The sequence below is a fragment of the Enterococcus sp. GPZ-007 genome, from assembly GCF_059374735.1.
In genome coordinates, this window is sequence record NZ_JCAFYN010000016.1 from 1 (window position 1) to 55133 (window position 55133).

66 protein-coding genes, 1 tRNA gene and 1 pseudogene (1 of these 68 running past the window's edge) are annotated in these 55133 nt (G+C 41.4%); 18 read left to right on the forward strand and 50 right to left on the reverse strand.

What is annotated here, in order from left to right; all coding sequences use genetic code 11:
• Nucleotides 1–57 precede the first annotated feature (57 nt).
• From AC4J95_RS09915 to AC4J95_RS09935, 5 genes are all read right to left on the reverse strand, one after another.
• On the reverse strand, nucleotides 58–1503 hold the full coding sequence (locus tag AC4J95_RS09915; protein ID WP_494549747.1) for an FGGY-family carbohydrate kinase: 1446 nt from the start codon (nucleotides 1501–1503) through the stop codon (nucleotides 58–60).
• 35 nt (nucleotides 1504–1538) lie between these two features.
• Nucleotides 1539–2315 (reverse strand): SDR family oxidoreductase, encoded by a 777-nt coding sequence (locus AC4J95_RS09920; protein WP_494549748.1) that lies wholly within the window; start codon nucleotides 2313–2315, stop codon nucleotides 1539–1541.
• A 47-nt stretch (nucleotides 2316–2362) separates the two neighbouring features.
• A complete protein-coding gene (locus AC4J95_RS09925; RefSeq protein WP_494549749.1) occupies nucleotides 2363–3289 on the reverse strand; it encodes an electron transfer flavoprotein subunit alpha/FixB family protein in 927 nt (308 codons plus the stop codon).
• Nucleotides 3289–4077 (reverse strand): electron transfer flavoprotein subunit beta/FixA family protein, encoded by a 789-nt coding sequence (locus AC4J95_RS09930; RefSeq protein ID WP_494549750.1) that lies wholly within the window; start codon nucleotides 4075–4077, stop codon nucleotides 3289–3291. Before AC4J95_RS09930 ends, AC4J95_RS09925 begins: the two co-directional genes overlap by 1 nt.
• Before the next feature lie 232 nt (nucleotides 4078–4309).
• Nucleotides 4310–5797 (reverse strand): FAD-binding oxidoreductase, encoded by a 1488-nt coding sequence (locus AC4J95_RS09935; protein WP_494549751.1) that lies wholly within the window; start codon nucleotides 5795–5797, stop codon nucleotides 4310–4312.
• 224 nt (nucleotides 5798–6021) lie between these two features.
• Here AC4J95_RS09935 and AC4J95_RS09940 point away from each other — a divergent pair, with 224 nt between their 5' ends.
• Nucleotides 6022–6735, forward strand: a complete 714-nt coding sequence (locus tag AC4J95_RS09940) for a MurR/RpiR family transcriptional regulator (protein ID WP_494549752.1) — start codon at nucleotides 6022–6024, stop codon at nucleotides 6733–6735.
• Between the two features lie 20 nt (nucleotides 6736–6755).
• Here the strand turns inward: AC4J95_RS09940 and AC4J95_RS09945 are convergent, their stop codons facing one another.
• From AC4J95_RS09945 to AC4J95_RS09970, 6 genes are all read right to left on the reverse strand, one after another.
• Complete coding sequence (locus AC4J95_RS09945) at nucleotides 6756–7373, reverse strand: ABC transporter permease (RefSeq protein WP_494549753.1); 618 nt, start codon at nucleotides 7371–7373, stop codon at nucleotides 6756–6758.
• Nucleotides 7373–8281 (reverse strand): osmoprotectant ABC transporter substrate-binding protein, encoded by a 909-nt coding sequence (locus AC4J95_RS09950; protein WP_494549754.1) that lies wholly within the window; start codon nucleotides 8279–8281, stop codon nucleotides 7373–7375. The genes AC4J95_RS09945 and AC4J95_RS09950 overlap by 1 nt, the downstream gene beginning before the upstream one ends.
• A gap of 4 nt (nucleotides 8282–8285) precedes the next feature.
• Nucleotides 8286–8906, reverse strand: coding sequence for an ABC transporter permease (locus AC4J95_RS09955; RefSeq protein ID WP_494549755.1), 621 nt, complete (start codon nucleotides 8904–8906; stop codon nucleotides 8286–8288).
• Between the two features lie 11 nt (nucleotides 8907–8917).
• The gene (locus tag AC4J95_RS09960) at nucleotides 8918–10039 is read right to left on the reverse strand and encodes an ABC transporter ATP-binding protein (protein WP_494549756.1); all 1122 of its coding nucleotides are present in this window, start codon (nucleotides 10037–10039) and stop codon (nucleotides 8918–8920) included.
• Between the two features lie 74 nt (nucleotides 10040–10113).
• Nucleotides 10114–10890 carry an SDR family NAD(P)-dependent oxidoreductase gene (locus AC4J95_RS09965; protein ID WP_494549757.1) on the reverse strand — a complete coding sequence of 259 codons (777 nt, stop codon included), beginning with the start codon at nucleotides 10888–10890 and terminating at the stop codon, nucleotides 10114–10116.
• A 103-nt stretch (nucleotides 10891–10993) separates the two neighbouring features.
• Entirely contained in the window at nucleotides 10994–11566 is a 573-nt protein-coding gene (locus tag AC4J95_RS09970; RefSeq protein ID WP_494549758.1) for a glycerol-3-phosphate responsive antiterminator, read from the reverse strand.
• Between the two features lie 424 nt (nucleotides 11567–11990).
• On the opposite strand from AC4J95_RS09970, the gene AC4J95_RS09975 reads away from it, so the two are divergent.
• Nucleotides 11991–13250, forward strand: a complete 1260-nt coding sequence (locus AC4J95_RS09975) for an MFS transporter (RefSeq protein ID WP_494549759.1) — start codon at nucleotides 11991–11993, stop codon at nucleotides 13248–13250.
• Between the two features lie 57 nt (nucleotides 13251–13307).
• Here the strand turns inward: AC4J95_RS09975 and AC4J95_RS09980 are convergent, their stop codons facing one another.
• Together AC4J95_RS09980 and AC4J95_RS09985 are read right to left on the reverse strand one after the other, a co-directional pair.
• Complete coding sequence (locus AC4J95_RS09980) at nucleotides 13308–13715, reverse strand: pyridoxamine 5'-phosphate oxidase family protein (RefSeq protein ID WP_494549760.1); 408 nt, start codon at nucleotides 13713–13715, stop codon at nucleotides 13308–13310.
• Between the two features lie 13 nt (nucleotides 13716–13728).
• A complete protein-coding gene (locus AC4J95_RS09985; protein WP_494549761.1) occupies nucleotides 13729–14616 on the reverse strand; it encodes a diacylglycerol/lipid kinase family protein in 888 nt (295 codons plus the stop codon).
• A 191-nt stretch (nucleotides 14617–14807) separates the two neighbouring features.
• On the opposite strand from AC4J95_RS09985, the gene AC4J95_RS09990 reads away from it, so the two are divergent.
• Complete coding sequence (locus AC4J95_RS09990; protein ID WP_494549762.1) at nucleotides 14808–15128, forward strand: DUF960 family protein; 321 nt, start codon at nucleotides 14808–14810, stop codon at nucleotides 15126–15128.
• 18 nt (nucleotides 15129–15146) lie between these two features.
• Here AC4J95_RS09990 and AC4J95_RS09995 read toward each other — a convergent pair whose 3' ends face one another.
• Nucleotides 15147–15584, reverse strand: coding sequence for a universal stress protein (locus AC4J95_RS09995; protein ID WP_494549763.1), 438 nt, complete (start codon nucleotides 15582–15584; stop codon nucleotides 15147–15149).
• A 204-nt stretch (nucleotides 15585–15788) separates the two neighbouring features.
• Here AC4J95_RS09995 and AC4J95_RS10000 point away from each other — a divergent pair, with 204 nt between their 5' ends.
• From AC4J95_RS10000 to AC4J95_RS10010, 3 genes are all read left to right on the forward strand, one after another.
• Nucleotides 15789–16160, forward strand: a complete 372-nt coding sequence (locus AC4J95_RS10000; protein WP_316404444.1) for a hypothetical protein — start codon at nucleotides 15789–15791, stop codon at nucleotides 16158–16160.
• A 489-nt stretch (nucleotides 16161–16649) separates the two neighbouring features.
• A complete protein-coding gene (locus AC4J95_RS10005; protein ID WP_316404445.1) occupies nucleotides 16650–16904 on the forward strand; it encodes a DUF5960 family protein in 255 nt (84 codons plus the stop codon).
• Nucleotides 16891–17151 (forward strand): hypothetical protein, encoded by a 261-nt coding sequence (locus tag AC4J95_RS10010; RefSeq protein WP_494549764.1) that lies wholly within the window; start codon nucleotides 16891–16893, stop codon nucleotides 17149–17151. Before AC4J95_RS10005 ends, AC4J95_RS10010 begins: the two co-directional genes overlap by 14 nt.
• Before the next feature lie 34 nt (nucleotides 17152–17185).
• Here the strand turns inward: AC4J95_RS10010 and AC4J95_RS10015 are convergent, their stop codons facing one another.
• Together AC4J95_RS10015 and AC4J95_RS10020 are read right to left on the reverse strand one after the other, a co-directional pair.
• The gene (locus tag AC4J95_RS10015) at nucleotides 17186–17611 is read right to left on the reverse strand and encodes a universal stress protein (RefSeq protein WP_494549765.1); all 426 of its coding nucleotides are present in this window, start codon (nucleotides 17609–17611) and stop codon (nucleotides 17186–17188) included.
• Nucleotides 17612–18283: 672 nt separating this feature from the next.
• Nucleotides 18284–18544 (reverse strand): hypothetical protein, encoded by a 261-nt coding sequence (locus tag AC4J95_RS10020; protein WP_494549766.1) that lies wholly within the window; start codon nucleotides 18542–18544, stop codon nucleotides 18284–18286.
• Nucleotides 18545–18669: 125 nt separating this feature from the next.
• Between AC4J95_RS10020 and AC4J95_RS10025 the strand changes: the two genes are divergently transcribed.
• On the forward strand, nucleotides 18670–19350 hold the full coding sequence (locus tag AC4J95_RS10025; RefSeq protein WP_494549767.1) for a hypothetical protein: 681 nt from the start codon (nucleotides 18670–18672) through the stop codon (nucleotides 19348–19350).
• Nucleotides 19351–19598: 248 nt separating this feature from the next.
• Here the strand turns inward: AC4J95_RS10025 and AC4J95_RS10030 are convergent, their stop codons facing one another.
• Both AC4J95_RS10030 and AC4J95_RS10035 read right to left on the reverse strand, forming a co-directional pair.
• Nucleotides 19599–20027 (reverse strand): universal stress protein, encoded by a 429-nt coding sequence (locus tag AC4J95_RS10030; RefSeq protein WP_494549768.1) that lies wholly within the window; start codon nucleotides 20025–20027, stop codon nucleotides 19599–19601.
• 162 nt (nucleotides 20028–20189) lie between these two features.
• A complete protein-coding gene (locus AC4J95_RS10035) occupies nucleotides 20190–20912 on the reverse strand; it encodes a C39 family peptidase (RefSeq protein WP_494549769.1) in 723 nt (240 codons plus the stop codon).
• 273 nt (nucleotides 20913–21185) lie between these two features.
• Here AC4J95_RS10035 and AC4J95_RS10040 point away from each other — a divergent pair, with 273 nt between their 5' ends.
• Together AC4J95_RS10040 and AC4J95_RS10045 are read left to right on the forward strand one after the other, a co-directional pair.
• On the forward strand, nucleotides 21186–21332 hold the full coding sequence (locus tag AC4J95_RS10040; RefSeq protein ID WP_494549770.1) for a hypothetical protein: 147 nt from the start codon (nucleotides 21186–21188) through the stop codon (nucleotides 21330–21332).
• 233 nt (nucleotides 21333–21565) lie between these two features.
• Nucleotides 21566–22126, forward strand: a complete 561-nt coding sequence (locus AC4J95_RS10045; RefSeq protein WP_494549771.1) for a GNAT family N-acetyltransferase — start codon at nucleotides 21566–21568, stop codon at nucleotides 22124–22126.
• A gap of 21 nt (nucleotides 22127–22147) precedes the next feature.
• Here the strand turns inward: AC4J95_RS10045 and AC4J95_RS10050 are convergent, their stop codons facing one another.
• Complete coding sequence (locus AC4J95_RS10050) at nucleotides 22148–22576, reverse strand: universal stress protein (protein ID WP_316404462.1); 429 nt, start codon at nucleotides 22574–22576, stop codon at nucleotides 22148–22150.
• Nucleotides 22577–22627: 51 nt separating this feature from the next.
• Complete coding sequence (locus AC4J95_RS10055) at nucleotides 22628–23059, reverse strand: universal stress protein (RefSeq protein ID WP_494549772.1); 432 nt, start codon at nucleotides 23057–23059, stop codon at nucleotides 22628–22630.
• Nucleotides 23060–23252: 193 nt separating this feature from the next.
• On the opposite strand from AC4J95_RS10055, the gene AC4J95_RS10060 reads away from it, so the two are divergent.
• The 3 genes from AC4J95_RS10060 to AC4J95_RS10070 all read left to right on the forward strand — a co-directional run bounded on the left by AC4J95_RS10060 (nucleotide 23253) and on the right by AC4J95_RS10070 (nucleotide 25616).
• Nucleotides 23253–23864 (forward strand): Ltp family lipoprotein, encoded by a 612-nt coding sequence (locus tag AC4J95_RS10060; RefSeq protein WP_494549773.1) that lies wholly within the window; start codon nucleotides 23253–23255, stop codon nucleotides 23862–23864.
• A 718-nt stretch (nucleotides 23865–24582) separates the two neighbouring features.
• Complete coding sequence (locus AC4J95_RS10065; protein ID WP_494549774.1) at nucleotides 24583–24798, forward strand: hypothetical protein; 216 nt, start codon at nucleotides 24583–24585, stop codon at nucleotides 24796–24798.
• An 89-nt stretch (nucleotides 24799–24887) separates the two neighbouring features.
• Nucleotides 24888–25616 (forward strand): class I SAM-dependent methyltransferase, encoded by a 729-nt coding sequence (locus AC4J95_RS10070; protein WP_494549775.1) that lies wholly within the window; start codon nucleotides 24888–24890, stop codon nucleotides 25614–25616.
• Nucleotides 25617–25670: 54 nt separating this feature from the next.
• On the opposite strand, the gene AC4J95_RS10075 is transcribed toward AC4J95_RS10070, so the two are convergent.
• Nucleotides 25671–26162 (reverse strand): hypothetical protein, encoded by a 492-nt coding sequence (locus tag AC4J95_RS10075; RefSeq protein ID WP_494549776.1) that lies wholly within the window; start codon nucleotides 26160–26162, stop codon nucleotides 25671–25673.
• Between the two features lie 212 nt (nucleotides 26163–26374).
• Nucleotides 26375–26752, reverse strand: coding sequence for a transcriptional regulator (locus tag AC4J95_RS10080; protein WP_494549777.1), 378 nt, complete (start codon nucleotides 26750–26752; stop codon nucleotides 26375–26377).
• 208 nt (nucleotides 26753–26960) lie between these two features.
• Here AC4J95_RS10080 and AC4J95_RS10085 point away from each other — a divergent pair, with 208 nt between their 5' ends.
• Entirely contained in the window at nucleotides 26961–27287 is a 327-nt protein-coding gene (locus AC4J95_RS10085) for a helix-turn-helix domain-containing protein (protein ID WP_494549778.1), read from the forward strand.
• Nucleotides 27288–27291: 4 nt separating this feature from the next.
• A complete protein-coding gene (locus tag AC4J95_RS10090) occupies nucleotides 27292–27762 on the forward strand; it encodes an ImmA/IrrE family metallo-endopeptidase (protein WP_494549779.1) in 471 nt (156 codons plus the stop codon).
• Between the two features lie 67 nt (nucleotides 27763–27829).
• On the opposite strand, the gene AC4J95_RS10095 is transcribed toward AC4J95_RS10090, so the two are convergent.
• From AC4J95_RS10095 to AC4J95_RS10120, 6 genes are all read right to left on the reverse strand, one after another.
• Nucleotides 27830–28063, reverse strand: a complete 234-nt coding sequence (locus AC4J95_RS10095) for a hypothetical protein (protein ID WP_316404478.1) — start codon at nucleotides 28061–28063, stop codon at nucleotides 27830–27832.
• 78 nt (nucleotides 28064–28141) lie between these two features.
• A complete protein-coding gene (locus tag AC4J95_RS10100; RefSeq protein WP_316404480.1) occupies nucleotides 28142–28342 on the reverse strand; it encodes a cold-shock protein in 201 nt (66 codons plus the stop codon).
• Between the two features lie 416 nt (nucleotides 28343–28758).
• A complete protein-coding gene (locus AC4J95_RS10105; protein ID WP_494549780.1) occupies nucleotides 28759–29043 on the reverse strand; it encodes a DUF1905 domain-containing protein in 285 nt (94 codons plus the stop codon).
• 87 nt (nucleotides 29044–29130) lie between these two features.
• Nucleotides 29131–29227: transfer RNA gene (locus tag AC4J95_RS10110), tRNA-Sec, on the reverse strand.
• Nucleotides 29228–29357: 130 nt separating this feature from the next.
• Nucleotides 29358–29711 (reverse strand): DUF1622 domain-containing protein, encoded by a 354-nt coding sequence (locus tag AC4J95_RS10115; protein ID WP_494549781.1) that lies wholly within the window; start codon nucleotides 29709–29711, stop codon nucleotides 29358–29360.
• A 748-nt stretch (nucleotides 29712–30459) separates the two neighbouring features.
• Nucleotides 30460–32526, reverse strand: a complete 2067-nt coding sequence (locus AC4J95_RS10120) for an LTA synthase family protein (protein ID WP_494549782.1) — start codon at nucleotides 32524–32526, stop codon at nucleotides 30460–30462.
• Between the two features lie 405 nt (nucleotides 32527–32931).
• Here AC4J95_RS10120 and AC4J95_RS10125 point away from each other — a divergent pair, with 405 nt between their 5' ends.
• Both AC4J95_RS10125 and AC4J95_RS10130 read left to right on the forward strand, forming a co-directional pair.
• The gene (locus AC4J95_RS10125; protein ID WP_494549783.1) at nucleotides 32932–33450 is read left to right on the forward strand and encodes a DUF2975 domain-containing protein; all 519 of its coding nucleotides are present in this window, start codon (nucleotides 32932–32934) and stop codon (nucleotides 33448–33450) included.
• Between the two features lie 28 nt (nucleotides 33451–33478).
• Complete coding sequence (locus tag AC4J95_RS10130; protein WP_010743987.1) at nucleotides 33479–33682, forward strand: helix-turn-helix domain-containing protein; 204 nt, start codon at nucleotides 33479–33481, stop codon at nucleotides 33680–33682.
• 117 nt (nucleotides 33683–33799) lie between these two features.
• On the opposite strand, the gene AC4J95_RS10135 is transcribed toward AC4J95_RS10130, so the two are convergent.
• The 4 genes from AC4J95_RS10135 to AC4J95_RS10150 all read right to left on the reverse strand — a co-directional run bounded on the left by AC4J95_RS10135 (nucleotide 33800) and on the right by AC4J95_RS10150 (nucleotide 37002).
• Nucleotides 33800–34168: a hypothetical protein gene (locus AC4J95_RS10135; protein ID WP_494549784.1), complete on the reverse strand. Its 369-nt coding sequence runs from the start codon at nucleotides 34166–34168 to the stop codon at nucleotides 33800–33802.
• Between the two features lie 326 nt (nucleotides 34169–34494).
• Nucleotides 34495–35781, reverse strand: a complete 1287-nt coding sequence (locus AC4J95_RS10140) for an MFS transporter (protein WP_494549785.1) — start codon at nucleotides 35779–35781, stop codon at nucleotides 34495–34497.
• Between the two features lie 530 nt (nucleotides 35782–36311).
• The gene (locus AC4J95_RS10145; RefSeq protein ID WP_494549786.1) at nucleotides 36312–36623 is read right to left on the reverse strand and encodes a hypothetical protein; all 312 of its coding nucleotides are present in this window, start codon (nucleotides 36621–36623) and stop codon (nucleotides 36312–36314) included.
• Between the two features lie 148 nt (nucleotides 36624–36771).
• Nucleotides 36772–37002: a hypothetical protein gene (locus tag AC4J95_RS10150; RefSeq protein WP_494549787.1), complete on the reverse strand. Its 231-nt coding sequence runs from the start codon at nucleotides 37000–37002 to the stop codon at nucleotides 36772–36774.
• 622 nt (nucleotides 37003–37624) lie between these two features.
• On the opposite strand from AC4J95_RS10150, the gene AC4J95_RS10155 reads away from it, so the two are divergent.
• Nucleotides 37625–37837, forward strand: coding sequence for a hypothetical protein (locus AC4J95_RS10155; RefSeq protein ID WP_494549788.1), 213 nt, complete (start codon nucleotides 37625–37627; stop codon nucleotides 37835–37837).
• Between the two features lie 412 nt (nucleotides 37838–38249).
• Here the strand turns inward: AC4J95_RS10155 and rpmG are convergent, their stop codons facing one another.
• From rpmG to AC4J95_RS10240, 17 genes and pseudogenes are all read right to left on the reverse strand, one after another.
• Nucleotides 38250–38399 (reverse strand): 50S ribosomal protein L33, encoded by a 150-nt coding sequence (gene rpmG, locus AC4J95_RS10160; RefSeq protein WP_494549789.1) that lies wholly within the window; start codon nucleotides 38397–38399, stop codon nucleotides 38250–38252.
• A 25-nt stretch (nucleotides 38400–38424) separates the two neighbouring features.
• The gene (locus AC4J95_RS10165) at nucleotides 38425–38802 is read right to left on the reverse strand and encodes a hypothetical protein (RefSeq protein ID WP_494549790.1); all 378 of its coding nucleotides are present in this window, start codon (nucleotides 38800–38802) and stop codon (nucleotides 38425–38427) included.
• Nucleotides 38803–38807: 5 nt separating this feature from the next.
• Nucleotides 38808–38987: a 50S ribosomal protein L32 gene (gene rpmF, locus AC4J95_RS10170; protein WP_494549791.1), complete on the reverse strand. Its 180-nt coding sequence runs from the start codon at nucleotides 38985–38987 to the stop codon at nucleotides 38808–38810.
• Between the two features lie 31 nt (nucleotides 38988–39018).
• Nucleotides 39019–39288 (reverse strand): 30S ribosomal protein S14, encoded by a 270-nt coding sequence (rpsN, locus tag AC4J95_RS10175; RefSeq protein WP_494549792.1) that lies wholly within the window; start codon nucleotides 39286–39288, stop codon nucleotides 39019–39021.
• Nucleotides 39289–39659: 371 nt separating this feature from the next.
• The gene (locus AC4J95_RS10180) at nucleotides 39660–41006 is read right to left on the reverse strand and encodes a C39 family peptidase (RefSeq protein WP_494549793.1); all 1347 of its coding nucleotides are present in this window, start codon (nucleotides 41004–41006) and stop codon (nucleotides 39660–39662) included.
• A gap of 316 nt (nucleotides 41007–41322) precedes the next feature.
• Nucleotides 41323–42213, reverse strand: a complete 891-nt coding sequence (locus AC4J95_RS10185) for an ROK family protein (protein WP_494549794.1) — start codon at nucleotides 42211–42213, stop codon at nucleotides 41323–41325.
• On the reverse strand, nucleotides 42191–43591 hold the full coding sequence (locus AC4J95_RS10190) for a glycoside hydrolase family 1 protein (RefSeq protein WP_494549795.1): 1401 nt from the start codon (nucleotides 43589–43591) through the stop codon (nucleotides 42191–42193). The genes AC4J95_RS10185 and AC4J95_RS10190 overlap by 23 nt, the downstream gene beginning before the upstream one ends.
• Nucleotides 43592–43649: 58 nt before the next feature.
• Nucleotides 43650–43796, reverse strand: a pseudogene (locus AC4J95_RS10195) (PTS sugar transporter subunit IIC); the annotation flags it as partial.
• Nucleotides 43797–43818: 22 nt separating this feature from the next.
• Nucleotides 43819–45159 carry a PTS sugar transporter subunit IIC gene (locus AC4J95_RS10200; protein WP_494549796.1) on the reverse strand — a complete coding sequence of 447 codons (1341 nt, stop codon included), beginning with the start codon at nucleotides 45157–45159 and terminating at the stop codon, nucleotides 43819–43821.
• A gap of 169 nt (nucleotides 45160–45328) precedes the next feature.
• Nucleotides 45329–46033, reverse strand: coding sequence for a GntR family transcriptional regulator (locus tag AC4J95_RS10205; RefSeq protein WP_494549797.1), 705 nt, complete (start codon nucleotides 46031–46033; stop codon nucleotides 45329–45331).
• Nucleotides 46034–46144: 111 nt separating this feature from the next.
• Complete coding sequence (locus tag AC4J95_RS10210) at nucleotides 46145–47578, reverse strand: glycoside hydrolase family 1 protein (protein ID WP_494549798.1); 1434 nt, start codon at nucleotides 47576–47578, stop codon at nucleotides 46145–46147.
• A gap of 682 nt (nucleotides 47579–48260) precedes the next feature.
• Nucleotides 48261–48797: a hypothetical protein gene (locus AC4J95_RS10215; protein ID WP_494549799.1), complete on the reverse strand. Its 537-nt coding sequence runs from the start codon at nucleotides 48795–48797 to the stop codon at nucleotides 48261–48263.
• A gap of 86 nt (nucleotides 48798–48883) precedes the next feature.
• Nucleotides 48884–49435 carry a DUF2716 domain-containing protein gene (locus AC4J95_RS10220; protein ID WP_494549800.1) on the reverse strand — a complete coding sequence of 184 codons (552 nt, stop codon included), beginning with the start codon at nucleotides 49433–49435 and terminating at the stop codon, nucleotides 48884–48886.
• A 320-nt stretch (nucleotides 49436–49755) separates the two neighbouring features.
• Nucleotides 49756–50043 carry a VOC family protein gene (locus AC4J95_RS10225; protein WP_494549801.1) on the reverse strand — a complete coding sequence of 96 codons (288 nt, stop codon included), beginning with the start codon at nucleotides 50041–50043 and terminating at the stop codon, nucleotides 49756–49758.
• Nucleotides 50044–50400: 357 nt separating this feature from the next.
• The gene (locus tag AC4J95_RS10230) at nucleotides 50401–51759 is read right to left on the reverse strand and encodes an FAD-dependent oxidoreductase (RefSeq protein ID WP_494549802.1); all 1359 of its coding nucleotides are present in this window, start codon (nucleotides 51757–51759) and stop codon (nucleotides 50401–50403) included.
• Between the two features lie 153 nt (nucleotides 51760–51912).
• Nucleotides 51913–52488, reverse strand: a complete 576-nt coding sequence (locus tag AC4J95_RS10235) for an ECF transporter S component (protein ID WP_494549803.1) — start codon at nucleotides 52486–52488, stop codon at nucleotides 51913–51915.
• Nucleotides 52454–52861: a DUF4430 domain-containing protein gene (locus tag AC4J95_RS10240; protein ID WP_494549804.1), complete on the reverse strand. Its 408-nt coding sequence runs from the start codon at nucleotides 52859–52861 to the stop codon at nucleotides 52454–52456. Before AC4J95_RS10240 ends, AC4J95_RS10235 begins: the two co-directional genes overlap by 35 nt.
• Before the next feature lie 632 nt (nucleotides 52862–53493).
• Between AC4J95_RS10240 and AC4J95_RS10245 the strand changes: the two genes are divergently transcribed.
• A complete protein-coding gene (locus AC4J95_RS10245; RefSeq protein WP_494549805.1) occupies nucleotides 53494–54441 on the forward strand; it encodes an alpha/beta hydrolase in 948 nt (315 codons plus the stop codon).
• 263 nt (nucleotides 54442–54704) lie between these two features.
• Here AC4J95_RS10245 and AC4J95_RS10250 read toward each other — a convergent pair whose 3' ends face one another.
• A protein-coding gene (locus AC4J95_RS10250; protein ID WP_494549806.1) for an HAD family hydrolase crosses the window boundary here: on the reverse strand, nucleotides 54705–55133 show its 3' portion. 411 nt of this gene lie beyond the right edge of the window; 429 of the gene's 840 nt are visible here — the last part of the coding sequence; the start codon falls outside the window, past its right edge; it ends in the stop codon at nucleotides 54705–54707.

Sequence of the window (55133 nt, forward strand, 5' to 3'; positions counted from 1 at the left end):
GAAGCAATTCCTAAAGAACCGGAACTACTTCTTCACATTATTATTCACTGCAACAAACTATCCCTCTGGATGCAGCACGTCATATGTTTTCTTTAATACTTCATCCGTGTAATCCGTCAAGTTTTGATAGACTTCTTCATTCAAACGTTTGTAGATCGCTACATTTTCTGGTTTCGGCGTGAAGACATCCCTCACCTTAACCATCTTTTCAACAGCTTCTTCATAGCTTTCATAGATGCTTAAACCAACTGCCGCATTGATCGCAGCCCCGACACTGGCACTACCATTGACAACATTTCGTTTAATTGGCAGATTGAACACATCGGCAAAAATCTGCATCAATAAATCACTGTTGGAGCCGCCGCCGGTAACGATCACTTCATCGATTGTTTGACCCATTTCGTCGATCATATTCGTGACATTATTTTTCATGGTATAAGCGATACCTTCTAAAATTGAACGATAGAGGTAGCGGTAATCATGGTGAGCATTGAAGCCAATCATCACACCACGCTTGAAGGGCTCCCAAGGATTCGCTAACCAATCCAATTTTGTCATCAGCCCATCACTTCCCGCGGGAACATTTGCGGCCTGTTCATTCAAATATTCCTCTTCGCTAATCCCTTGGTAGTTGGAACGGATACTGATTTTCTCACCTAAAAGATCCTTGAACCAAGAAACGGTCCACATACCGCGGCGGATACCATATCCTTCGTAAATGTAGGTTCCAGGCATCGAGGATAAAATTCCCCAATAATTGACCGCATCTGCTGGCGGCATTTTGTCACTGATCATCATACTGCAGATATACGTTCCTAAAGAAACGACCGCACTAGTACTATGGATCAGTCCAGCACCTAAGCCTTCTACAGCCTTATCACTAGTCGTTGCAAAGACTGGAACACCTTCTGGAAAACCGGTTTTTTCACTGGCTTCTTTGGTGATTGTGCCTAATTTGTCCCCCGGCCTCACCGCTTCAAACAGCATGTCTTTCGGCAGATTGTATTGCTTCAAGACTTCCTCATCCGTTGACCAGTTCCAAGTTTCGTAATCTACCGGCCACTGTCCGAAGTTATTTCCGATATTATCTTTGAATTCGCCCGTCAAACGATGGGTGATGTAACCGCTGGTAGAAGTCACATATTGAACCTCTGGATTTTCATGTTTATAAGGCTCCGACGTACGCTTGTCCATCCAACTAATCACGGGCTGAGCCAATGTGCCGTCTTTTTTTAGCAAGACGCGGCAACAGCGGATAAAGCCTAACCCGATACCGACAATCTGTTCTTTTCTGACACCAAACTCATCCATCGCTTTGTTCGACGCAGAACATAGCGCGTCCCACAAGTCATCCCCCGGATGCTCAACCAAAACATTCTCACCCAAAACCATCGGACGCGTTGCTTCTTTGCCCTCACCAACGATATTTCCTTCTAAATCAAAAATGACAATCTTGGCACTTTGGCTGCCGCCGTCAATACCAACAATATATTTTTTATCCATAAGTCTCCCCATTTCCACTTTTCAGAATAGTTGGTTTAACGTACCAAAAACCCACCATCGACTGCTAAGATATGTCCGTTCACAAAGTGAGAAGCTTCTGAAGCTAAGAAAGCTGTCGCGCCCATTAGGTCGGCCACATCGCCCCAACGGCCTTCTGGAGTGTGATCCACGATCCATTTGCTGCGTTCTGGGTCTTCGATAGATGCTTTTGCCGCATGGGTTTGGAAATAGCCAGGTGCAATGCCGTTTACTTGGATATTGTATTGTGCCAATTCGTCACAGTAAGCTTTCGTCAAACCAGCTAACCCGTGTTTAGATGCAGCATAAGCTGGTGCCCATTGTCCGCCTAAGAATGAGAACATTGAACAGATGTTGATGATTTTTCCACTCTTTTGCGGGATCATTACTTTCGCTGCTTCATGACTCATGTCAAATGCTGCTGTTAAGTTGATATTGATGGTTGGGTCCCATTTGTCACGGCCATAGCTGACTACATCGTCACATGGGCAGATGCCGGCACAGTTTACTAGGATATCCACTGAGCCAAATTCAGCCACACATTTTTCAACGACTTCTTGACACACGCCGTCTTTGGTAATATCGGCTTCCATATATGCGGTTTTCGCGCCGCGTTCTGCTAAGATCGCATTGAATTCTGGGTCATCCGGCATGATCGACGGCATGAAGATGTTCGCGCCTGCTTCTGCTAGTGCCAATGAGAATGCTTGGCCTAATCCAGTGTTTCCTCCTGTTACGATCGCGTTTTTTCCTTTGATGTGAAACATGTCCATCTTAAAGTCTTTAATTTCCATTTTTTTACCTTCTTTTCCTTTATTTTTGTTTTTCCCCCCGTTTGGGGTTATCCCTTAAGTTTGGTACTTAGTTTCCTTGCAAATTCTGCCGCATCGCCATGTACAACGAGGCTGGCTAAATAATTCATCGGTGCACCAAGATCCGTATTCACCGAAATAATTTCTTTTACGTTTTTCAAGCCTTCAATATGCTGGGTCGAGCCGTAGATCCCTAAAGCAATGTACAGATCAGGACTGACTGTTTTGCCCGATTGTCCGACCTGGATTTCTCGCGGCGCTTTTTTTCGGTCCACCAGCTGCTTCGATGCGGAGACCTGACCTGACAGCTCGTCTGCCAACCTTTGCAGCTGATCGATCGGTTCTTTAAATCCGCCGCCTGCTGAAACCAGCACATCGGCTTCACGAATATCGACCGTGCTTTCTTCGCCTTCAAGCACCTCAAGCACCTCGATTGACGACGCTTTCAATTCAGTCGGTACAAAGTCGATCATTTCCGGTACTGTGGTCAGCTCCTCCGCGTGGAACACATTCGGATGGACACTGGCCATGATCGGCGATGATTCACACACGATACTCGCCATAATATTGCCTGAAAAAGCCGGACGAACCAATTTCTTCCCACGTTTATCGACTTGGATATCGGTAATATCAGCCACTAATCCTACCTCAAGCCGCATCGCCAAACGTGGTGCCACCATCCGGCCAAATTCAGTCGCCAAGATGATGATACTGTCAAATTGATAGTCCTCATGAACCTGTTCAATGATATCGGTAATCACTCGACTATCCTTTGGCTGGATCGTCAGTGCATTGACATTGATCACTGCATCAAGTCCCTTTACTTCTTCAGACAAATTGATCCCTAAACCATATATAATCGTTTCTTCTTCACCGGCTAAGCGGTTGACTACCTCCACCAGATCTAATGAATAATCGATCTGATCGTTATCTATCAGAATGAGTCCTTTAAACATTATAAGTACCCCTTTTCCTTTAGAAAATGAACCACTTCATCGATGCCTTCGTCGTCGACCTTCACCACTTTGTGAGCGACTTGTTCGCGTTTGACAACGACATTTTTCCTCACCTTCGTTGGTGAGCCCTTGCCGCCAATTTGATCCGCCGGTAACTGTAAGGTTTCGTTCGTTACTAGCGCAAATTGATCATCCACATTTCTCCCGATATTCTCATATCTGACAAAACCTAAGCGTAGATTCATTAGGTGCGTGACACTCAAGACACTGGGATTTTTAATTTTCAGCCGATAGGTTTTTTCCTCCTGCAAGGCCTCCACGATCGAATACTCCTTCGTCACCTCTTTGATCGCAACGATGTCGGAATATTGATTGATTCCCATCACTTCAGCGATTTGCGGACCAACATGTCCGGTTCCGCCATCTAATGTATGTGTGCCGGTGAGCAATAGATCATATTCTTTTGAGGCCAAATAACTGGAGATAATCCGGCTGGTCGCTAGCGAATCACTGCTGGCAAATTGACGATCGCTGATCAGCACGGCTTGATCCGCACCTAATCTAACGAAGTCCTTCATCGGTTCCTCCAGCTTCATCGGTCCCATCGTAACAACCTCAACATAAGTAGAAGGAGTTTGCTTCTTTTGCGCCATTGCAAAAGCCACCGCGTTCTTATCATCTGGATTCAAAATAAGCTTGGATGCGTCGCGATCAATCTTATCCGTCTCATAATCGTGCTCAAACTTCTCCGTATCCGGAACAAATTTGACTAAGCAAATGATCTTCATGGTTGTCCTCCTATCTCGTATTACTGGAATTATTTTTCTAAAAACCAGAAAAATAAGTTTGATTCTCGCCACGAATATCATCCAACTAAACAACTTGAATCGTTTTATTCTTACACTTTTACTAACTTACTAATACAAGAAGTAAAACTGCAAAAAGTTGGACTGACATCCTCCCTTATTTCATATCCGTTCATTCAAGGACGAAGGATCGCCCCTGAATGAAAAATCGTCTTTATTTTTGATATTTGTAGCCTTCTTGAACAGGGAAGATATTCCCAAAGCTCATGACGCCTTTTGGATCGAAGGCTTCTTTTAATGTCTCTAACATATAGTACGCAGATTGATGTTCGTCCTTCGTCCATTCGTTCCGATATTTGCCGATACCGTGATGGTGACACATTGAGCCGCCTAATTTCAGCGTTTCTTCAACGATGATCGCTTGGATCGGATGATGGTAGATTTTCATTTCATCCTCTGGTTCACAATTGATATCGTAGTTGTAAACGAAGTACATATTGGTTCCATTCAGATAGCTGTGTGACGAGTGTCCGCCCAGCATAGTCAAATCATCGGCACGCGGGAACTCGTTGCGAATTCGGTCGATCACATTGTTGTAGATTTTCGTAATCGTTTCCCAGTCAGCGGATACTTCGGTCGTATAGCCGTCGTGTTTATCATTGTCGATCATGCCTTGCACTTCATCGTCGATCGTTTGCTGGGTCCAATTCAATTGATTGAACCATGTTTCGATCAATTGCGAGTCGACCTGCTTCACGATGCCGTCTTTGAATTTCTCAACTGCTTCTTCGATTCCTTTGCCAGTCGCTTCCACGATGCCTTCTGGACCTTCCGCCATGAAGATCAAGACGCATTTGCCTTCGTAGAAATGATAGAAATGCTGACGGGCATCTTCTGGTGAGTACGTCCGAGCTACTGATGGACGATAGCCGTTAACCATTACTTCGCGAAGGACTTTTACGCCATCTTCCACGTCATTGACTAAGTAGCCATAGAATTTATTGTTATCTGGATAATATTTAAAAATCTTCACTGTCACTTCTGTGATGTAGCAAAGCGTTCCTTCATTTCCGATGACGATGTGGCGAATATCCGGACCGCCTGCACGACGAGAAATATTCTTGATCCGTGAGATATGACCATTTGGAAAGACGCATTCAAGACCAACGACCATGTCTTCGATCCCGCCATACAATGTTGAAAACTGTCCGATTGAACGGGTAGATACTAGACCACCGTATTGCGCGATTGGTTTTGATTGTGGCGAATGGCCAGTCGTATAGCCGATCTTTCTCAGCTCATCTTCTAGCGCCATCAATGGAACACCCGCTTGAACGGTCGCCTGCATGTTGTACGGATCGATTTTCAAGATCTTGTTCATATGGGAACCATCGATCACTAAGGCTAGATCCTTCCAGTTTTCTAGGCCGCCTTCTGTCGCGGTTTTCCCGCTGCGAGGAATGACGTTGATATCATTTTCGTTGCAATACATCAATAAGTCTTTAACTTCTTCGGTATTGTTTGGATAAACGACCGCTGTTGGCAACGGATTGTCTAAAAGTCCCTTTGCTTTCATGTATTTACGATAGCGGTCAGAGGCGGCATCATATAATGTTTCATGATCCGTGACCACCTGTTCATCTGAGACGATGTTCTTAACGTCCTTAATGATTGCTTCTTTCACCAATGTTTCAGAATTCATTCGCTTAACTCCATTCATCTTTTTTTCGAAAGCGCTTTTCCTGAGTTCAGTATAAAGTGACAAACTCCATTTTACATTAAAATTTAATTAGATTTTCTACTTTATATCAATTTATTTTGATAATATGGAAAATTTTCCATATTATTGTTGCTTTTTATAAATGGTCTATGCTATTCTGATATCAAGACATAGGATGCTGTATTAATAAATGAGGGGGTACCCGCATGAAAATTCAATTGGATCGTTTAAACGATCTGGAAATAAAGATTCATAATCAATTATTGACAGAAAGCCAAAGCAAAACGAATTTGACAATCACCGAAGCGGCCAAGCTGACAGATGTTTCCCCTTCGAAGATCTCAAAGATGGTCAAAAAGATGGGTTTTTCAGGCTATAAGGAGTATTTTCGCTTTCTGACCGGCAAAGAGCTGGTAAAGCAGAAAAAGCTAAATAGCGAGTTTGCTCGTATCCAAGAGTTCATGGAGAATTTTGATGACTCAGCGGTAGACTATCTCGCTAATCTGATCCAGCAGTCAGAAAAGATCTTGCTCTTCGGCTATGGTCCGACGAACTTCTGTATGGAATACTTCGAATACAAGCTGAACTTCACACTGAACAAAAATGTCATTCGGGTGAGTCAGCCGACCCTGATCCCAGATTTATTGACGAAGGATTCTCTGCTGCTTATCTTTTCGGTCGCTGGGAAGTTCGCCAATTTTGATCCCCTGTTCGAAGAAGCCAAAAAACACGAGGCTAAATCCCTGCTGGTGATGGAGGAGCTGAACACGAATTTGTCCCTCGATGCTAGTGAAATCATTTTCCTGACGAAATCCCATCAGGACGAACACCTGAAATCCCATGAAAAGACTCGAACGATCCTACTGATGTTTATCGAAGAAGTAGTTCGAAAGCTCACCAAAGAAGACCCCCGCGACTAAATTTGCGGAGGTCTTTTTTTTTATTTCATGATCCAATCAAACAACCAGTCCATCATCATGGCGATAAAGGCACACAGGACCGCTCCGACGATAATAATCGGTCCACCATCGGTGATCGCGATTCCCCGCAGGATCACATCACCTACCCCGCCAGCTCCAACGAAGGAACCGATCGTCGTGATCCCGACTGAAATCACCAAGGCATTTCGGATACCCGCTAAAATCACCGGCATCGCCAGCGGAATTTTGATCATATACAAAATTTGATAGCGATTCATACCGATCCCCTTGGCACTATCAACATACATCGGATCAACATTCGTCAGCCCGACAAAGGTATTTTTAACGATCGGCAGCAAGGAATACAGAACCACCGTTGCCACCACTGTATTCTGACCCAATCCCATCAAAATCAGCAGCATCGTCAGCATCGCGATCGATGGGATCGTCTGGATCACATTGATGATTCCGATCACGATATCCGAGAGCTTTGGCTTTTCCGATAACAGGACGCCTAAAGGAAAACCGATCAGGAGGGTCAACACAACGCCGATTATCGAGATATAGACATGCACGCCAAACTGCGCGATCAGATAGGATGAATTTTCACTTAAATACTGCACTAAATTGTCGAACATCAGCTTCCCTCCTCAAAAAAATTATGTTTTTCCAAAAAGCGCCGCGCGATGATCTTCGGCTCTAGCAACTCATTGTCTGATTCGTAGTTCAAGCGCTGCATCGTTTCTGTATCGATCGTGTCCTGCAATTTCAATAAAATCGGTTTTAATTCAGGATACTCTTTCAATGTCTCGCCTGAAACTACGACACTGGCCGTATAGGGCGGGAAGAATTTCAAGTCGTCCTCCAGCATTACCAGATCGTAGCTCCCTACTCGACCATCTGTAGAATACCCCAAGATCACATCCAGTTCTTCAGCAACTAGGGCATCATAAAGCAAGCCTACCTGCATCGGAAAAACCCGCTGGAACTTTGTATCATATGCTTCAGTATAGCCTTTGTAGCCATCGCCCTCTCGTTTATACCAGGTCTGGTCTGAGCCCAAGCGCATCTTATCGGCACACTTTTTTAAATCACTGACTTTCTTCAAACCATATTTTTGCGCAGTTTCCGGCGTCACCATAAAGGTAAATTGATTCGAGAAGCCATAGCTCGGTAACCACTCAAAGCCGAAGCGTTGGTCAAATTCCCGCTGAACGATCTTCAAAGCTTTGTTCGGATCTTTTTCCGTCGGCATTCCCAGCGTACCGATCAGATCCGTTCCGGTATACCGTGTCGGTGCTATATCAAGATCGCCACGCAGCATCGCCTCATGCATCAAATTTGCTGATCCAAGATTGTTCAGATAGACGATGTTTTTATCGGTCGAATGCTGGAGCAGCTCCACCACGATATTCCCTAAAATTTGGGATTCCGAAGTCACTCCACCTGCTACGGTGATCGTGTCATCCTTAGCAGAAACATTTCGCACAATAAAACTTCCGAAGAGTAGGACCATTGCCGCTAAAAGTACATTTCGCTTTTTCATCGACTCACCCTCGATCCATCGTTAGTTTTTGTTCAGAGCGCTTCAACAGCGCATCAGAAAGCAGCGCTAATAACGTAATCGGGATCGTTCCCATCAGTACCAAGTCCATCCGATAAAGATTTAGACCATTAAAAATATAGTCCCCCAGACCTCCGGCACCGATATAGGCAGCTAATGTCGTCCAAGAGATGACATAGACCGTCGACACGCGGATACCTGCCATGATAACTCCCATCGCTAAGGGTAATTCGATCTGCAACAGCCGCTGCATTTGCGACATACCCATTCCCTTGGCGGCATCTAAATAGGTCGCATCCACCGACTTGATCCCCACGTAGGTATTTCGCAAAATCGGCAGCAGCGAGTATAAAAACAGCGCGATCACCGCCGGAATTTTCCCGATACCAAAAATCGGAATCATGATCGCCAGTAAGGCCAAAGATGGAATCGTTTGGAAGACGCCCACTACCTTGATCACCGTTTCCGAACCTTTTTTCAAACGCGTCAACGCCGCCCCTAAAGGAACCGCCACGAGGATGCCTAGGAAGATCGCAGAAAAGGACAAATAGAGATGCTCCCAGAATTTCATTAAGATTTCACTGCCATATTCAGACCAAAAATTCATGTCATCACCTCCTATTGCAACTGTTCCTGAACGAGTGAAACCAATGAGGAACGCGTCACGATGCCAACCAAATGATCGTCGTCATCCACCACTGGCAAATATTTATAAATATGATTGATCAAAGGTCCGATCACATCGGCCACCCGATCTTTTTGATTCACACTAGCCGTGTCTGTTTCCATCACCTCAAACACGGAGGAATTTGGTTTAAGCTTGGAAATATTTCGCTCAATAAAATTGATGTCGACAAACCCCTTCAGACAATACTGATCATCCACCACTAACAATGTATCAACCTTCTTCTCAGACATTTGCCGGATTGCATCGGTGATCGATTTGCTGATGGAGATCGCTTCGACCCGATCTACCATCAAATCAGCTACGGTCATCTCATTGTTGTAATAGCCGTTACGTTTGCGTTTACCGATCAATTCCTCCACAAAGTCGTTGGCGGGATGCTCCAAGATCGTTTCAACCGTGTCATATTGCACGATCTCGCCATGATCCATGATGATGATCTTATCCGCCAGCTTGATCGCCTCATCCATATCGTGAGTAACAAAAACGATCGTCTTCTTCATTTCCCGTTGCAATCCTTTGATCATTTCCTGCAGCGCATCCCGCGTAATCGGATCAAGTGCGCCAAAAGGCTCATCCATCAAAATGATATCCTGACTGGCTGCCAATGCTCGAATCACGCCGATCCGCTGCTGCTGCCCACCAGAAAGATTTTTCGGCTTGCGTTCTAAATAATCCAAAGGCAGATCGACGCGCTGAATCAACCGCTCGGCGATCCCTGATTTCTTTTCATCACTCCACTTCAGCAGCTTTGGTACGATCAGGATATTTTCCCGGATGGTCATGTGAGGAAACAACCCAATATTTTGAATCACATACCCAATTTGCCTTCGTAATTCGTCTTCATTCAGCTTAGTAACATCCTGTCCATTGATCTTGATACTGCCTTTTGACGGTTCAATCATCCGATTGATCATGCGCACCAGCGTCGTTTTCCCGCTGCCGCTGGTACCAATGACGCAGATAAATTGATTGTCTTCGATCGTCAAATCAAAAGGGTGGACCGCGATTGCCTCTTCTCCATACCTTTTTTCTACCTGTTCGAACTCGATCATACCAATGATTCCTCCATCCATTATGTAATGCACTGCGGCATATCAGCACCCACCGCAGCAAGAATTTGTCGCAATTACCGTACTAAATAACCGCCATCAACGGGCAACACATGACCATTCACAAAATTCGAGGCGGAACTTGCTAAATAGACCAGCGCCCCCATCAAGTCCGACACCCCTCCCCAATAATTGGCGGGGACATGGGTCAAAACTTGTTGGTTTGTTTCCAAATTTTCCCGATCCTTCTTCGTCATATCTGTTGCTAAGCAGCCTGGAGCAATCCCGTTGACTTGGATATTGTGAGTCGCCAGCTCGTCACAGTAAGCTTTTGTCAACCCAACCAATCCATGCTTAGCCGCAGCATTCGCCGGTGAATGCTGTCCGCCCAAAAAAGAAGCCAATGAGCAAATATTGATGATTTTGCCGCTTTTTTGCGGAATCATCACCTTTGCTACTTCATGAGACATCTCAAAAGCCGCAGTCAAATTCAATTGAATCATCGGGTCCCATTTTGAGCGATCAAACTGCTGGACATCCGCTGAGAGATACATCCCCGCGCAATTGACCAGTACATCAACCGTGCCAAAGACCTCCACACAGTGCTCGACCACCTGCTTGGGCACACCTTCCTCCGTTAGATCGACCTCCATGAACACATAGCAGGACCCCGTCTCTTCAATGATCTTTTGTGTCGTTCCGTCATCATCAATCAGACTCGGGACGAGGATGTTTGCACCACTTTTTGCCAAAGCCAGCGAAAACGCTCGACCGATGCCGGTATTTCCGCCGGTCACGATAGCAACTTTTCCTGCCAATGAAAAAACGTCCATACTGAATTCTGTGATTTCCATTTGTATTCCCCCAGTTAGTAATAATCCAAAATAAAAAGCGGACACCAAATAAGCTGGTGTCCGCTTTTCTCTGTCCTCTTAGCTTCAACTACCGTTTTAAATTTTATATTTCCCAAACATCCATGTTTGTCGTTGAAATTGCTACTGCTCCTGCCTGCAAGGCGGTCATTACCAACTCCTTATCACAGACCAGTCCACTGGCGATGATCGGCACGTCTACTACATCCTGCACCCAGGATAAAACCTTCGGCATCGCACCAGGTAACACTTCCACGACATCTGCTTTTGATGTTCCCAGCTGCTTTGGCAGATTATGAAACGATTTCGAGTCGATCAAAAAGAATCGATGAACAGTGAATAGCCCACGAGCATTCGCCGCACGTAGTAAAATCGACTTCGAGCTGATGATTCCATCGGCTTTTGTCGCTCGCTTCAAATAATCCACAGCTGTTTCCTTCGTAGCCAACCCATCGATCAGGTCAACATCCACCATCACGATCTTACCAGCTTCCTTCAAGCGATCGACGATATCCACGATGCTGCAAACATCGCCATACAAGACGAAGATGATATCACTTTCGCAGGTCAAGGCCTTTTCGAAACTGCGTTTGCTGTTGATAGCGGCAATCAGCGGATTGTCCTCCATCATCTGAATAATTTTTCTTTTCATTTCCATCCTTATCCCTACCAAGTAATTTAATACGCTTTCATTCTAGCGTGTCTCACAAACTCTTTCAGGTAAATCTGCGAGATTGGAAATCCAAACTGTTTAAAAAAGCTTTTCATTTTTTCATACGGATTTCTTTTTGCTCATCTATATTTTCACAGTCTAAGGGATAACGATCGTTTCGTCAATCCTATAATAAAAGGCAGGTCAAGGAAAAACCTTGAAATACCAGTATTTATTGTGCTTTCATCGCCAGAAAAACCCATTGAAATTTTTTTCTCGAACTATTTTTATTTTAAAAGTTGTTGACATCGCTTTCATATGATTCTATACTTTGGGTGTTACTGGAGACCAGAGAGAAGTAACGCTTATTTAAGCGTTGCTTCTTTTTTGTGTTATTTTACAGAACAATTCACAAGCAGGAGGATGTTATATGAACAAGCAAGCAGTTAAAAAATGGGGAACGTTGTTGCTACTGTCAGCCGGCGCTGGGATTATCTTTCAGCTTCCTTACATCCGGGAGACCTTTTATGTGCCGATCCAAAAAGCGATGGATATGTCCAATGCACAGATGGGAATGCTCTCGTCAGGTTATGCCACCATGGCAACCTTTTCTTACTTCGTCGGCGGGGTCGTTGCCGATAAGTTTTCGGCGCGCAAGCTGCTGACGATTTCTTTCTTGGCTACCGGGGTTCTGGGCTGGTGGTTCTCGACATTCCCGGGCTTCCAAATCAGCCGACTCATCTTCGTTTTGATGGGGATAACCACCATCATCACCTATTGGTCTGCCGCGATCAAAGCAACACGGATGCTAGGTGACAGTTCCGAGCAAGGACGTTTGTTTGGTTGGCAGGAAGGATTACGTGGGTTACTGAATTGGTTGTTAGTTGTTGTAATGAATGCCGTATTTGTCCGCTTCTCAAATGAAGTGCTGGGAACCGCTTGGGCGATTCGTGTGTGTGCCATCACTGTTTTCGTTATTGGTATTTTAAATTGGTTTGTTATTGAAGACACGGAAGCAGAGACACATTCAGAGCCTCTTTCTAAAGTCGCTATCGGTATGTTCAAAACGTTGAAGATTCCTCGTACATGGGTCTTAGTTGGGATCGTATTCTTCGCCTACAGCATGTACGGAATCTTAGGATACATCAATACCTTTGCCATCAATGTTTACGGTCTGTCTGTCTCAGGCGGTGCACAGCTCGGTGCGATTCGTTATCTCGTTCAAGCGGCCGGCGGAATCATTGGCGGGATTATCGCTGACAAATTGGGATCTCGGCTACGGGTGATCATCGGTGGTGCGGTGCTGCTGACAGCTAGCTTCGCTGGTTTCTTAGTGTTGCCAGACAGCGCAGGTATGCTGATCGCTGTCATTGTGAACTTCATCTTCGGTTTATTCTTTATCTACGTGGTACGCAGTCAGTACTTCGCAATCATCGATGATGCTGGTTTTCCAGTAGAAATGACGGGTCGTGTATCCGGGATCGTCTCTTGTCTAGGTTATTTGCCGGATGTCTTTATGTATACGATGATCGGCGGCTGGTTAGATAACAATCCTGGAAAAGCCGGCTTCAATATGATGTTCATGTATGCCATCGCCATGGGGATTGGTTGCATCATCTTCTCATTGGTCATGTCCGTCATTATCAAAAAAGCCAAAGCTGCTGGTGCCATCTCAACGAGCATCGAATAGAGATACTATATCCATATAAAACAAAAGGGCCAACTCCCGCAAGAGTTGACCCTTTTGTTATTTTTCAGGTACATCTAAAAATTCACCGTGCATATTTTCATAGTGCTTGACACTCAATGTCTCAAAAACAGCGATCATCGGATGCTCATAATTCAATTCCTTTTGAAATTCGTTCAATTGTGCGGCTAACTTCTTGTACTCGACCAATTCTTCAGCGAACAAATAGCCCTTCAACGCAACGCTCTCATGCTTTTCCTTATCAAAACAAAACAGACTGCCGGTTCGATTATGACGAATGTTCTCCGCCGTTCGTCCGTCCCCATTGATGTAGAATTTGAAATAGTAAAAACCGTTTCGTTCTAGCGGCGGGGAGACCGCGATTGCATGCGGAAACCCGCGGTTATCAATCGTGATCAAGGTGAACGTATCAGCGCTGGCCAACAATGTTTCCATATTTTTATCCATCCTCAAAACCCTCCTATCTTTCATTTTCTGGTACATATAGTGGCATAAAATCTGCCAAAAATTCCACTGTTAATGGTAAAGCCGGTCCCTTATCGCCATCGATCCGAGAATAGATTTTCTTATCCGTCAAAGGGGTTAATTCCAACTTATTCGTTTCCAAATAAGTCATCGCATCCGAATCCTTCAACCGGCCAGTGAAAATGAATCGAATAAGCTGGAGCAGTTTTCGAAAGCGCATATTGTGCAAGATACTGACATGCAGTTCATCATAATCCGAATCCACATACGGTCTTCCGCCGATTGAATGGGTGGTCGTCGCTAAGGAGAACCAAACCTTCAACTTCTCATGAAAATTATCCGCCTTGATCTCGACTGGATAGGAGGTGTCTTTGCCAATCTGCTTCAATGCCTTCAGTGGATAAACGATCAAACCAAATTTTCGCTTTTCACTTTGCCGAACTTCATTGGAGATATCTGCAAAGGAGCCGAAGGTAAAGGAGCTGATCACTGCCTTTTGGCGATCTTGACAAGCTGCGATTCCCACCTTGCGTTGATAACCAGCGATAATCACATCCATCGCTTCCTCTTCATCCATGGGCAGATGCCAGCGTTTGGCAAAATTATTGATCGTACCTCCTGGAATAATCCCCAGCGGCAGCGATTTGCCTGCCTGAATAAAAGCGGTGCCGACAATATTCAATGAACCGTCACCGCCGATCGCGACAATTCCATCATATTCTTCGATGGCCTCTTTCACTTTTTCGATTGCTTTTTCCGGATCAGGCGCAGTCAGAAAATCCGCTGAATGATCCGCTTGCTCAAACTTGACCTTCATTCTTTTGGCTAATTTTTCAGCATTCCCATCCCCTGCATTCGGATTAAAAAAAATTCCATAGCGCATCTTTCTCACCCTCGTTCATTTGCAAAATAATGTTAATCTTAAGCGCTAAAGAGCTTTATCTTTTCCCCTTCACCATATCATTTTTAACAAAAAAAAACTCTTACAACGAACTAAATTACGAGGAATTTGATTGCTTTTACTTTTTTTTTACCTAAAAACTGCTATGATAAAGCAAAGAGAGGTTGAGAAAAATGTTTGAACCGACGAAACCACGACGAAGTGAGGTCCCTTTTGACGTTGTTCCTGAACATATGCAGCAGGAAATCTGGCATATGATTTTCGTACGTCCTATGAAAGGACTACCCCTTACTTCACCCCAGCGTTTCCACTTTTTTAAAAATAAAGTAGCCCGTACATTGAGTGTTGTCTATTCGCAAAGTGAGCCCTATTTTTCAGACGGGATCACCGCACCCTATGTCGAGGCCTATGAAGAGATCGAATTTCCCAAAGTAATGTATGTGTATGATGACGGGAACGAATTGCTCATGACGCTGGATGAAAAAAACATCTGACTCGAGTCAGACGTTTTTTTATTTTACCACCATCACATTGCAAGGTGCTTGATTGACCACATATGCTGTCGTTGAGCCAACAAATAATAAGGAAAGCGCCCCTAATCCTGTCGCCCCCATCACGATCAGATCGGTATCTAGCTTTTGCGCCAGCTCAACGATCTCGCGTTTAGGATTGCCGGCGATGATCTGGGAAGTCAGATGGACCTCCTGCTCCTCTGGCATGCGATGATGCTCTAACTCGGTGATAATACTTTGCGCTTTGGCGTGGACTTCCTGCATTAATGGGATCGAATTTCCTCCGGTCGTTCCGCTAAAGCTGGCGGTATCGATCACTGTTGCCAAAGTCAGCTTGCCGTTATTTCTCTTTGCGATATTGATTGCTTCATCAAAGGCCTTTTTGGATTGCTTCGAGCCATCTACAGCAACTAAAATATTCTTATATTCATCAACCATTTTTGCCGCCCTCCTTCCTCCCTAGTTTATCATTCAGAGGATTCTTCGAAAAATGAAAATAACTATTTCTCCTTGTTTTTTTAATTTCAAAATAGTTAAAACTGCTTAAAAACTTACTCGATAAATTGTCCTTTTTGCAGTGAAATGCTAAACTGTGCTCAATCAACAAGGAGCTGTCTATAGAAAAGGAGTTTAAGTCTACTAATGAACAAATTACAACGCAGAAAAGCCCATCTCATTATTCATAGCGCGTCCACTGCCGCTGCTGGTGTCGGTGCGGGAATGGCGCAGCTGCCTTTTCCTGATGCGACCGTTTTATTGCCGATCCAAACAGCGATGGTAATCGCTTTAGGAAAGGTTTTCCATATTAAACTAGAAGAAGGCGCCGCCAAAGCGCTCGCTACGCAATTTCTAGCGCAAAAAGCTGGTCAAATGACCGCTCGCTTCCTAGTGGGTAAGCTGCCCGTTGCCGGAAACATCGTCAATGGATCAACAGCAGCCGCAATCACGGAAAGCTACGGCTGGCTTATTGCTCGAGAATTCTCAGAAGAATATGAGAAAAAAATCAAAGTATAATATTTTTTTAATTGCTGGTAAACTCCTTTCAAATCCACACAAGTTTCGCTATACTTGTAGACGTGGATGAACTTGGTGTTTTACTCGTTCAATGATGTAGTCCGCATTTAAGACAGAGGTGCTGGTTCGATTCCAGCCGTCCACACTTCGACTATACGACACGCTTGCGGAACACGCAGGCGTGTTTTTTTGTTCTTTTACACGATACTCTATCCGTCCTGCATGCTTTCTGTCGGCAGCTGGGACCAAAAGGATTTTTATATGAAAAAATTTTACAGCTGGCTTTACCGTCAGCCACGCCATATCATTTATCGCATGATCCTGATCTTTTGCCTGCTTTTTTGGCTCGCAATCTATTGGATACTATGCTAAAAGAGATTTCTTTTTCAAAGGGAATCTCTTTTTTTGCGTATTTTTTTCGTGGAAAATCGTTAGCTTCCACTTTACTTTTCGAACAAATGTTCGTATAATGATTTTGAGGTGATGACCATGTCTATGATTAGTCCAGATTCTGTTGAAATTTTTTATCGAACGTATGATTCCTTAGTGAAGGATTCATTACCGTTAGCACTATTTTTGAACCAAATTACCGCCAAGATGGATGCCGAAGATCGTGATTATTTTGTTATCCCTGCCAAAAAGACCGGCCGCAAGAAGGATATTTATTTTCAGTTTGAACGCAAAAACAATGAGCTCGTTTTCAAAGGTATTCACACGAGGAGGAAGGCCGATGGAGTCTCTTAAAGGAACTGTCGCAAAGCTAAAGATCGTCCAATATTCTCAGCAGCCCTTAGTCTATTTTCAACTGGCCGATACCAATTGTCTGATTGCTGCTCACTCATTGAACTTCCTGGCCGACGTAGAAAACGGCATGAAGATCGTCGTCGCTGGCAAGCGAAATGCCCGCGGACAATTGATCGTCGTAAAATATGCCGTATTAGGCAGAACCAAACTAATGAACGATATCCAAGCCTATCAAACCGCAAGCTAAGAGCCAGCACGAAAATGTGCTGGCTCTTCTTTTTTTATCGAACGACCATCACGTTGCATGGTGCGTTATTGACGACATAGGCTGTCGTCGAACCTAGTAATAATCGTGAAAACGTACCTGTTCCGGTTGCCCCCATCAAAATCAGATCGATTTTTTCTTCTGCAGCAAAGGAAACGATCTTCGCTTTTGGATTCCCATCATCAACAACAGTTGTAAACTCGATATCCTCAGGGATTGTTTCTTCCAATGACTCTACCACCATGCGAGCGGATTTTTGGGCTTCCTTGACGATATGATCTACAGCGTAAGGTTCGGCGCCTAAATGATTGGTGTCTGATACGATCAAAATATACAAATGTGCATCATTTCTACGAGTGACTTCGATTGCTTCTTGAAATGCTCGGTGTGCCTGTTCAGATGAATCTACTGCTACGAGTATTCTTTTGTATGATTCTTTCATAATAAGACCCCCTTTCTTTCTATTGTATCTACCTGAGGCGTCTTTGTACAGCGAATTGCAAGCGTTTTCTAATCATTTTCTCTTTTTATCTCTAATTAAGCGTTCAGCGGCGATCACGTAGCCTACAAATTGGATAGGCGTCATTTTTCTGCGAATCTTATCATGCTACTAGCATGCTTTTGAATACTGAGCCAGCTATATATAGGAAGACTCATTTTCTGCTTCGCATATTATCCAACTAAACAACTTGATATTAGCTTTAGCACACAACCTTTAATTGTCCATCACATTTAATTAACTGCAAAAAGTTGGACTAACAAAAAAAGCACCTTGATCACAAGGTGCTTAAAGGGGATGCTAGTCAAATAAAACTAGCTAAGAAAGATTGAGAGAGGTCTTCCTCATAATCATATTTTAACAGATTTCTTGGTCATTTTGGCGATTTTCTGAATTGTTTTTTTAACATTTTTAAATTTATTTAGAATGTTACTAAATATTTTTATTCGCCGAAAGTATTCTATATTTCTAAATTCATTAAAAACAAATTATCAAAATGGTTATTTTACTATTCTTACGCTATTTTCAAGACATAAAAAATATCCTTGTAGCCAATAGCTGCAAGGAAATCATTATTTTAATTTGATATTTTTTTCACAAGGTTTGTTAAAAAAATTAAATTTTTACGTATTCTAATTCAAAACCAGCCTTATCATTCTTCATCGCCACTTGATATGCGGTAGATAACTTCTCCATTGTTGCAGGATCTAAAGCTAGTTTCACAAAAGTCGGCAGATCCGTCTTTTCCACATCTACTTCTTGCTGCATAGCTAATGGCTGCAGCATTTCAGCAAAACCGCCTGTGATTGAAATATTTCTCTTCTCGCAACGAATAGCATCTCTCAATTCCATCGGATTCGCAACTACTTTTTTCATTCCCATCACCTCTTCTTTTTTAAAATGATAGCATAGTAGAAATCATAAATCAACGATTTTGTGAATTAAAACACAAATTTTATAACAACTATTTCTGCTATACTTTTAATAAAGGAGTGAATGCTATGGATAACTATAAGAAGCGGAAACAACGCGGGTATGTTGGAAATAATGAATTAATTGCTTATAAAGAGAAATCAATCGAGGAATTAACGGCTTTGTTTTCCTCTGATAACGCTGTAGAACGAACAATCGCCGCACGTCTTTTGCCTTTAAATTGTGATACAACGAACATTTTGTTGTACGCTTTAGTCAATGAATCCGCCCTCTACACACGCTTAGCGATCACTGAGAAATTAGAGAGTGGTGATTCAAAAACAGCGCAGCAAATGATCCCTTTTCTGGCAGTGATCGGAAAAAATCAACATCGCACACCGATTGCACCGTCTAAAAAGAAATCCTTTCCGCTGCCTCGCGATCTGATCGCTCGTTCGCTAGGTCGAATGAACCCAGTGATTTTTCCGACATTGCTGGAGTCCGCAAAAGAGCTTCCAGTTGAAAAGCTGAGTGAGTTGATCGACGCGATCGGCTATATGGCCTTTTATCATCAGAGCTTAGCCACAACAGAAAATTATCAAGCCCTGCTTCATATAAAAGATGCCTATCGTCAAGAACACTTGATCCAGTGGAAGCTTCTGATTTGTTTTTCCGCTTTTCCTCAAAGTGAAGAATTACTATTAATGGAAGAACATTTTACTGCCGAGGCACAGCGTTCCCTAAACTTACTCACAACAAAAAAGGATTGAAGCCTAATTCAATCCTTTTTACCTCGTATAGTATTCAATGATTTCGCGTAACGTTCAAGCTACAATGAGCTTCTGCAGACGATCTATTTCTATTTTGCATACACGCGATCATCATCGTTTAATAGACGGGTTTTGAGAGCTCATTCCTAAAATAATAGCGCAAAGTTCGAGTCATTATCCCAGCAAGCTCTGCCATTTGTTTGACTGTATAATCCATCTTATCCATTCCTCGTGATAACAACTGCCGCTTATTTTACGACCATCACATCGCAGGGAGCGTAATTGACGACATAATCAGTGGTAGAGCCTACAAGCATCCGCTCGAGTCTGCCTTTACCAGTCGCTCCCATATAGATCAGATCGATCTTGTATACTTCCGGCAAATCAAAGCAAAGTGCCTTTTTCGGGCTGCCAACACACGTGACCATCTGTTTATTGTAGTAATCGATTCCAGCAACCTCTTCCTCTAAAAGCTTAAGCGCGGCTTTCTTCTCTTCCTCAATGATTTGGGCAACAGGCGTCGCACTATTCATTAACAATCCGCTGCTGTTGACTACTTGCGCGATGTATAAACGGGCATTATTTCTACGTGCTGCTTCGACTGCTTCCATTAAAGCCTGACGCGCCTGTGGAGATCCATCTACTGCAGCTAAAATATTGTAATAACGTTCCTTCATTGAGCCTTCCCCCCTTTTATTCTAGTATAGCAACCAGCAGAGGTTTTGTAAGCCTTTTTTTGGTAAAAAGGCTTATCATATCAACGTTTGTAGCAACAAGTGTTTTTATTCAAAGATAGTAAAAAACCACACCAAAATGAATTGAAGTGGTTAAATACATGCCTAGTTTTTTTCTAAATAGAGGGATTGCTGATCAGACTCCTGATAAATATTCTTCATGTCGGACCAGCTTATTTCACGATTTTGATACCCATAAGGATCGTTCACATAGACGATCTTTTTTTCGCGATCAAAGCCGGTGATCACTGCGGAATGGATCAGCGGTGTGACATACATGCTGCCCTGATCCGTCTCCCATAACAGCCAGTCGTCATCCTTTGGTACTTGAAAATCAACAGTCGCGACGATCCAGACTGGTTTACCATTGGCTACGACATCGATCATTTGATTAAAGTTCTTTTTCTTTCCAGCAACCACTCGATACTCATCACCGACCTTTTCTTTAGCCAGTTTTGCGATCGGCTCCACAGCAACACCCATGGCTTCCTCTCCACCGGTAATATCACCGACAAATCCCAGATGAGGATCACCGTGATTACCGGATTCCGTAAATAGCGGCTCGTAATCTAGCTCATCGGCCAATTCATTTTTATTCGTATCATAGCCGTAATACTGCAAGAGCATCGACAGTGCGGTAACTTCACAGCCGTTTTCCAACGCAACCCCGTCAAATTGACTTTCTAGAGGAACATCCATGACGATTTTATTTTTTTGTTGGGTTCCTTCAATCAAGTCTATAATTTCATTCTTCCCTTGCGCAAAATAGATGCCGCCACTGATGATTGCGACAAAAACCAGCAAAATAGCCATTCTTTTTTTCTTCATTCCATCACCTAACATTAATAGTCCAAATGAAATTATAAGTTTTATCAGATGAAACAACTAAGAAAAACCCTCGAATCACTCAATTTTTAAGTTATTTTAACGTTTTTCACGCCTTAAAAAAACAACTATTAAGGATTTCATAAGTCCGTTCCTTATTGTAGCGTTTACAAACTTTTTGTTAGTAAATACCTCCAATTCGTGTTATATTAATAAGTGGAATTTCGTTATCAACGTAATAGTTGCCTTTCGTCACACAAAGAAAGGAGAATGATTATGACATTCGATAACACAAACGTGCAATACCGTGTCACATTGAACACTGATTTAAATCTTTTTATCGTTTTCGACAAAAATGATAAAAATCATGTTGCAACTGGCGTAACGATTGAAAAAGCGGTACAAGAATTGCAAAAAAATTAAGGATTTCAGTTCCACTCCGAGCTTTAGATCGGCTAGTGGAATGACATACGTGGTGAGAATCAGGCTCATTTTTGTCAAAAAATGATTTCCTTATTACGAATAGGAGTGACTCCTCAATGAAAGACGCGAGATTGCGTTAAGAGCACCTGCTGTGAATTCACGGTAGGTGCCTTTTTTGACTTTCATTTCCCCTACTGGTATGCTCGTTGAAAGATTTTATGGAGGTGTTGTTGATGAAGGCTTTTACCTATCGAATCGATGAACGCTTAGCCCTCGCCTTTCCACAATTGGAGGCTGCTGAAGAGTTGTTTGCGTTGATCGAGTCTGATCGACCACACATTGAATCATTTATCGATGTGATGGCTGAAACGAAAACGCTGGCAGACGAAAAAGACTTCATAAAAATGAAGCTACATGGCTACGCTGATGGGACGGATTATCTCTTCTTCATTCTTTCCGAGCAAACGATTTGCGGCTGCATCGATATTCATAACGTGGATAAAAAAATCGGCAAGGGCAAGATTGGGTACTGGCTGCATTCTTCCTTTACCAAACACGGGATCATTTCAAAAAGTGTCCAGGCAGTCTGCACCCTCGCATTTGATACCTTTGGCTTTAATAAACTCTTAATTTGCGTAGATATCGAAAACGATCCAAGTAATCGTGTAGCGCAACGCTGCGGCTTCACGCTAATCAGCACAGAACCACAAGATGCCCTGCTTTACGGCAAATTGAGAGACATGAATCACTACACCTTATTAAAAGAACAATTCAAAAAAGGTTTTGACGAATAGCTCCTTCGTCAAAACCTTTTTTTATCGAACGACCATCACATTGCAGGGTGCATGATTGACAATGTACCCACTCGTTGAACCGACTAACAGGCGTTGGAAACGACCTTTCCCCGTCGCGCCAACATAAATCAAATCTATGTCATATTGCTTCGGCAGCTCCTCGGTCAACGCCTTCTTAGGATTGCCGATGTATTGAACGACTTCCATATTTTGGTAACGACCGCGTTCGGTCAGCTTTTCTAAATATTGCTTCGCCCGCTGAGATTCCTCTGCTAGAATATCGTCCATCGGTTGGGCGCTACTCATTAGGATACTGGAATCATCAATCACTTGAACGACGTATAACTTGGCTTCATTTCGTCTAGCGGCACCGATTGCTTCGAAAAACGCGCCTTCTGATTGATCCGAACCATCAACCGCGACCATTATATTCTTGTATCTCTTGTTCATATTATCTGCTCCTTAATCAAATTATCCTACCGCTTGTCATGTCGACTCTCTCTACCGAATGACGGTCACACTGCATGGGGCGTGGTTCACGACATAAGCCGCTGTTGATCCGATTCGTGACAGACGAATTTCCCCTTTTCCTGTCGCGCCTAAGAAAATCATATCGATCTCATTCTTTTTCGCAAATTCAACGATTTTTTCTTTTGGACTGCCCATTTCCACAAAGGGCTCAACATTTTCAAGCTCTCTATGGGCTGCATCATGAACTTTTTTCAACATTTCTTTTTCAATTTGTTCCTTTTCCGCAGCATAGATTTTGCTGAAAGAAAAAGCACTGGTGGAGAGTTCACTGTCGTTAATGATTGAAATAACATTCAGTTTGGCATCGTAACGTTTGGCTGCTTCAACGGCCTCATCAAAAGCATTTTCCGAATGTTCTGATCCGTCGATTGCGACTAAAATATTTTTGTATTTACTAATCATTGTAACCGCCTCCTTTATTAAATTATAAAGGAAAATAAGCGATCTGTGAAACGAAATCAACTTTATCATAGAGTATTTAACAACAACAATTATTGCATGTCGCTTTTTTTACACCTGAAAATATAACTTTAGAAAAAGAGTTGAGTTAGTATATGATAAAATTGAGATATAAATGGAAAGAGGAGAACTGGGTGTGAAAAAAAAGAAAATATTTGGAAAAAACGGAAAAGTTTATGTCTTACATGAAAAGAAAAATTTTTATAAGCAAAAAAAGTTTTGGGGGATTGTGTTAATTATTCTTGTTGCTATAGCGATTGGAGTTGGTATAGAAATTTTGAAAGAGCCTGTTAGCAGCATTGGGCAAGAAAACGAACGACTAACCACTTCTAAGAAAAAAAATCTAAACAGTGAAGAACATAATAGTTCCAATGTAAAAGGGAATGATAACACAAAAGAAACCTCAGCGTCATCCGAAGCTATTACAAATGTTAATACCTCAATGCCAACTGAATACAATTCAGCGTTAAGAACTGCTGAGAACTATTCAGAAATGATGTATATGTCAAAAACAGGTATCTATGATCAACTGACTTCTGAATATGGTGGAAAATTTTCGCATGAAGCCGCGCAATATGCGATTGACACCATCGAAGCCGACTGGAACTACAATGCATTAAAATCTGCCGAAAACTATCAAGAAATGATGGCTATGTCCCCAGAAGCCATTCGAGATCAATTGATTTCTGAATATGGAAGCAAATTTACTCCTGAAGAAGCCGACTATGCTATCCAAAATTTGAAATAATTCTATTTTCTTCTGAGCATTTTTCTTGTATCTTTCGCGGGAATCCATTAAGGTAACAGTAGTTCATTTGTTTATCCGAGTTCCTTCCCAGAACTCCGGCCGTCGTTGCCCTGCGACGGCTTTTTTTGAGCAGAAAAATTGCAAAGAAAGCCTTTTCCAATTATAGTAGAAAGTGGGTATACCCCATCCTTTATAAAAATTGTTTTTTCACTTGCTGACCGTCGCCATTTCACTATGGACGGTCTTTTTTGCGAGTTGCCAGTTTCTTGCTTTAGCAAGATTAGTAGAATGGTATGCGTACGAGATTTTTTTGAATTTTTGCGTTAGGAAAATTCATACCTTACTTCCGAGTTAGCTCAATATCTAAAAGTATAGTAATAGCGTGATGATATGCGTACGAAAATCAGTCGAATTTTTACGTTAGAAAAATTCGTTTCCTTATTAATGAGCTAGCTGTCAGTCACGCTTTTCGCAGTCCTTAATGCACGAGTATCTATTAATTGGACTATAAGAGGTTTTCATTAGTTCTGTTTAGCATGATGATATGCGTACGAAAATCGTTCGAATTTTTACGTTAGAAAAATTCGCTTCCTTATTAATGAGCTAGCTGCAATTGGAGCTATCGAGAATTGGTTTTATCCAAAATCCTTCCTTCTCCTTGATCTTTTGTGTGTTAAACTAAGTATGGTGGTACACTAGTGTAATTGGAGGAACAAAAATGTATAAAGTAAATTTGAAAAATATCCTCACCCGGAAGGAAGAACGGGTGATTGACTTGAACTTAATTCCTCATGTAGGAGATACCTTACAATTGAGGGAGCCTGATAAGTTTTTGTTGGTTCACGGGGTTACTCATATTATTGAAAACGAGTCCATCGAGTTTGAGGTTTTTGTCGAACCGATTGATCGTACCTATTGGATGAATGAAATCTAATGAAAGCGAGAAACAAACTATGATCGCACACAAAAGAGATGTACTCCATGTAGTTTGAAACCAACAAAAAATTACATGGAGGAATTACAATGAATAATATTTATGATAACGAGAAATTTTTTGAGAGCTATAGTCAAATGAGCCGCAGCCAGCAAGGTTTGGACGGAGCTGGAGAATGGCAGACATTAAAAGGCTTATTGCCAGATTTTAAAGGAAAACGTGTCCTTGATTTAGGCTGCGGCTATGGTTGGCATTGCCTTTACGCGACAGAACATGGCGCCACGTCAGTCGTTGGCGTTGATCTGTCAGAAAAAATGCTGGAGGTCGCGCGACAGAAAAATAGCTTTGACAATATCACCTATCTTCACGATAGTATCGAGGAAGTCTCTTTCGAGCCAAACAGCTTTGATGTCGTCATCAGCTCACTGGCGATCCATTATATTACGGACTTTGAGAAGCTAGCGAAAAATATCGCTCATTGGTTAGTCGCTGACGGTCAACTAGTCTTTTCCGTGGAGCACCCAATTTTTACCGCCGAAGGTTCACAGGATTGGTTTTACGATGAAAATGGAAAAATCGCTCACTTCCCAGTCGACAATTATTTTTATGAAGGCAAACGGAATGCCCATTTTCTCGGCAGCGATGTCACAAAATACCATCGCACATTGACGACCTATTTAGACAGCCTGTTAACGAACGGCTTTCAGATCAAGCGCATTGTCGAACCGATGCCACCTGAGAACATGCTGGCTATTCCTGGCATGAAAGACGAGATGCGCCGACCAATGATGCTGATCGTTGCGGCGGAGCAAAAATAAAAAACGAAGAAAATCTCTGGTCTCTTTTTCAAAAGCCCAGAGATTTTTTCTTCATCACCCTTCATCCAACTGACGCTTCAAGTAAAAATACCTCGCCACCAGAATTTCCAGCCAATTGTCACACATTTTTTTGGTGCAGCTCTCCACCCTGCTTCGACACTCCTGCAAAAGCGCTCTCCACAAGCTCGCTTTTTCCCGTGTCTTCACAAAATAATCAGCCTGAAAGATAGGAAGAACTTTTCGCCATTTATGTTTACTGACACCTTCTTCCGCCCTGAGTGTTTTGACTTCCTCGAAGGATTCTAAACTCAGATAACTTGCAGAAGCAACATTTGGATAATAGATGATAGCTTCATCAATAGAAACAATTTCTTCTGACATCTGGCCAAAAAAGTAGTTGATCGTTCCACCAAAAACGATCCCTAAGATAATAGAGAATATCGGGATATATTGTTGATAGAATAGCGTGAACTGTCGATTACCCGCTTTACATATCAGTGGTAAATGATTTTTTTTCGCCAAAAATTTCCGCAAACCTTTTTTCATGCGACTCTTATCCTTTCATAGATCGAAATGATTAACGATCCAACTTAATTGTCCTCTCAAAAATTCCCTTTACTCTAAAAATATCCGCAAAAAAATCGTAGTCCGTAATGTTGCCATCGATTTCAAAAAATGTCCTGATTCTCACTTCCTTCCTAGGAATCTATCTACACTATATACGAACTTATGTTTGTTTTGTTGCCAAAAAAAAGACATCAGATTCCTAGATGTTCGGCTAACTCTTCAAAAAAGGCATCACGTAAGCGTATGACCTGCCGCTTGCTCAAAAAGACTTGATCCGCTACTAAATCGAGATTAACTTTCTTTTTATCCGTCATATACAGCAGTTTAATTATTTTCCTTGTCTCTATGCTCGCATTTTCCAGACACAATGAAATGATTTTTTGATTTCGCTCTAAGCTGAGTAGCCGACGATCAAGGGAAATCGTCATTAAGAGCTTCTGGTCTTGCGATGTACTGAGGGATTTCCGGTTATGAAAAAGTAGTTTTTCTTTTCGTTCTAAATAGTAATCATCCATTTTAGGATAATCTTGTAGAATTCCTTTAATGTAATCCTTCTTCCATTTTTCCATCGTCTTTCCTCCTAAAAATAACTGGAAATTGTATTCTACAACTAGACTGGCCGTAGAAAAAAAGCATTGATTCTACAAAAAAGCCGGTTGATTTCTTTTTTGTAGATTAATAGTAATACATTTCGCGTACTTTGTAAATTCATCCATCTCTTTTTACGGGTAAAACGATACATTTCGTGTTATTATAGTATAAAAGGGAGTGGTTCTTATGTTTGCCCAACGATTGAAGGAATTAAGAAAAAGAACACCTAGCCTCACTCAGCTAGACATGGCAAAAAAACTGGGGATCGCGAAGACGACGTACGCCTCTTATGAACAAGGAAAGCGTACGCCGGACATTGAAACGCAAAATAAAATTGCAGATTTTTTCGATGTTTCCTTAGACTACTTGCACGGTCGCGAGCAAAAGAAGACTTTTTCAGCGAATCAAATGACCGTGGCGGCGCATATCGATGACGAAGTGACCGAGGAGCAAATGGAAGATATTTTGAATTATATTGATTTCATTAAACAGAAGCATACAAAGAAGGAATGATTGGATGGATAAAGCAGAAAAACTGATGGCCGATTTTCAAGGAATCAATTATATTTTCGATTCCTCTATGCCAGACGGTCAAAAAGGATTATACATTGACAATCATGTGTACTTGAATCCGCGGCAGACCTCCCAAGAACTGACCGCTACGATTGCTGAGGAGATCGCCCATTATTTAACCAGCTCCGGCGACATCAGTTGCCAAGAGACAACTGAGCAGCGAAAACAAGAGCAGCGCGCCCGAGATATCGGATCAACACTGGTCGTAACGCCAGAAGATATCATTGCCTGCCATAAGGAGGGGCTTTCGACTGTCTGGGAATGCGCTGATTATTTAGAAATTAACAAAAAATCCTTCGAGCACGCAATCAATGTATATGCCAGAATGTACGAGGAAGGGCTGACTTATCAGAACTACCGCATCTTTTTTCAAGCAAATGGCACTATCGACGTGACTGAATTACTAGATAAATAGGATGAACAACCTTAAAACGACCTTCGCAGTTGCGAAGGTCGTTAATTTCTTAAACAATTTTTGAAGACTAAAGTCTCGTTTCAGGAACGAGCAAGTCGGTATATCTAATGACTGTGGTAAATTCCAGCAACTCTTCTATTTCGCTTTTTACAATCTCAATAATAACTGAATTACTCAATTTATTCTTGATTTTACCTAAATGAATCTCCTTTTGATACTCAAAAAAGACTTCCTGACCAATTGAAAACTGTTCACCTGCAATTGAGGGATTTGGAGATTTGAAACCATACGTTTGCGCCATTAGAATATATCCTCCTTTAATAGTATAAAAAAAGAAGACCGTTCCCGATCTTCTTAGTCATCTGTCGATTAAACAGGCTTATGCTTTTTGGATATTTGTTGCTTGCAAGCCGCGTTGGCCTTCTTCAACATCGAAAGTCACTGCTTGACCTTCGTCTAAAGTTTTGAAGCCGTCGCCTTGGATAGCTGAAAAGTGAGCAAATACATCATTGCCGTCTTCTCCTGTAATAAATCCAAAACCTTTGTCTGCATTAAACCATTTTACTGTACCGTTATTCATAATAAGTACCTCCAATTACACATCAAATGTGTTTATTTGTAATAAAAAATGACGTGTAATAAAAAAGTATCATAAAGCCTAACGATAACTACCTAGTCACATATCAAAGTATTACTTAGTAACCATAACATGAATGATAGAGAAAAGCAAAAAAACATGAATATTTTCAAGCTTTTTTGTAACGAATATTAAGTTTTCATCCTTTCTCTTAATAACTACCGTCAGACGAAAATTTATCTTGACTTAACTACTAGACTTATCATCTCTTGAGAATCAATTTTTTAGAAAGCTAAACACGAACAATCAGATTCCTATCAAGGATACATTGATAAAAAAGCATGCAGCCTTTTTTATACTGCATGCTTGATTCGATTGAAGAATACTAACGCTTATTTTATGGCTTAGGATATTCTTTATTAATCAATCGCATGAACAGTAACTTCGACAGTATCACCAATATCTTTATTCAGCTGCTTCCTGATATCCTTCCGAATCCCTAAAATGTAGCAAATACTGCCATCCTCATTCTTCACGCCCATATTAACGATGCTTCCTTGATATTCAACACCATCGAAAGTTGCGTGAACCTTGACACGACCCTTATTAAATTCTTCTCGAACATCATATGGAAAAATAATATATGCGCCGCCTTTACCAACTTCTGACGCGTAGATCTTTGATTCGAATTTGTATTCTTTCATCTGTAAAGCTCTCTCCTTTTCAAAAAAAGCCAACCCGTCGAATTAGAAAAAATCCAAAACTTAACGGGTTGGTTATTAAGGTCATATTGGCGGGAATGTGTAGGAATCGAACCTACCCAAGAAGCTCCTAACTCCTCATACTGGTTTTGAAGACCAGAGGGAACACCAGAACCCATCCACTCCCGAAACAAAATAATCATACCATTCATTCAGGATGGAATCAATAACAAATTGCTAAGAAAAAAAGAAAGAAACAACCTTACTTTAAATGCTTCTTTCTTTTTTAAAAATTACTAAATAATTTGGTTTTAATTCTACTGATCCTCAGAAAATTCACTAATTTCTTTATTTAAGAAATAAGAGATCATGGTTCGGATCAGCACGATCATCGCCAATTTGATAATATCCTGGAATGTTGGGTTGATAATCGATTCAATGATATCCGCCACAATCAGAAATTCCAGACTTAGTAAAATATAGCTGCCCAAATAAGCCTTGATGCACTTATTTTTGTGCAGAACAGACGAATAGTCCTGTTCTTTTGCCGGCTGGATCAATTTGATAAATGAAAAAAGCGCACCAAATAAAATAATAAAAATCGATACGACATCCAATGCTAAGACGATTGGATGGAAAACTAATGGCAATAAACGTTCAAAAGTATCCATACTCCTCCGACCTTTTCCCTTTATACTTCTATTCTAAGCTGAAATAGCCGGTGAATCAATCTGATTTTGACCCAATGATTTTAGACTTTCTTAGATTCATTTATGCCAACCATAAGCTTCACTATTTATGGTAAGTTCACTACTAATCGAGAGGAGGATTATGATGAAAAATGTAAAGGAACACGCCCCTAATCTTTTGAAAGATGCCTTTTATGATTTATCGATCTTGATTATTTCCCATCTGTTTTATCAACTAATCACGCAACTATTAAATTAATTAACGCTGAGTTAGCGGGAATGTGTAGGAATCGAAGCTGGTTAAAAGGCTCCATATACTAGATTTAAAATGCAGACTGTATTCATTTTTCTAAAAACAGAAAAATGAGTCCTATTTTCGCTTCGCATACGATTCCACTAATGTGCTAAAGCACAAAGTGGAACTCGCAGCTAGCTCATTTTAAGGAGAATATTTTTCCAAAAACAGGAAAAATATTCTTATTGTCGTACGCATATCATCGAACTAAACTGGCTGTCTTTTAAAATTTAACCAGCAATTTAGTTTGAATCTCCTACTTAAGATACTGCGAAAAGTTCGACTGACAGCTATCTCTTACTATTGTATTCATTTTTCTAAAAACCAGAAAAATGAGTCCTATTTTCGCTTCGCATACGATTCCACTAATGTGCTAAAGCACAAAGTGGAACTCGCAAAAAGAAGCACCCAAGCATCGGATGCTTCTTTCTTAATCTATTGAATTGGCGGGTACAGAGCGGTGGTTGTTTTATTGCCGTTCTTCGAATAGATGCTGATTGATTGACTGCCTTTTTCTTTTTCGATCGCCGTATTTTTCTCGTCTAGATTGTGATAATCGTATTTCTTCGGATCGACTGGCGTGAAGCCTTCTGGTGTGTAGAAGCGCAAGAGATTTTCTTGGTTCAGCTTGTCAGACAGACTTAGTGCTTGTTTGACTTGCTTTTGCTCCTTATCGATCTCTGGAGCGATATTCAAGGCTTTTGGATCGACCTTTTCACCGGTTTTATTATCATAAGTCTCTCCGCCTAATTCGGTATAATTTGGTGAAACAAAATCCCCATTACGGAAGGCAACAGTTTGATCGTGTTTTGATGAAAACAGATCGGTCCCGAATTGAATATATTTCTGATTATCGATCCCCATCAAATGTATCAAGGTTGGCAAGACATCGATTTCGCCGCCGTATTGATGCTGGATACCGCCATTGGTGTAGCCCGGAATGTGGAACATCAATGGAACCCGCTGCATTTGTGCGTCATCGAATTTGTCCCAAGTCGTTGGATCTTTGCCTAAGGCTTTAGCTAAATCCTTATTGTTGCTGTCGGAAATACCGAAATGATCCCCATAAATCATAAAAATCGAGTTTTGGTAAACGCCAGAGGCTTTGAGATAGTCAAAGAATTGACGCAGTGATTCGTCCAAATAATGAGCCGTCCGCACATAATCATCGACCGTGCTATTGCCCGTTTTTAATGCTGGGAAATTGAAGTTCTTATCATCCGTCAAATAGGGCGTGTGGTTCGTGACCGTTAAGAATTTCGAATAGAACGGCTGTTGCAGATGCTCCAGATGTCCAACCGTTTCCTTCAGCATATCCTTATCTAAGATCCCGTAGCCTAAGTTTTCATCCGACTGGTTGAAATACGAACGATCAAAGAAATTTTGATAGCCGAGATTTTTGTACACATGGTCGCGATTCCAGAAGCTGCCGACATTGCCGTGGAAAACCGCACTCGTATAGCCAGCTTCTTGATTCAAAATTGCCGGTGCTCCTTGGAAGGTATTATCATTCCCTAATTGGGTAAATAATGAGCCTTGTGGTAAGCCAAAGGTCCCTGTTTCCAGCATATTTTCCGCGTCACTAGTCTTCCCTTGTCCAACTTCATGGAAGAAATTATCAAAGGCCAAGGTCTGCTTAGTATCATTTTCTAAGCTATTTAGAAATGGTGTAACCTCTTGGCCATCGACCTTCATATTAATCAGAAATTGTTGGAAGCTTTCTAAGTGGATCACGATGATATTTTTGCCCTTCGCGATGCCGTATCTGCTTGGATCAGGTGCCGCATAGTGACTCTTCGTGTATTTCAGAATATCGGTTAAGCCGTTGCTTGAGGCATGGGCTCGCACACTATTGGTCTGCTCCGTCTTGATACCGTCATACACCGTGAAAGCATCCAATCCAAGATATTTTACAATATACGAACGGTCAAAAGTCCGCTGCAATAATTGTGGACGGTTCGCCTCACTTAAAGATAAATTGACTGAAAAAGTCAACGCCGCCAAACAACTGACTGCTACTGCAAAGGTCTTTTTGACCGGTTTGCTGACGATTTCTTTGCGCTTAGCGAAAATGTAGATCAAAACTCCTAAAAAGACTAGCAAGTCCACCCAATAAAAAATATCGTGAACCTTCATCAAAGCAAAGGAGCTGCCTGAGATTCCCTGCGAGACTTTAGAAAATCCTAAGATCGATTTGATCGTCACGAAATCCGTAAACTCACGATAAAAAATCACGTTCAAATATAAGATCAAGGTATTCAGCAGATCCATTAAAAACAACACGATCAACGCCGGCTTAAATTTTTTGACGTATAAGAACACGCCAAACAGCAGCAAAGTCGTGGCGATGGGATTGATCCATAAAATGAAGTATTGAATGGACCCTTCCACACCTAATGAAAAATCTACATAATAGGATAAGATCGTTTTTGCCCAAAACAGCACACTGACGGTCAAAAGAATCAGCCAGCGATTGCTAAAAGCTTTTTTTACCCGGTTCATCCAGAACACTTCTTTCTCTATTAAATTGTCCATTACTACTATAGAGCAGATTTTAAAAAAATGCTTTTTCATTTATGGTTACACCGGCAATTTTATATTTTTTAAGCAAAATGTGGGTTTTCCTCCAAAATTTAAGGAAAGACCCGCGTTTTCTTTCGCTTTTTCACGTCAAATGAAAATTTCCTAAGACACAAAAAATTCACATTCTTAATAATTATCCATAAAATAACACAATGCAAATATCTGAAAATCTTTATAAAAAAGGACCACACTTAACCATAAAAAAGAACATATCCGCTTATTCGATATATTTTTATCGTTTATCGATAAATTTTTATTGACTTCATGTAATTCCTGCTTTATAGTGAACTCATCAAGTAGTTCAAACAAAAAGGAGTGTTTTTAATGAATTCAGAAAAAGGGATTTTTAAAGGGTTGAAATGGTTGTTTAGTTTATTTATTGGTTTAATGGGGATTGCTGCAGTAGGTTTAACCATCATGGCATTCATTTTTAACCTTACTTCGGTATCGCAAGAAATTGCAATGATGAGTATCGATAGTTTGCCGTTCGGGAAATTTACCACGGCGATCCTATCATCACCGCTTTTTCTTCTATTATTAATAGTTAACATTATTTTATATGGGGTACTGTTCTACTTTGTGCGCAGCTTTTTCAAAAATCTGGAAATGGATCAAATTTTTGTTAAGACAAACGTCATGACCGCCAAAAAAATCGCCGTCATTCTTTTGATCTTATCCGTGAGTTCTTGCCTCCCTGATCTATATGCATCAACACACGGAATCACTATTGACAGTGCAGCATTTGATCTAACCTATATCGTCGGCGCAATCATCGTCTGGGCGTTGGCGAAAATTTTGGAAAAGGCTAATGCGATTGCTGAAGAAAATGAATTAACGATCTAAGCTAGCCAAACGAAAGGAGCAATACAAAGTGATTCAAGTAAACCTAGATGTCATGCTAGCAAAGAGAAAGATGTCCTCCGGTGAGCTGGCAAAAAGAGTTGGGATGACGAATGCAAATATCTCCGTTTTAAAAACTGGCAAAGCAAAAGCCGTTCGTTTTTCTACCTTGAATGAGATTTGCAAAGTCCTAGAATGCCAACCTGGAGACATTTTAGCCTATATAGAAGAATAGAAAAAATGGCTGTTTAACAAGGTATCCAATGAAAAAAAAGCTTCTAGAAAAATTGAATTCTAGAAGCTCATTTTTTTATCGTAAATTTAAACGTTTCATGCGGACAATGTTCAATTGCTATTTTTTTGTTAGATTCCTCTGACAAATCTGCAAATAGCTGACCCATACCTCAATGATTTTCCGCTTGATTCCTTCAATATCGTTCTCCGCGACTTCATTTCCCGACATCCAGACGACCCTCGCGTCTTTCGCACGTTCGGCATAGAGCGCTCTATTGGTCTTAGGAATAACGATCACATCAGCTTTTGGCAATGTCTCTGATAAGTCATCACTGATATAGTCGATCTCCCAATCAGGAGCCAGCGCCTCTCGTAGCTCTTTTTGGAATTTTCTCGGTCTCAAGGTCACCCCACTCATCCCAGCTGGTGTGCCAACCGTTTGCTGTCGATTGTTGAACGACCAGACCCATAGCACTTTTTTACTCATTCTCTTCAGTCCTTTTTCAATTATTATCCTCTTCAAATGCGATAGAATCAACTCTATGAAGAAAGTTCATTGTGTATCTTGGAAATCGTTTTTGTAACCTTTTTCAATCATCTCGATCGTCAAATTCCAACAGATTGGACTTTACGACCCGCTGTCCATTCGCCCGAGTAATCCAAACGACACGAACAGGTCGATACTCGCCATAAGATACTTGTGTTTTCTGGATTCTACCTTCACTTTTTAAAAACGCTTTTACTACTTTTTTGCGTAGGCATCATCCTTTATTATTAAAAAAAGCTGGCTCCAGATAACCAGCTTTTTTCCTACTAATTTAACAACTCTTCTTCTCTTTTTCGCTCTATTAGTTTTTTCTGCAGCTCGATATCATAATTACGTGCCTGAGGGATCAAGAGATTGATCGCCCCACAGATCAGCGCACCGATTCCCGCGATCAGAAACATTTTTTCGACACCGATAGAATCGGCGATCGGACCGGCAAAGATCAAGCCCACAGGACCGGTGATACTCATTAGGGAGTTGAGGACACCTAAAACCCGACCCAAATATTTCGGCTCATAGCTTTGCTGGATCATCGCCATCAGTAATGTATTGAAATAAGGTGTCGCAAAACCGGCGATGGCATTCAAGATCAAAAATACGACAAAGCCTTTTTGCGTACCTGGCAGCAATCCGCTTAATCCGATCGTAATCCCGATGACAAGATAGGAGAGCAGAATCAGCAGCATGCGGTTTTTCCATTTCCCAAATAGACCAATGACCGCTCCGCCCGCCAGCATACCCACTGCATAGATCACTTCGATCAAGCCGGCTTGACCGACCGTTCCGTTAAAATAGTCCATCGTCATCAACGGATATAGGCTGGCTGCGGGCATGAACAGCAACATAAACACTGCACCGATCAACGTAATGTACCAAAGCCCTTTGTTTTCAATCAGCTTCTTCAGCCCAAATTTTGAATCTGCTAAAATGTGAATCACTTCTCCTTCAGAAACAACGTGCGGAATCGTCACAAACAGTAGCAGTCCCACTCCCAGAATGGCCCCGAGAACATCAAAAAGAATCAGCCAATTCATTGGAATAATGGAAAAAAGAAAGGCGCCCAGTGCGGGTGCGATGATAAAGTTCGCTGATTGAACCATGCCAAGCTGTCCGTTCACCTTCGTCAGCTCGTCTTCTGGAACCATGGTTGGAAGAATCGATTGAATGATCGGCATTTGGAACGTTTGGGCAACCGCTCGGATAAATAAGGAAACAAACACCAGCCACAACGGAAATTCTGGTGAAATGGTACCAGTTATAGAAAGAATCAGCGCAAACAATGCCACAATAATATCGGTCACGATTAGCAGCGCCTTCTTATTGCGTCGATCCACGATCGGGCCAACAAAAGGGCTCAGCACAACCATAGGGATCATCCCCAGTAATGTCGCGAAGCTTAAAACCGTCGCGGAACCTGTCGTCCTAGTTAAATACCAAATGATCGAGTACTGAACGATCATGCTGGTGATGCCCGATAAAAACTGCCCCGCTAGGAAAAAGTACAAATTTCTCCGCCACTTTGGCGGGAGAGTCGAATCGCTCTTATTATTCATAATAAAACACTCCTATTAGATAAAAATCAGTGAAACAGTCAACAGCTCTTCCTTGCTAATTTTAGAGTGCTTCTAAAAATTAGAAAGGATTACGCACGTCTCATTCTGATTGAATGAATCATTGCTTTAACAATGTACATCATCGAAGCACCTCTTTCGTAAAACGCTTTCGTTGATAATACCCTATTCAAAAGCTCGAAACAAGTAGCGAGTCTGCCTATGAATTGTTATCGATGAATGGATAATTGATAAACGCTTGCACGATAATCTTCTTTGCCTTGGCAACTATTGGTTCGTCTTGATTATACTGCTATCTGATTCCTACTATATTAAGAGTAGCGACCTTCCCTTGTTTTCTAGCTTATCCAGCATAAACTTTAGCTACGAATTTTTAACAGCAAAGATCTCAGCTCCTGCTAAAAATCCTTGGAGCTCATGTCGCTGATTTGATTTTTGACTCTCTTTTGCCGCAAGACAAAAAAAGAGCAATGGATTCCTGTTGGCATTCGCCACTCCATTGCTCATTGTTTTTATGCTGAAATTTTTAGTTCATCTATCCTTGATGCTGGGTACTCATAGGCTTGGGCTTCCACTAAAGCCACTTCATCATTGGGGCTTTGATAAATCTTATAGACCGTCAATGTTTCTCCACGATTTTCTGGAAGTTCTACCTCGCAAAGAATCCAATAATACATTCCTACTACCGATTGGGTTCCCAATAAGGCGATTGGCGTTGCTTTTTGTCTCCCCAATAAGGTTTCTCTCGCACGCTCTACCAATTTTCTGTGGGCATCCGTGATCGTTGTTACTTCTGGAACTGTGACATTTGCAGTCATTTTCATAATTAATTTGCTCTCCCTTAATTTTTGATTGCATTTAGATTAAAATATCTATAATAAGATTATAATAATCTTTAATAAACATCAATTAGAACGTTAGTTATTAAAAAAGTTTTTTTATAAGAGAAATTTTCCTCCGGATTCTCTAGAATCAAGCACTCCATTCTGCTGCTTCTGTGCATACATAAACATTCTCGTGCTTTACGATTAATTTATTCTGACGTTCGATCACAGTTGCCCGATCACTTTTATGACAACGAAGAACGTTGATTACTACAGTATTTGCATAAATCTGTTCCACTACTCCAACAACAATGTTTGTAATCCCGACCGCATGACATTCGTACGTAAACCCAACCTCAACTGTTTCTGATACTCTCATCATAGTCACCCCCACAAGTTTGCGCCTCAATAGTAACATAATCATACTTTTTAGAAAACGCCCATTATTTTTTGTTTTCTTTATAATGAGACACTGAAAAAAATTATCAGAAAATTCAAAACAACTTTATAAATTACATCTGTTCTTTTATTATCGGCTCTAGGGATTTCACAATAAATATGATTACACCGCCTAATCAATATATTTTTTCACAAAAAAATAAATAACGTTTTTTAATATTATGGGAGGAAAAATTTTGAGTGAACATGATATCCTTTTATTACATTCGACTGTAGTTAACCAATTAATTGGAATGACATAAAAAAATTGGTATGAAAAAATGGATCGGCCTATAGAGCTTTTCGCTAAACGTCAGATATAAGCTTCATTTATTGTTTTTGAGACTTTAACTAACATTTTTTAATGGAATCTTTTTTATAGATCAGATAAAAACACAAGAAATTCTTCTCCTTATTCGTACCTTCTTTTGTCACGAAAGTTAATGAGTAGGTTTGAGAATCATACATCTGTAGTTTTATTGAGGATTATCATGATGCAACTCATGCCAAATATTCAGGTCTAAAATTGATTTTGGCCCAATTATTTGATTAGTAGAATGTATATGAGCGGTGCACTGAGGCAACTAGAGATGATTGCTTTTTTCAAAATGAATCCGATTGCCGCTACTCATGAGCTTTTAGATTTTTATCGTCATTTCAATCCTGATTTATCTATCAACAACTTTGCTGAAGCTTATTTCTTTAACTTAGCAGCTTCAATAATGGTCTCGCCTGGCTGGTCTGGATACCGGACGCAAACGTTTGATTATCCATAAGGCAAAACAGCCGGACAAAGCCCGATCAAATTTACCTATCCCGAGAAAGATGCCTTGTCAAATCAAGCGCCTAAAAATTGAGAGAAAAAAGTCTTAATTTAACCTTCAACTATTCTCGGTTTCTTCCTAGGTCAAGAAGCAGATACTCACACTGACGAAAAAACTGTTCGCGTAACATCGCAGCCTTAGCAAAATCTTTCGGCTCATTGTAACAGCCGTCATTTATGTAAAAGAGCAGCTTCAAAAGGTTTTGGCCTTTCGAAGCTGCTCTTTGCTGCAAGTTTTTATTTGATCATTATTCTGTGGAGCCTCGATCATTCGCCAGTACTTTGAAGCGGCTATTCCTGTAGTCATTTTTGAAAAAAGCGATCACCAATTTTCAGTATAACCTAACCGCAACGAACACTAGTGGTTACTTTATCTCTTTAAAAATCGCGCGTCTCCGCAATTTAGGAGAATACTTTTTCAGCTCTAAGCGATCAGGTGTATTGCGTGTATTTTTACTCGTTAAATATATTCTTTCACCAGTCTCAAGACACTCTAAGACAATATTTTTTCTCAAAAGGATGCCTCTTTTCTAAATTTGATTATCGGTCAGCAAGGTATTCTTCAATTTGGCTTTTTTCATCATAGCTTACCTCTCCCAGCTCAAGTCGGTTCAGTAGTTCTTCTTTCAAGGTTAGGGGAATCTCCCAAAAACCATCAATCAGCTGAAAAAGCTCCGCCTCGTAATCCGCAAATATTGGATAAATCTCTAGAAAGGCTTCAAAGGATAAATTTTCCTCTTCGTAATAATCACGGACATAGCCCTTGTCAATGGCTTCTTTAGTGGGTGCCCCATTTTCATGAATAAGACGATTTGCGACCATTGAACGGTAAAACTCACTTTTACTAAGCCCGCTTTCACCCTGTGCATGATAAAAATGAAAGCCCTGCTCCACTAACGGTGGATAGATAATCTCCATTTACATCACTCCTCAGTACGCTCAATTACTTTTCGACCATTATAATACCCTTTTAATGACACGTGGTGGCTGCGATGAAAATCTCCTGTCGTTTCGTCAAATGAGTATTCAGGCTTTGTGATTTTCTTTTGTGCACGACGTAATCGTTTCTTTGCTTTTGATGTTTTTCTTGCAGGAACTGCCATTGCTTCTGCCTCCTTCTTTATAAATGACCGCTTACCAGCTTGCTTTCTTCACTCCAGGAATCAAGCCTTTATGTGCCAATTCACGAAATTTGATTCGTGAAAGACCGAATTTTCTCATATATCCTCGAGGTCGACCATCCAAGCGATCTCGTAATGTTAAGCGATTCGAATTAGAATCTTTGGGAAGTTTTGCCAATCCCTCGTAGTCTTTCGCAGCCTTTAATTGCATCCTGACTTCCGCATAGCGTTCAATCAATCCCTGCTGCTTTTTTGCCTTCGCTATTTTAGATTTTTTCGCCATAACTAGCATTGCTCCTTTTCCTTTCGATTTACGCAAAACAAAACGTAATAATTACGATTTGTTGACAACACAATATCAGCTCTTCTTTCTTTTGTCAACGAATAAATAACATGTATTTTCATTCAAATGAATGATCTTACATATCAAACCCTTGTACATCAACCTTCAAGAACAAATCATTTGTAATTCAAAAACAAAACTTAAAGAAATCCAACGAGCTTTTTAACAAGCAACAAGTAACATCGTAGAATCACACGTAAAACAAAAAAATACCTATGAACATCGTGAAAAAGTCAGTGATGTCCATAGGTATTTTAACTTGGATTAAAATAAGGAACAGGCAGTGCAGCCCTTTGAGCTTTCGTGAAAATCTATTGAATAGTAATCGCTCGTCCATCCTTTTCAGCATTGTATTGTCCCATCGTAATCCATGCTTTCGCGCCATGATCGTACAACATATTTTTTCCGCCGCTGCCAGCACCAGCATTACTTGAATAATACAACGGATCATACACTAAGAATTTCCCATTGTTGTATCCGGCGATGACTTTACAATGGTTCCTATTCTTGTCCGAATTATTTTGATAAGAAGAATAACCATAATAAAGCACTGGTTGTCCATTCAGCACACGATTAATAATTTGGACCGTATTCGAACCTGAAATATCAACGGTATTTCCCCCATAGGTTTTCCCATAGGCCGCCAATGCGTTTGGTTTGATTACCCAACCAAAACCAGCGCCAGTATAGACATTTCCCTTTTGTCCATTGGGATTGCCAGGGTACATCGGTAATCTATCTTGCATCGTGCGTAAATTCGGTCTGATGTTCTTTGAGCCTAAAATCATCGCGAGAGACGCGGAGGCGCATCCCCAAGGTGCTTTTACCGGGGTATATTGACTTACATAGGGAACGCTCTTAATGACATTCGTTGATTTTACAGTGACTGAGCCGCCAGTAACAGACCACGAAACGCCTTCATATCGCCAACCAATTTTTACAAGTGAGTTCTTTTCAGATTCCAACAAAGTATAATGATGGCTTCCTGCATCACGAGCATTGGGATTGAATAAACGATAGACTTTTTTTCCACCGTTCGGAACTTTCCAGGCAACCCCTTCATATCGCCATCCAGCACGTTTGATTTTATTGATTTCATTGTAATCTTTTGTATAGAAGTGTTCACCGGAATTTGGATTGTAGGCACGGTATAAGTTGCTTCCGCTGCCATCAATTTGCATGCTGATGCCTTCATAGACCCACCCGATAGACATCAGGTGATCTTTTTCCCCACCATTCAAGGTATGCAGATGCTCACCAGAATTTGGATTATAGACACGATAAATCGGCTTTAAACTACTCGCTGCAAAAACTTCAACTGGCAGCGATGCGCTTTGAGCTTCTGCAGCCGCGACTTCTGCAGTTTCAGGATCTGGAGCCATAACCTCTTGTTCTGGTGTTGCTCTTTTCGCTCGCGTCAGGTCTGTCTCGTTTGCATTTGCCTTTTGCTCTGATGGGGTTTCATCCGAAGCCGTAGTGCTTTTAGCGGTCATGGTACTTTCGGTAGTCGCCTCCGCTATCGGCGCAGCGACCTCACTCACACTTGAACTCGTCGCTACCGTCGCTGTGTCTTGCTCCTGCGCTTGCGTAATACTTCCCGTCCCAATCGACAGAGCTAACATAACTAACGTAATGAGTGACCAACGTTTGTTCTTCATTTTTCTCCTCCTATTTCATTTAATAACTATTCTTATTAAAACATGAATTATTCATTATGGAAACCTTTTTATAAAAAAAGTGATTTTCTCATCCTTTAAGGTTATAAATACAGCAATCAGCCAAATAAAATGCTTTTAAAACGACATTTTACTATTAAATTTCTTGATGGTCTTTTTAGCACAACTCAAAACTTTAAGTCTAAAGACGTGAGAAAAGCTATTAGCTTTATCTGCTAATAGCTTCACCTTTTTTATTACGTCGAATCTCGAATTGCTCGTTTCTTCGAGCCAATCTTGTTTGGGCTTTTTGGAGGCTCTACGGATTCTCTTTGGGTTCATTTTCCAAATAGAACTGATAGACAGCACCTAGCATGTTGGCTTTATCTAAAAACTGGCAGGCTTTTACTGTTGGAGTCAGTCCATCTGCTTCCTTTTCGTTAATCAGTGCTTTTAATCGTCTGTTGATCTCTAGGATAACCTGTTCATTTTGGGAGATCGCGCCGCCAATCAAAATCACCTCTGGATCAAAGGTCACGGATAGGTTAAAGGCGCCGATCGTGAGGGCATGAAGCAAACGATCGATATAGATTTTGGCTAACGCATCTCCATTGTCGGCTAGCGTGAAGACCTCGCGACCAGTATAGCGGTGACCGTCATTTTTTTCTTTGGAAAAGTGTCTGGCCATCGTTACTGGCGAACCGGCTTCACTCAATGTTTGATTGGTTTGGCTATCGATAATCATATAGCCGAATTCACCACCAAACAGGTGGGCGCCTGTCTTCAATTGCTTGTCTATGACGACAGCGCCTCCGATGCCTGAACCAATAATGAGGTAGGCGGAATTCTTGACCGCTTGGGCATTTCCCCGCCAAACTTCGGCCAACGCCGCGCAGTTCGCATCGTTTTGAATCGAGACCGGAAGCTTGACCAAGTTGGATAGCTCTTCCCGGATTGGGAATCGATGAATATAATCGATCGCGCTTAGCCCGTAGATGATGCCACTTTCAGTGTCTACTGCTCCCGGTGAGGAGATCGCGACTCCATCGATTTTTTCGTCAAACTGTTTTGTTAACGCCAAAATGATTTCTTTCATTCCCTGCCAAGTTTTCGGCGTTTCGATTGAATCCGTTTCGCTTAACTCGTTATCCTTCCAGATACCGTATTTGATCGATGTTCCTCCAATATCAAGTACCAGCAATCGTTTCATGTTTTTTCTCCTCATCTTCTGCTAGACGATATTCTTTTTGCAAAAAGTCCTTGAACCAGTAATAGCTTTTTTTAGGAACCCGCTTCATGTCTCGCAGCTCATGATTTCCCCTATTCACATAGACCATGCCGTACCTTTTCTCCATGTCGCCCTTAGAGCTTGGCAGATCGATCAAGCCCCAACCAAGATAGCCTAACACTTCACAGCCATCGATACTCATAGCATCCTTCATCGCCTGAATGTGCTGTTCATGGTAAAAAATGCGATAATCATCCTGAATTTGAGTTTCTCCGTCCCAATCTTCCTTCGTTCCTATGCCGTTTTCGACAGGAAAAATCGGTAGACGGTATTTTTGGTACATCTTGTTGATGATATCCCTAAAGCCAAGAGGATCAATCCCGAGATGCCATTGATTGTCTGAAACGAAGGGATTTTCAACTTCACCATAGGTCAAATAATAATTTGGCGCGACATCGGCAGGAATGTTTTTGTGACTAATAGACCCTGTGCAATAGTAGCTGAATGCCAAATAATCACTGGTTAGTTTTTCGATCTCCGCTAGCTCTTCCTCGGATATCTCTAGCTTTAGATGCTGCTGTTCATACGTGCGAACCTGCTTGGAATACCCGCGACCGCAAAAGGCATCTAAGAGATTTTGATTGATAAATTCATCCCATTCTCTTGCGACCTGTACATCTTTGGGATCATTTGTCGCAGGGTACATATTCGAATAAGCCAGCATCCCGCCGATTTTGCCATCGGTGGTTTCATGGACATAGTTGGCGATTCTTGCATGTGCCACCATGATATTATGGGCGATTTGATGAATATTCTCTGCCGTATCTGCTGTATTCAACGTGCCGCCATACAATAATGCTAAAGGCGTCGAGTATAAGTTTTGTTCATTAAAGGTGACCCAGTACTTCACTTTGTTTTTGTAGCGATCGACCATCTTTTTCCCATAGTCCACAAAGGCATCCACGACATGCTTGCTCATGAAGCCCTCGTACTTCTGTGCGAGCTGAAGCGGCATGTCGAAATGGTAGAGACAAAGCATCGGCTCAATGTTTCTAGCCAGCATCGCGTCAATGTAGCGGTCATAAAACAATAGCCCCTCTTCATTGAATGCCCCGTCCCCTAACGGATTGACCCGCGACCATGAGGTTTGGAAACGGTAAAAGTTCATCCCCATGTCTTGCATCAAATCGAGATCTTCTTCGTATCTATTGTAGCGATCGATCCCATGTTTCCAATCTGATGTGTGTTCGGTCGCCTCACGGACATCATAGACGGATGGGCCTTTGCCACCTTCGTTCCATGCACCTTCCGTCTGCATACTTGAGGAGGAATCTCCCCAAAAAAATGTTTTCTTTCCCATTATCTCATTCCAATCATCGTTCTTCTTTATCAATCGTCTACCCTAATTTCTCCGCATTCTATGAAACTGCTGCTTCTGCACTTGCCCGAGCCACTCGTTCGCTGATCTTTAGGAATGGCAGATAGAAGAATACCAGCGCCACGATGATGATTGCCTGAACAATGATTGCTCGCCAGTCACCTGCCGTGGCTAAAAAGCCGCTTAAAAATGGAGCATTACTGATAAAGTTAAATAACGAAAAATGAAAACCCACAAAAGTGGGGATTAACTGCCAAATATTGGTCGCCAATCTCCACTTTCCATAGTTCTTTCATCGCTTTTTTGGGATTCGATTTTTTGAATTTCAGAAAACTGGACTTTTTCAGTGTCCCCAAAAATGGTGGGGTTGTCCAAGGAATCGTCACGACGCATGGATTCACTAGACCCGCCGCTGTCGCTAAGTACCCAATGACTGTTCCGACAATCGGAGATAAAACGAATGGAATGATCATTGGTAAATTGAAGACGATCGGTAATCCGAATATCACAGGTTCATTGATATTAAAAATATTTGGACCCAAAGCCAGCTTAGACAAATCTCTGTATGCACGATAGCGACTGAAAATTAGAATCGCTAGAACTAGTGCGATCGTAGAACCGGTCCCACCCATCAACGCGCCGTATACTTGGTGAAACGCGGAGTTGATAATATGAGGTGCATGTTTGCCAGCGGCTGCCGCATCCATGTTCTCATTCATATTCACCATCAATAGCGGATCTAGGATCGGTCCAGTGATCACCGATTGATGAATACCAAATGAAAAGAGCAAATTTCCAAGACAAACTAAGATCAAGTAACCAAACAGTGATGTTCCTACTCCACGTAATGGTTCTTGGATGAAGCGCTCAATGATCGCCATAAAGTCATTTCCAGTTAATTGAATCAAGAATGAAGCAAAGGCAAATAGTGAAACCACAATAATCAAAGGAATCATCGTATTGAAGGATTTGCCAACTGCTGGCGGTACGCTGTCGCCTAAATTGATCTTCAATCTTTTCGAGCGCGTGAGACGAATATACATTTCCGTCGCTAACAGTCCAGTGATGATGGCAGCGAAGACGCCTTTTGATCCGATATTGCCATAACTGATGACCCCATTGATTTTCACGGCAGTCTCAGCATCGATCGGGGTTGTCTCGATCATCATCGGCAGCAGGGTCAAAAATGCTGGAACAACAGCGATCACTACCCCAATTGGATTATCGTACTCTCTATTCTTTGCGAGAAAATAGCCAATCGCGATCACAAGGATGACGCCTGTGATGTTCAGTGTCGAGTTGGTAATAATGTTTCCCCAATTTTGCCATGTCGACATCGTTCCTTCGCTAATAATATCCTTGAACCAGCCCGAAGGATCTAGTACGACCGAGTTAATTAGAATAGCAATACCGGCTAAAATGAATAAAGGCATGATCGTAGCAAACGAATCCCGTAATGTCCTCAAGTAAATCTGATCGCCAATTTTTTGAGCGGTTAAAACAAACTTTCCCATTAAAGCTTCCCTTTTTTGCTTTTTATTCTCATCCATTAGTTGAACCTCCAAAATTATTTACAGCTGCGCGCTAACTTTAGATACATAATACCACCTGTAAACGTTTTTGTAAACACTTAAATAAAATAAGTATACACTAATTGTTGTTTTGCAAAAAAAAGACTCCACTTAATGTTTACAAGTGAAGTCTTTTTACTTTCCTTATTTAATTAATATCCGCCACGATCTTTCCTGATGTATAGGGGTATCTTGTTTTAGATAGGTCAAAGGGCGTGCCGTCATCAAAGAAAACGACCTGATTGGTCTCCAGAATCGGCTCTCCTACTTCAATGCCGAACTCTTCACTATCTAGTTCATTGGCCTTAGAAGCAATGATCACACGTTGGGCAGCACTGATGACATAGCCTAACTCATCTCGAATATAATTATAGATCGAACCCTTCAAGATTTCTTCATCCAAATCCCTTATGTACTTCAACGGCATCACGGAGGTTTCGATACTTCGTGCATCCTCAGCGACATACCTTACGCGCTTGATATCATATACCGGATCTGTAGATTTAATCTTCAGCTCCTCTGACTCATACGTCGTTGGAAAGCGCACATCAAAGCGAATGATTTTGCTGGTAACATCTACTCCTTCTTGTACGGATGTCCCGAATACGCTATTGATCTGCGTGACATTTTTATTGTTCTTTTTGATATTGCTTCTAACATATGTCCCAGACCCCCGCCGTGTGTAGAGTAAGCCTTCATCAATCAGCATCTGAATGGCTTTTCTGATAGTTACGCGACTCGTATCATAGGTCTTGGCTAAAGTCTCTTGATCTGGTAATAATTCGCCTTCCTTATAATCACCTTCAACAATTTTTTGCTTTAAGGCGATTGCGATTTCTTTGTATTTAGGCATGCTTACCGTCCTCCAAAATTTGTATATACTTATATAATAATAGATCGGATTAGATTTGTAAACTACCTATACAACTATGAAAAACTGAAGATCCCACCAAAAACAATCCTACTATTTCTTTGGATCAATCTGTTGAAGTAACTCTTTTCCAATCTCCACTCCATTTTGTTTCGATACCTCAGCGAACCAATGCCCAGATTTCTTGATGGTTCTTGTTTGGGTATGGATATCATTTGAGATAAAGCCATAGCGGTTTCGATAAGCATTCCCCCAAGACCAGCAATCAATCGGGGTCCATAGATGGTAGCCAAAGCAATTAGCACCTTCATCGATCGCCCTATGCAGCCAATACAAGTGTTCCTGAATGAATTGGATGCGATAATTGTCCTCGATCATGCCTGATGCATTCAAATATCTTTCTTCTCTCGAGACACCCATCCCATTTTCCGAAACAAACCACTCAATGTTCCCATAATTATTTTTGACATCCATCGCGATATCATAAATAGCTTTCGGATAGATTTCCCAGCCCTTATCGACATTCATTCTTCTGCCAGGCATCTCGTACTCATCATAATAATTATCAGGCATCCAGTCGATCGTCAGACTTTTCGGAGAAACTTCCGGTGCCTTCACTCGATGGGGATGATAATAGTTCAATCCTAAATAATCTACTAGATTTTCTTGGATGATCGCGTACTCTTCTGCCGAAGCATCAAACATGACACCGTCTTCTCTAAAAATGTTCATTAATTTCTCCGGAAAGTATCCCTTTGTCGAAGCCATCATAAAGAATTGGTTCAACCACATGTCCGCATACTCTGAAGCCGCCAAGTCCTCAGCCGAATTCGAAGCCGGATATGGCGGCGTCAAATTCAAAATGATCCCAATTTTCCCCTTAGGATTCCGCTTGGTTTGTCTAAACTTCCGGACCACTTTTGCGGATGCAAGCTGCAGATTATAGGCAACCTGAACAGCCTTGGGACCATCTACTAAATTTGGGTAATGAAACTGATGGAGGTATTCACCTTCAACGATGACCATCGGCTCATTAAAGGTGAACCAATCCACGACACGATCTGAAAATAATTCAAAGCACTTTTCAGCGAATTTCACGAATAACTCGCCAACGTGCTTGGATTCCCAGCCGCCATATTGCTGATAGAGTTCGATCGGCAGGTCAAAATGATGCAAATTCATCACAGGCCGAATCCCATTTTTAATAAACTCATCAATCACACGATTATAAAATGCTGCAGCTTCAGCATTCACAGTCCCGGCTTCAAAATCATCGATTAGACGCGTCCACTGGATCGAGGTTCTGACAGAATTTAACCCAATCTCCTTCATCAAGCGGATATCCTCTTGGTAATTGTTGTAAAAATTCGATGCCGTATCTGGCCCTACTTGATGATGGAATTTTTCCGGTTCAATATCATACCAATAATCAAAAACATTCGCATGTGCCTTTTTAAAACGCCCTTCACTTTGAGGCCCAGATGTCGCGGCTCCCCACCAAAAATTTTCTGGAAAATCTAATTTCATACTACACACCTTTTCTTTCTTTTTTGAAGTCCCTCGTTAACAATTACGCATAAACTTATTGACTAAGAAACAATCATTAGTATACAATTTTGTTTTAGTATACACATATTTAATAAAAATGTATACTAATTTTCTGAATAATTTTTGGTTGCCTTGTATTTGGTGAGAAGGATTTATATAAACGATGCGCTGGACCAACAGAAGTTCGATCGTTTTTCTCATAAAAAATCCGATTGTTACTTCCAAAGAACTTTTGGATTTTATTGTCAGTTCAATCTTTATTTACCTTTGAACATCTTGTGATGCGAATCTATGTACTAAAACAATAAAAGATGATTTATCGTCCTTAATGATTTAGCTGAAATAATGGCTACTTTCACCAAGTGTGCGGAGCAAGAAATAGCTTATCGCGGGTTGTACGATATTAATTGTGATGATTTTCTATATATCGCTTGTATCATTAGCGAGCGAGGTAGTAGTCAGCGCCCCCCAGCCTCTATCAGGAACTTACCGGTTCTCCCCCTTTTAAAAAAATGGCAAAAATCAAAAAATTTAGTCCAGAAGCCTATTATTATTTTGTGACAACACAAGAGCTTAACTTGTGATACTGGAAAAATAGGTAGACTCAAAAATCCCCCAGCAAAACTCATCCTGCTGGGAGAAAATGTCTTTTCTAATTTGATCAGTTATTTCCGTTTCTCACTATTCCTTGAAGATCCTTCTTATTTGCTGGAAAGAATCTCCCAAAAGGACCGTCATATTCATTCCCCTCTAGGTCCTCAATCCAGCCGCACTGCGAGCATTCCATAAGGATTACTTCAGAATGATCCTCGCAAACATTTTTAATATATCGAAGTTCCATATCTGGGGTAATCGGACAATCTTTGCCAGAGTATATCGTTATCATATCCCATAAGGTACTACTAATTGACATTGCGATGGTGCTCACACTTCCAAAATCATCAAATATCATCCTCCTCTTTTTCTCCATTTCTAGAGAAATATCAGGATTTGAAACAATGTATTCTTTAGGATCTATAGCCATCAACTCTAGTAGTCCCCAGTCATTCTTAATTTCTTCAGTAAAATATTTTGGGCGCTCTTTAATAAAGTTCACTAAGGATAAATAATAGCTATAAAAATCTTTTAGATTATCAGGATCATCATAGATTGCTTGGAACTCCTTCGACAACCTTATGAGGTATTTCTTTTTACTCATTTTTTTAACATCCTTTTATTTTGCTAGCGTTAGTTTTAGTTGACTATTTAATATTCTTATTGGAAATCTCGGTAACAATATCCTTTTTACGTGCTACTTTTTCCATTACGCGACTCAATCAACACAAATCCGAGATAATTCGCCTTCTTTTGAATTTCTTTTCTCAATTGCTCGCCATAGACAAAGATATGCTGGCGCCATGGGTCAGTCAGATATCCCCAAGAAAAATCCTTAGAAAAGAATAGATAGTAATCTCCGTCAGGATAAAAATCAGGAAAGTAAGCATAATATCCATTTTCAGAATCCTTTTCATAAGGAATGAATGTAGGGTTTTCTTTACGTGTCTTTACTTTCGGATAATAGTCATAGCAGGTATGCTGCCAATCAAGAACATACATAGATTCCTGATCCTTTAAGCAATTACAAAATACCTTCTGGATCGTCTCATGCCAGTTAGGATCGGCATCAGCAATAAGTCCTACAGCTTGACAATTGTAAAGATCGTAAGGCTCCTTTAACACATAGCGAGCCTCTTTTGCATAATAATCAGGTTCGAAGGAAAAGCGTTGATAAACGATTTCCCAAAGTTTCCTTGTCAGTTGTTCTGAAAGGATTTCCCATTCCTGTTGATGTTCCATGTTATACCTCTTTTATGATTTTTTAGCAATAATATGTGAATGACATCTTCTACTATAAAATTACAACGCAAAAGCAGCAAACGTCATCATTTCATATTTTCCCTCAAATAGAAATTACCACTAACCTTAGAATAACCCGTGTGTCATACCTGAAAACTAAAAATACCAAAATGCATAGCTTATACTAATGGACTAACTATACCATCTAAAAGGGTTTGCTAACTGTGAGTTTTAACTATCATTTCCAGAATATACGTTGGCTACTCTTTAACTCCAACCGTAAATGGTCGTACAGAAAGCGATTGCATTCTTTCTATCCATCAGACTTTTTTCTGAACAACAATAATGTTCCACACGATGCCATACTTATCCTTGACCGCGGCGTGCAGCGGACTATAGAAAGCTTCGGTCGGCGGCAGCAGGACTTCGCCGCCTTCTTTCAGTTCATTGAACATTTTGGAGCCTTCTGCTACATTTCTTGGATTGATGGTCAGGTGCATATTATTGCCAGTTATCACGGGCTTTGCGACTTCATCCGCAAAGGTCATGGGTGTGCCAAACAGCTCCATTTCGCCATGCAGCACATAGTTGCTGACATCTTCCTCCACACCGATCGGAACATAATCATTGTATCTCAGGATGGTTTTCTTCTCACCAAAAAAACGGTTTCATAAAACTGCATAGCCTCTTCACATTGACGGTCAAATACAATATATGGTGTCACCATGACAGATTCCTCCTCAAAAAATAGTCTTTTTTTCAGTATACCATCCATAGTCTCCTCAGCTATCAAAAAATCGGGAATCTTACCCTTACACAAAAAAATGGGCGCAACCCTGAAAGAAGTCGGCTTAACTAGCCAGCTGCACAAAAAATCGGAGCAGATGGTTCTGCTCCGAAAAAGGTTTGCTTTTGAGGATCGCTTTCTTTCTGTGATCCGCTTTATGTTAAAAGAATACCTGTCACTAGGCTTTATTTTCCTGTTGCAGTGCCTTTAGACCCGCCATATTCAGAAGGTTCCACGGCGTGTCGAACTCTGGTTGGAAGAAGAAGTCCGCATAAGCTAGCTGCTCGATGGTGAACTTCGTTTGGATCGCGATAGAGATTGCATTGATATTCGCAGTCAGATCTTTTTTCGACATGATTTGCGCGCCTAGGATCGCCAGTGTTTCTGGATCATAGACCAGCTTGAAGAGCATCCGCTCTTTCATATCCGCTGGAATAAAGTCCATCAAGGTGTCTTGATCTAATAAGACAGATTTCGTCTCGATCTTTAGACGGTCTGCCATCTGATCGTTCAAACCAGTCGAAGCAAACTTATAGTCAAATACCCGTAATGCTGATGAGCCCTGCACTCCTGGGAATGGATGGTTGGCTTCAGTTAGGTTTTTCACAGCGTAGCGTCCTTGACGACGGGCGTTGGTTGCCAGCGCGATATTGACCGCTGTCTGACCTGGATTGTATTGGATCAAGGTAGCATCACCGACTGCGAAAATATCCTCGGCACTTGTCCGCATATATTCATCCGTCTTGATCATGCCGTTTGGATGCATCTCAACCGCGTCCTTCAGCCATGCTGTATTGGGTCTGACACCGGCAGACATCACGACTAGTTCAGCAGGGTACTCCCCTTTATCGGTTATGACCTTGCTGACTTTGCCATTTTCACCGACAAATTCAACGACTTTTTCTTCCATCGCTAGATTCATGCCGTTGTCCGTCATTTCTTTTTCCAAGATTTCAGTGAATTCCTCATCAAGATAGACACCTAATGGACGCGTGATGATATCCACCAGTGTGACCTTTTTGCCTGCTTTAGCGAAAGCTTCCGCCGCTTCGATCCCGATATAGCCGCCGCCAATAACGACCACGTTCTCAATATCTGGATCAACGGAATGCAGCTTCAGATCAATCGTGTCTTGACGACCGCGCATTGTTTCGATATTTTTCAGATCATGACCAGGAACTGGCAGAATAAATGGATTTGCCCCTGGGCTAAGAATTAATTTGTCATAGCTTTCCTTGCGAGTTTCCCCGCTGACATGATCGAGCACTTCAACTTCGTGTTTCTCAGGTATTACTTTGGTAATTTCAGTATTGGTAAAAACGCGAACCCCGCGTTGTTCCATCTCTTCGGCTGTCATGTAACGAATGGAATTGACATCCTTTACGACTCCTTCGAGATATAGTTGCGTGCCTCAACCCATGAATGAGATAAAGTCGCCTTTTTCGTACCACTGCACTTCCGCTTTGGGATGAGTCAATAGTAACTCTTCGACTGCTTCATAGCCGCCGTGTGAAGATCCTAATACAATAACCTTCATCAAAAATCCCTCCTACTAATTATTTAATACCCTTTTATTGTAACGTACCCTATATGGAGAAAGACATTTATTAGCTCAGGAAGGGAAAGCGGTAAACAAAAACACCTGCGAGATCAATCATCGCAGGTGCTTCAGCTTTCTGGTATCAACGTATTACTTTTCTTTACGCCATCGCTGGATCGTTTCCGTCAATAATTTCTTCAAAATAGGAGCCAACAGAATGTAGAAAACCACATTTCCTGCGGCGTGCATCGTATCCACGGGAATTCCGGCTAAATAATAGGGTAGAAAAGCCGATATTCCAAGAAATGGCGCTTGGATAGCCGAAATAAGAAAACCAAACAGCAGGCCAGTGATACCGGCATAGATCGCCTGTATCAGAATACTCTGTTTGAATTTTGGTACCTTTCTGAGCAAGCCCGTCAGCAGCATAATTAGAAAATACGTCGCGACTTGAGCGATCGTCCAGACACCCATCCCCATATAAAAGTTTGTTATGAGGATCGACAGCAGGCTGACCAGCAGCCCTTGATAGGTCCCCCAATAAATCGTGATAATCAATAGGATCGCCGTAACTGGCTGCACATTCACAATAAATTGAAAGAACGTACGACTAACCACACACAAGGCGACAAACATCGCCAATAAACTTAATTCCTTTACTCCTAGCGAAAATGTCGAATAAACAGTTCGTTTAGAATTGTTCAAGCTTGAACACCACACGATCATCCTTCTTCAAGGTAACATCCTTTGCTCCAGTATTCACTTGTTCGTCATTGATGGTAAATACCCAATACTTGTTGGCCTTGGCATCCTGAGCATGACCGTCGATCGATGTGATCATACCATCATCGTCTTCAATCTGATAATTCTTCTTTAGCACATCAAATAAATTCTGATCTTTCTTAAAAGTTACCTCTTTTTTCGATAGTTCCTTGTCTCCATCTAATAATGTAATACTTGCTTTTTGTTCGTTCTTCTCACTACTTGATACCTGTTCCTTCGCTGAGCTGCTGTCTGCAGAGTCCGCCTCTTTAGATGTGCAACCACCAAAAACCATTAAACTTACCATTAGTGCAAAAACTAGATTTCTTTTCTTCATCGTCCTATCCCCTTAAATTAAAAAATTAAAATAGCACCCAAAAACAATGGGTGCCAAAAAAAGCAGAAACAAACGCCCCGATATTGCTTGTTCGAATCAACCAACACTAGTATCTGACTTTGCCTGACGCATCACAGTAGAAAGGGACTGCAAAGGATTCTCACCTTTTTCCTAGTTGCTGATTGAAGAATATTTACTTGTCGGTAACAATACTTATTTCATCCAAAAAAAAATCCCCATCGAATAAAACAGTCTTTCCATCTATATCCAAAATAACAGATTTATCCTCTTAAAGAAACACTATCCGACCAATCTTTCAGTCGATTACGGTATAAAACAAATAAGTAATAGGAAATAGGAGAAAATTGCTTTTTTGGGTGAATATCTATTATTGAAAGAGATTCTGACAGACCTTAACTAAAATAGGAAGCCACTCGCGGTAAATAGAAGCCCGTACGTTTTCATTCTAATCATTTTTTATTCTTGTGTTTACTATCAGTATACCATGAGTAACTATCTCACAAATTATATCTAGAAGTGGGAAGTTAAATAACTACTGAACAAGCCAATCCTTTGATAATGATAACGTTTGCGATTATGATGACTGTTGAATCAAGAAAGTGGGAATAGCTATGACAAAAAGAATCTCCTTAGAAAAATCAGCTTTAGAATTTAGTATTGCGAACGAAGAAGAACCTTTTATTTATCAGTTACCCGTTGACGAGGCACGCGCACTATTAGAGCAAGTCCAAGATTCACCCGTAGAAAAATTGGCCGCTGATATTCAGGACGAGACTTGGGAGCTGGGGGAATACGGCAGGATCAATGTACGAACAGTCAAACCAACGGATGCGACTGAGAAGCTTCCGGTCATTTTATACATCCATGGCGCCGGCTGGGTATTAGGCAGTGCCCATACTCATGACAAATTAGTACGTGAATTAGCCGTGCGAACCAACTCGATCGTCTTCGTTCCTGAATATGATCGCTCACCTGAAGCAAAATATCCTGTAGCGATCGAACAGAGCTACGCGACACTTTTGAAATTAGTAGAAAACGCTGACGGAGAGTACGATACCGACCGGATCACAGTTGCCGGTGATAGCGTTGGAGGGAATATGGCGACAGTCCTCACCATGCTGGCTAAAGATCGAAAAGGACCAAAAATTAACCAACAATTACTTTATTATCCAGTAACGAATCACGCCTTTGACACCGATTCGTATAATCAATTTGCGACGGATTATTTCTTAGCTAAAGAAGGTATGAAATGGTTCTGGAATAATTATTTGGCGGAGGGGCAAGACTCAACCATAAAAACCATCTCCCCTCTGCAAGCAACCAAAGAAGATCTGACCGGCCTTCCAGCCGCTATGATCCTTAATGGCGAAGCCGATGTATTGAGAGACGAAGGCGAAGAATACGCCCGCCACCTGCGAGATGCCGGTGTGGATGTCACGCAAATGCGGTTCCAAGGGATGATCCATGATTTCGTCATGGTTAATTCTATGGATAAGAGCAACGCGGCCAGAGCAGCGATGGATGTTTCCACCGATTGGTTGAATAAACGAAACAAGTAACAAAATGAAAAAAGATCGCGCAAAAATGATTTTTTGCGCGATCTTTTTTATTACTTTCTAGACTATTACTCGTAAAAAGAGCCCTACTCCCTCGCTCTAACCAATCGGCCAAAACCAAACAGCTCTCATTTTTTCCAAAAAATCTACAAATAAAGTGTAAGCATCGATTCGTGGAATGACGGAGTCGATACTACAATTTGGACACAAAGCTGTAGTATCCGGTTCCCCATCAATCCATGCTTCAATGCTCTCATATTCGAAGATCAAACCAAACTAAGCTTCTCCAGCATATGCGCGATACCATCTTCGCTAGAGGTGAAGGTGATCTCATCAGCGACCGCCTTTAGATTATCATGAGCATTTGCCATCGCAATGCCTGTTTCAACCGCCTCAAACATTGGGATATCATTCTCACCATCGCCGAATGCCAGACAGTCCAGTTTCTCACGCCCAATGTGCTCTAACAGTGTTTCGATCGCAGTCTTTTTATTGATATTCTTCAGTCCAATCTCGCCACTATCCGGGCCAAAGGCGGGAACCGTGCTGCGCAGCATGTGGAAGTCACCGTCATATCTGGAGTGAATCACTTCATACGACACAGATTGATTGATGAAGGACACCTTATTGACATCCTCAGAGTCAATGCGAGCTGGATCTTCAATCAGAAGCTCTAAAAACCAACTAATGCCCTT

Excerpts from the sequence above, each read along its gene's own strand:
- AC4J95_RS09915 (WP_494549747.1), bottom strand. The coding sequence starts at position 1,503 with ATGGATAAAAAATATATTGTTGGTATTGACGGCGGCAGCCAAAGTGCC.
- AC4J95_RS09920 (WP_494549748.1), bottom strand. The coding sequence starts at position 2,315 with ATGGAAATTAAAGACTTTAAGATGGACATGTTTCACATCAAAGGAAAA.
- AC4J95_RS09925 (WP_494549749.1), bottom strand. The coding sequence starts at position 3,289 with ATGTTTAAAGGACTCATTCTGATAGATAACGATCAGATCGATTATTCA.
- AC4J95_RS09930 (WP_494549750.1), bottom strand. The coding sequence starts at position 4,077 with ATGAAGATCATTTGCTTAGTCAAATTTGTTCCGGATACGGAGAAGTTT.
- AC4J95_RS09935 (WP_494549751.1), bottom strand. The coding sequence starts at position 5,797 with ATGAATTCTGAAACATTGGTGAAAGAAGCAATCATTAAGGACGTTAAG.
- AC4J95_RS09940 (WP_494549752.1), top strand. The coding sequence starts at position 6,022 with ATGAAAATTCAATTGGATCGTTTAAACGATCTGGAAATAAAGATTCAT.
- AC4J95_RS09945 (WP_494549753.1), bottom strand. The coding sequence starts at position 7,373 with ATGTTCGACAATTTAGTGCAGTATTTAAGTGAAAATTCATCCTATCTG.
- AC4J95_RS09950 (WP_494549754.1), bottom strand. The coding sequence starts at position 8,281 with ATGAAAAAGCGAAATGTACTTTTAGCGGCAATGGTCCTACTCTTCGGA.
- AC4J95_RS09955 (WP_494549755.1), bottom strand. The coding sequence starts at position 8,906 with ATGAATTTTTGGTCTGAATATGGCAGTGAAATCTTAATGAAATTCTGG.
- AC4J95_RS09960 (WP_494549756.1), bottom strand. The coding sequence starts at position 10,039 with ATGATCGAGTTCGAACAGGTAGAAAAAAGGTATGGAGAAGAGGCAATC.
- AC4J95_RS09965 (WP_494549757.1), bottom strand. The coding sequence starts at position 10,890 with ATGGAAATCACAGAATTCAGTATGGACGTTTTTTCATTGGCAGGAAAA.
- AC4J95_RS09970 (WP_494549758.1), bottom strand. The coding sequence starts at position 11,566 with ATGGAAATGAAAAGAAAAATTATTCAGATGATGGAGGACAATCCGCTG.
- AC4J95_RS09975 (WP_494549759.1), top strand. The coding sequence starts at position 11,991 with ATGAACAAGCAAGCAGTTAAAAAATGGGGAACGTTGTTGCTACTGTCA.
- AC4J95_RS09980 (WP_494549760.1), bottom strand. The coding sequence starts at position 13,715 with ATGGATAAAAATATGGAAACATTGTTGGCCAGCGCTGATACGTTCACC.
- AC4J95_RS09985 (WP_494549761.1), bottom strand. The coding sequence starts at position 14,616 with ATGCGCTATGGAATTTTTTTTAATCCGAATGCAGGGGATGGGAATGCT.
- AC4J95_RS09990 (WP_494549762.1), top strand. The coding sequence starts at position 14,808 with ATGTTTGAACCGACGAAACCACGACGAAGTGAGGTCCCTTTTGACGTT.
- AC4J95_RS09995 (WP_494549763.1), bottom strand. The coding sequence starts at position 15,584 with ATGGTTGATGAATATAAGAATATTTTAGTTGCTGTAGATGGCTCGAAG.
- AC4J95_RS10000 (WP_316404444.1), top strand. The coding sequence starts at position 15,789 with ATGAACAAATTACAACGCAGAAAAGCCCATCTCATTATTCATAGCGCG.
- AC4J95_RS10005 (WP_316404445.1), top strand. The coding sequence starts at position 16,650 with ATGTCTATGATTAGTCCAGATTCTGTTGAAATTTTTTATCGAACGTAT.
- AC4J95_RS10010 (WP_494549764.1), top strand. The coding sequence starts at position 16,891 with ATGGAGTCTCTTAAAGGAACTGTCGCAAAGCTAAAGATCGTCCAATAT.
- AC4J95_RS10015 (WP_494549765.1), bottom strand. The coding sequence starts at position 17,611 with ATGAAAGAATCATACAAAAGAATACTCGTAGCAGTAGATTCATCTGAA.
- AC4J95_RS10020 (WP_494549766.1), bottom strand. The coding sequence starts at position 18,544 with ATGAAAAAAGTAGTTGCGAATCCGATGGAATTGAGAGATGCTATTCGT.
- AC4J95_RS10025 (WP_494549767.1), top strand. The coding sequence starts at position 18,670 with ATGGATAACTATAAGAAGCGGAAACAACGCGGGTATGTTGGAAATAAT.
- AC4J95_RS10030 (WP_494549768.1), bottom strand. The coding sequence starts at position 20,027 with ATGAAGGAACGTTATTACAATATTTTAGCTGCAGTAGATGGATCTCCA.
- AC4J95_RS10035 (WP_494549769.1), bottom strand. The coding sequence starts at position 20,912 with ATGAAGAAAAAAAGAATGGCTATTTTGCTGGTTTTTGTCGCAATCATC.
- AC4J95_RS10040 (WP_494549770.1), top strand. The coding sequence starts at position 21,186 with ATGACATTCGATAACACAAACGTGCAATACCGTGTCACATTGAACACT.
- AC4J95_RS10045 (WP_494549771.1), top strand. The coding sequence starts at position 21,566 with ATGAAGGCTTTTACCTATCGAATCGATGAACGCTTAGCCCTCGCCTTT.
- AC4J95_RS10050 (WP_316404462.1), bottom strand. The coding sequence starts at position 22,576 with ATGAACAAGAGATACAAGAATATAATGGTCGCGGTTGATGGTTCGGAT.
- AC4J95_RS10055 (WP_494549772.1), bottom strand. The coding sequence starts at position 23,059 with ATGATTAGTAAATACAAAAATATTTTAGTCGCAATCGACGGATCAGAA.
- AC4J95_RS10065 (WP_494549774.1), top strand. The coding sequence starts at position 24,583 with ATGTATAAAGTAAATTTGAAAAATATCCTCACCCGGAAGGAAGAACGG.
- AC4J95_RS10070 (WP_494549775.1), top strand. The coding sequence starts at position 24,888 with ATGAATAATATTTATGATAACGAGAAATTTTTTGAGAGCTATAGTCAA.
- AC4J95_RS10075 (WP_494549776.1), bottom strand. The coding sequence starts at position 26,162 with ATGAAAAAAGGTTTGCGGAAATTTTTGGCGAAAAAAAATCATTTACCA.
- AC4J95_RS10080 (WP_494549777.1), bottom strand. The coding sequence starts at position 26,752 with ATGGAAAAATGGAAGAAGGATTACATTAAAGGAATTCTACAAGATTAT.
- AC4J95_RS10085 (WP_494549778.1), top strand. The coding sequence starts at position 26,961 with ATGTTTGCCCAACGATTGAAGGAATTAAGAAAAAGAACACCTAGCCTC.
- AC4J95_RS10090 (WP_494549779.1), top strand. The coding sequence starts at position 27,292 with ATGGATAAAGCAGAAAAACTGATGGCCGATTTTCAAGGAATCAATTAT.
- AC4J95_RS10095 (WP_316404478.1), bottom strand. The coding sequence starts at position 28,063 with ATGGCGCAAACGTATGGTTTCAAATCTCCAAATCCCTCAATTGCAGGT.
- AC4J95_RS10100 (WP_316404480.1), bottom strand. The coding sequence starts at position 28,342 with ATGAATAACGGTACAGTAAAATGGTTTAATGCAGACAAAGGTTTTGGA.
- AC4J95_RS10105 (WP_494549780.1), bottom strand. The coding sequence starts at position 29,043 with ATGAAAGAATACAAATTCGAATCAAAGATCTACGCGTCAGAAGTTGGT.
- AC4J95_RS10115 (WP_494549781.1), bottom strand. The coding sequence starts at position 29,711 with ATGGATACTTTTGAACGTTTATTGCCATTAGTTTTCCATCCAATCGTC.
- AC4J95_RS10120 (WP_494549782.1), bottom strand. The coding sequence starts at position 32,526 with ATGAACCGGGTAAAAAAAGCTTTTAGCAATCGCTGGCTGATTCTTTTG.
- AC4J95_RS10125 (WP_494549783.1), top strand. The coding sequence starts at position 32,932 with ATGAATTCAGAAAAAGGGATTTTTAAAGGGTTGAAATGGTTGTTTAGT.
- AC4J95_RS10135 (WP_494549784.1), bottom strand. The coding sequence starts at position 34,168 with ATGAGTAAAAAAGTGCTATGGGTCTGGTCGTTCAACAATCGACAGCAA.
- AC4J95_RS10140 (WP_494549785.1), bottom strand. The coding sequence starts at position 35,781 with ATGAATAATAAGAGCGATTCGACTCTCCCGCCAAAGTGGCGGAGAAAT.
- AC4J95_RS10145 (WP_494549786.1), bottom strand. The coding sequence starts at position 36,623 with ATGAAAATGACTGCAAATGTCACAGTTCCAGAAGTAACAACGATCACG.
- AC4J95_RS10150 (WP_494549787.1), bottom strand. The coding sequence starts at position 37,002 with ATGAGAGTATCAGAAACAGTTGAGGTTGGGTTTACGTACGAATGTCAT.
- AC4J95_RS10155 (WP_494549788.1), top strand. The coding sequence starts at position 37,625 with ATGAGCGGTGCACTGAGGCAACTAGAGATGATTGCTTTTTTCAAAATG.
- AC4J95_RS10165 (WP_494549790.1), bottom strand. The coding sequence starts at position 38,802 with ATGGAGATTATCTATCCACCGTTAGTGGAGCAGGGCTTTCATTTTTAT.
- rpmF (WP_494549791.1), bottom strand. The coding sequence starts at position 38,987 with ATGGCAGTTCCTGCAAGAAAAACATCAAAAGCAAAGAAACGATTACGT.
- rpsN (WP_494549792.1), bottom strand. The coding sequence starts at position 39,288 with ATGGCGAAAAAATCTAAAATAGCGAAGGCAAAAAAGCAGCAGGGATTG.
- AC4J95_RS10180 (WP_494549793.1), bottom strand. The coding sequence starts at position 41,006 with ATGAAGAACAAACGTTGGTCACTCATTACGTTAGTTATGTTAGCTCTG.
- AC4J95_RS10185 (WP_494549794.1), bottom strand. The coding sequence starts at position 42,213 with ATGAAACGATTGCTGGTACTTGATATTGGAGGAACATCGATCAAATAC.
- AC4J95_RS10190 (WP_494549795.1), bottom strand. The coding sequence starts at position 43,591 with ATGGGAAAGAAAACATTTTTTTGGGGAGATTCCTCCTCAAGTATGCAG.
- AC4J95_RS10200 (WP_494549796.1), bottom strand. The coding sequence starts at position 45,159 with ATGGATGAGAATAAAAAGCAAAAAAGGGAAGCTTTAATGGGAAAGTTT.
- AC4J95_RS10205 (WP_494549797.1), bottom strand. The coding sequence starts at position 46,033 with ATGCCTAAATACAAAGAAATCGCAATCGCCTTAAAGCAAAAAATTGTT.
- AC4J95_RS10210 (WP_494549798.1), bottom strand. The coding sequence starts at position 47,578 with ATGAAATTAGATTTTCCAGAAAATTTTTGGTGGGGAGCCGCGACATCT.
- AC4J95_RS10215 (WP_494549799.1), bottom strand. The coding sequence starts at position 48,797 with ATGAGTAAAAAGAAATACCTCATAAGGTTGTCGAAGGAGTTCCAAGCA.
- AC4J95_RS10220 (WP_494549800.1), bottom strand. The coding sequence starts at position 49,435 with ATGGAACATCAACAGGAATGGGAAATCCTTTCAGAACAACTGACAAGG.
- AC4J95_RS10235 (WP_494549803.1), bottom strand. The coding sequence starts at position 52,488 with ATGATCGTGTGGTGTTCAAGCTTGAACAATTCTAAACGAACTGTTTAT.
- AC4J95_RS10240 (WP_494549804.1), bottom strand. The coding sequence starts at position 52,861 with ATGAAGAAAAGAAATCTAGTTTTTGCACTAATGGTAAGTTTAATGGTT.
- AC4J95_RS10245 (WP_494549805.1), top strand. The coding sequence starts at position 53,494 with ATGACAAAAAGAATCTCCTTAGAAAAATCAGCTTTAGAATTTAGTATT.